At 45.4% G+C, this 57,671-nt stretch carries 34 protein-coding genes (2 of these 34 cut by a window edge); 19 read left to right on the top strand and 15 right to left on the bottom strand.

Translation table 11 applies throughout. From position 1 onward, the window contains the following. Both GWO68_RS01640 and GWO68_RS01635 read right to left on the bottom strand, forming a co-directional pair. Window positions 1-156 carry the beginning of a S8/S53 family peptidase gene (locus GWO68_RS01640; protein WP_162344664.1) on the bottom strand. It extends 2,568 nt beyond the left edge of the window, so only the first 156 of its 2,724 coding nucleotides appear in the window; its start codon is at window positions 154-156; the stop codon falls past the left edge of the window. 449 nt (window positions 157-605) lie between these two features. Beyond that, window positions 606-1,406: an NYN domain-containing protein gene (locus GWO68_RS01635; protein ID WP_162344663.1), complete on the bottom strand. Its 801-nt coding sequence runs from the start codon at window positions 1,404-1,406 to the stop codon at window positions 606-608. 205 nt (window positions 1,407-1,611) lie between these two features. Here GWO68_RS01635 and GWO68_RS01630 point away from each other — a divergent pair, with 205 nt between their 5' ends. The 3 genes from GWO68_RS01630 to GWO68_RS01620 all read left to right on the top strand — a co-directional run bounded on the left by GWO68_RS01630 (window position 1,612) and on the right by GWO68_RS01620 (window position 4,961). Beyond that, entirely contained in the window at window positions 1,612-2,607 is a 996-nt protein-coding gene (locus GWO68_RS01630; RefSeq protein ID WP_162344808.1) for a DUF1028 domain-containing protein, read from the top strand. A 277-nt stretch (window positions 2,608-2,884) separates the two neighbouring features. Continuing rightward, entirely contained in the window at window positions 2,885-3,397 is a 513-nt protein-coding gene (locus GWO68_RS01625; RefSeq protein ID WP_162344662.1) for a hypothetical protein, read from the top strand. 229 nt (window positions 3,398-3,626) lie between these two features. Beyond that, the gene (locus tag GWO68_RS01620; protein WP_162344807.1) at window positions 3,627-4,961 is read left to right on the top strand and encodes a M20/M25/M40 family metallo-hydrolase; all 1,335 of its coding nucleotides are present in this window, start codon (window positions 3,627-3,629) and stop codon (window positions 4,959-4,961) included. 195 nt (window positions 4,962-5,156) lie between these two features. On the opposite strand, the gene GWO68_RS01615 is transcribed toward GWO68_RS01620, so the two are convergent. The 6 genes from GWO68_RS01615 to GWO68_RS01590 all read right to left on the bottom strand — a co-directional run bounded on the left by GWO68_RS01615 (window position 5,157) and on the right by GWO68_RS01590 (window position 22,463). Further along, the gene (locus tag GWO68_RS01615) at window positions 5,157-6,374 is read right to left on the bottom strand and encodes an S-adenosylmethionine:tRNA ribosyltransferase-isomerase (protein WP_162344661.1); all 1,218 of its coding nucleotides are present in this window, start codon (window positions 6,372-6,374) and stop codon (window positions 5,157-5,159) included. Between the two features lie 99 nt (window positions 6,375-6,473). Beyond that, window positions 6,474-6,875: a DUF2721 domain-containing protein gene (locus tag GWO68_RS01610; protein WP_162344660.1), complete on the bottom strand. Its 402-nt coding sequence runs from the start codon at window positions 6,873-6,875 to the stop codon at window positions 6,474-6,476. 19 nt (window positions 6,876-6,894) lie between these two features. Next, window positions 6,895-7,431 (bottom strand): hypothetical protein, encoded by a 537-nt coding sequence (locus tag GWO68_RS01605; protein ID WP_162344659.1) that lies wholly within the window; start codon window positions 7,429-7,431, stop codon window positions 6,895-6,897. A 123-nt stretch (window positions 7,432-7,554) separates the two neighbouring features. After that, complete coding sequence (locus GWO68_RS01600) at window positions 7,555-8,559, bottom strand: PorP/SprF family type IX secretion system membrane protein (protein WP_162344658.1); 1,005 nt, start codon at window positions 8,557-8,559, stop codon at window positions 7,555-7,557. 8 nt (window positions 8,560-8,567) lie between these two features. Beyond that, window positions 8,568-19,424, bottom strand: coding sequence for an Ig-like domain-containing protein (locus GWO68_RS01595; protein WP_162344657.1), 10,857 nt, complete (start codon window positions 19,422-19,424; stop codon window positions 8,568-8,570). A 465-nt stretch (window positions 19,425-19,889) separates the two neighbouring features. Beyond that, window positions 19,890-22,463 (bottom strand): M14 metallopeptidase family protein, encoded by a 2,574-nt coding sequence (locus GWO68_RS01590; RefSeq protein WP_162344656.1) that lies wholly within the window; start codon window positions 22,461-22,463, stop codon window positions 19,890-19,892. An 822-nt stretch (window positions 22,464-23,285) separates the two neighbouring features. Between GWO68_RS01590 and GWO68_RS01585 the strand changes: the two genes are divergently transcribed. Then, window positions 23,286-30,566: an Ig-like domain-containing protein gene (locus GWO68_RS01585; protein ID WP_162344655.1), complete on the top strand. Its 7,281-nt coding sequence runs from the start codon at window positions 23,286-23,288 to the stop codon at window positions 30,564-30,566. A 99-nt stretch (window positions 30,567-30,665) separates the two neighbouring features. On the opposite strand, the gene GWO68_RS01580 is transcribed toward GWO68_RS01585, so the two are convergent. After that, window positions 30,666-31,298 (bottom strand): TIGR02117 family protein, encoded by a 633-nt coding sequence (locus GWO68_RS01580; protein ID WP_162344654.1) that lies wholly within the window; start codon window positions 31,296-31,298, stop codon window positions 30,666-30,668. A gap of 194 nt (window positions 31,299-31,492) precedes the next feature. Between GWO68_RS01580 and GWO68_RS01575 the strand changes: the two genes are divergently transcribed. The 4 genes from GWO68_RS01575 (at window position 31,493) to GWO68_RS01560 (ending at window position 36,839) form a co-directional block, all read left to right on the top strand. Next, complete coding sequence (locus GWO68_RS01575) at window positions 31,493-34,045, top strand: M14 family metallopeptidase (protein ID WP_162344653.1); 2,553 nt, start codon at window positions 31,493-31,495, stop codon at window positions 34,043-34,045. A gap of 136 nt (window positions 34,046-34,181) precedes the next feature. Next, window positions 34,182-34,355, top strand: coding sequence for a hypothetical protein (locus tag GWO68_RS01570; RefSeq protein ID WP_162344652.1), 174 nt, complete (start codon window positions 34,182-34,184; stop codon window positions 34,353-34,355). A 621-nt stretch (window positions 34,356-34,976) separates the two neighbouring features. After that, complete coding sequence (locus GWO68_RS01565) at window positions 34,977-35,861, top strand: ATP-grasp fold amidoligase family protein (RefSeq protein WP_162344651.1); 885 nt, start codon at window positions 34,977-34,979, stop codon at window positions 35,859-35,861. A gap of 99 nt (window positions 35,862-35,960) precedes the next feature. After that, window positions 35,961-36,839, top strand: coding sequence for an ATP-grasp fold amidoligase family protein (locus tag GWO68_RS01560; RefSeq protein ID WP_162344650.1), 879 nt, complete (start codon window positions 35,961-35,963; stop codon window positions 36,837-36,839). 65 nt (window positions 36,840-36,904) lie between these two features. On the opposite strand, the gene priA is transcribed toward GWO68_RS01560, so the two are convergent. The 6 genes from priA to rpsF all read right to left on the bottom strand — a co-directional run bounded on the left by priA (window position 36,905) and on the right by rpsF (window position 43,862). Continuing rightward, entirely contained in the window at window positions 36,905-39,436 is a 2,532-nt protein-coding gene (priA, locus tag GWO68_RS01555; protein WP_162344649.1) for a replication restart helicase PriA, read from the bottom strand. Window positions 39,437-39,552: 116 nt separating this feature from the next. Next, a complete protein-coding gene (locus GWO68_RS01550) occupies window positions 39,553-41,610 on the bottom strand; it encodes a thioredoxin domain-containing protein (RefSeq protein ID WP_162344648.1) in 2,058 nt (685 codons plus the stop codon). A gap of 70 nt (window positions 41,611-41,680) precedes the next feature. Beyond that, entirely contained in the window at window positions 41,681-42,661 is a 981-nt protein-coding gene (locus tag GWO68_RS01545) for a GSCFA domain-containing protein (protein WP_162344647.1), read from the bottom strand. A gap of 128 nt (window positions 42,662-42,789) precedes the next feature. Then, a complete protein-coding gene (gene rplI, locus GWO68_RS01540; RefSeq protein WP_162344646.1) occupies window positions 42,790-43,233 on the bottom strand; it encodes a 50S ribosomal protein L9 in 444 nt (147 codons plus the stop codon). Between the two features lie 12 nt (window positions 43,234-43,245). Next, a complete protein-coding gene (gene rpsR / locus GWO68_RS01535) occupies window positions 43,246-43,497 on the bottom strand; it encodes a 30S ribosomal protein S18 (RefSeq protein WP_068838643.1) in 252 nt (83 codons plus the stop codon). Then, window positions 43,497-43,862, bottom strand: a complete 366-nt coding sequence (rpsF, locus tag GWO68_RS01530; protein WP_162344645.1) for a 30S ribosomal protein S6 — start codon at window positions 43,860-43,862, stop codon at window positions 43,497-43,499. The genes rpsR and rpsF overlap by 1 nt, the downstream gene beginning before the upstream one ends. A 490-nt stretch (window positions 43,863-44,352) precedes the next feature. On the opposite strand from rpsF, the gene GWO68_RS01525 reads away from it, so the two are divergent. The 11 genes in view from GWO68_RS01525 to GWO68_RS01475 are tightly spaced (at most 43 nt apart) and all read left to right on the top strand, a layout consistent with a single transcriptional unit that may run on beyond the window. Beyond that, window positions 44,353-45,678 (top strand): c-type cytochrome, encoded by a 1,326-nt coding sequence (locus GWO68_RS01525; RefSeq protein ID WP_235941900.1) that lies wholly within the window; start codon window positions 44,353-44,355, stop codon window positions 45,676-45,678. Between the two features lie 43 nt (window positions 45,679-45,721). Continuing rightward, window positions 45,722-48,712 (top strand): TAT-variant-translocated molybdopterin oxidoreductase, encoded by a 2,991-nt coding sequence (locus tag GWO68_RS01520; RefSeq protein ID WP_162344644.1) that lies wholly within the window; start codon window positions 45,722-45,724, stop codon window positions 48,710-48,712. Between the two features lie 20 nt (window positions 48,713-48,732). Next, complete coding sequence (gene nrfD, locus GWO68_RS01515; protein WP_162344643.1) at window positions 48,733-50,166, top strand: NrfD/PsrC family molybdoenzyme membrane anchor subunit; 1,434 nt, start codon at window positions 48,733-48,735, stop codon at window positions 50,164-50,166. Continuing rightward, a complete protein-coding gene (locus tag GWO68_RS01510) occupies window positions 50,159-50,683 on the top strand; it encodes a DUF3341 domain-containing protein (protein WP_162344642.1) in 525 nt (174 codons plus the stop codon). Before nrfD ends, GWO68_RS01510 begins: the two co-directional genes overlap by 8 nt. Then, complete coding sequence (locus GWO68_RS01505; protein WP_162344641.1) at window positions 50,683-51,336, top strand: c-type cytochrome; 654 nt, start codon at window positions 50,683-50,685, stop codon at window positions 51,334-51,336. Before GWO68_RS01510 ends, GWO68_RS01505 begins: the two co-directional genes overlap by 1 nt. 26 nt (window positions 51,337-51,362) lie before the next feature. Beyond that, window positions 51,363-52,622, top strand: a complete 1,260-nt coding sequence (locus GWO68_RS01500) for a quinol:cytochrome C oxidoreductase (protein ID WP_162344640.1) — start codon at window positions 51,363-51,365, stop codon at window positions 52,620-52,622. A gap of 24 nt (window positions 52,623-52,646) precedes the next feature. After that, complete coding sequence (locus GWO68_RS01495; RefSeq protein WP_162344639.1) at window positions 52,647-53,702, top strand: cytochrome c oxidase subunit II; 1,056 nt, start codon at window positions 52,647-52,649, stop codon at window positions 53,700-53,702. Between the two features lie 30 nt (window positions 53,703-53,732). Further along, entirely contained in the window at window positions 53,733-55,562 is a 1,830-nt protein-coding gene (locus GWO68_RS01490) for a cytochrome c oxidase subunit I (protein WP_162344638.1), read from the top strand. Between the two features lie 8 nt (window positions 55,563-55,570). Next, window positions 55,571-56,644, top strand: coding sequence for a COX15/CtaA family protein (locus GWO68_RS01485; RefSeq protein WP_162344637.1), 1,074 nt, complete (start codon window positions 55,571-55,573; stop codon window positions 56,642-56,644). A 2-nt stretch (window positions 56,645-56,646) separates the two neighbouring features. Then, the gene (gene cyoE, locus GWO68_RS01480) at window positions 56,647-57,549 is read left to right on the top strand and encodes a heme o synthase (protein WP_162344636.1); all 903 of its coding nucleotides are present in this window, start codon (window positions 56,647-56,649) and stop codon (window positions 57,547-57,549) included. Between the two features lie 2 nt (window positions 57,550-57,551). Further along, a protein-coding gene (locus GWO68_RS01475; RefSeq protein WP_162344635.1) for a cytochrome c oxidase subunit 3 crosses the window boundary here: on the top strand, window positions 57,552-57,671 show its beginning. 459 nt of this gene lie beyond the right edge of the window; only the first 120 of its 579 coding nucleotides appear in the window; the start codon lies at window positions 57,552-57,554; its stop codon lies off the right edge, out of view.

Genomic DNA, 57,671 nt, shown 5'->3' with positions numbered 1-57,671 from the left:
AGTGGGAGCAGCATTGCCGTGGAAGGTTACAACAACTCCTACCGCGCCGGTAGTAGTTTGCAGCAGGCTTTGCAATTCTTTGTCAAGTTTGTTCTGGGCGGTTATGTTGCCAACCGTGAAGAGGCAGATCATAACAAAACTTAAAAATTTAGTCATAGGTGAGGTGAGTTAAAAGTGTTACATATTTATTGGAAATGTTATAATAAAAGGGTGTTAAATTATGTATTTGTTTAAGGTTAAGTATAATATGGCTTTGTACTATACTTGTTTAAACATCGTTGAGTAGTTTGCTGTAAATTTTTTAAAAAGGCTTTATTTAGCTGCTAGACAGTGTTTTGAGTGGTATTTTAGAATAGCACAATTAGAGGAATGTTGAAAGATAAATTGTATGCTGCGTTAAGAAATGCTTAAGTTTGGCTGATCGATTAAACAAAAATAGTTATAAATTATAATGCTATAGTTTTATGGTTTTCTGATTCTTTCAAGTGTTTTTAATGCAATCTATGGCAAGTAGGCCAGAGTGCTACTGAAACTATAGGCACAAAAAAACGGCGACTGTTTATAGTCGCCGTTTCTGTTTGATAAATGTTCTGCGTAACTATAGTTTATAGTTGCTCTGCTGATGAGGAGTTTGGTTTTTTGCTGTTACGCCTTTTGCTGGCGCGCTTTACATATACCGCTGATGGACCTTTGTCGTCTTCTTTCCGGATCGTGAACAGGTCTTTGTGCGCTTTTATAAGTTGCAACAACTGCCCGTAACCAAAAGTACGTGGGTCAAAGCTGGGGTCGAGTTGGCGCAGGTTTACGCCTATTGCACCAAGGTGCGCCCAGCCATCTTCGTCGGCAGCCATACTAAAGGCTTCTTTCAGCAAAGGTATTGGGTTAGGGCGCTGATGGTTTGTGCCGTTTTCTGCTACACGTTCCGCATCCTCAATCTGCTTTTCATCAATATGCTCGATCAAGTTTTCGGTGAAAATGAAGATGTTGCAGGCATTAACGAACGGCTTTGGCGTTTTGCGCTGCCCAATGCCCATTACAAAAATACCGGCTTCGCGTATGCGTGTGGCCAGCCGGGTATAGTCTGAGTCTGATGATACGATACAGAAACCATCAACCAGGCCGCTGTGCAGCAAATCCATAGCATCTATAATAAGGGCGCTGTCGGTGGCATTTTTACCTATCGTATACCTGAACTGTTGTATCGGTTGTATGGCGTGGTGGTTCAGGCATTCTTTCCAGCCGTTCATTTGCGGCGTAGTCCAGTCGCCGTAAATACGACGTATCGTTATCTGTCCATACTTGCCGGCTTCAGCCAGTAATTTAACTATAAGGCTAGGCTGGGCATTGTCGCCGTCAATCAGTATAGCTAAGCGGTGTTTCTTTTTTTCAGGATAAGGGTTTCTCATGTATAGGTTTCATGTTGACGGCAACGCGGCCGGCCTGTATTGTAGCTGTTTGATTTTTATGGTATACTTATACGTTGGTAGAGGGTTGTGGCTATAGTTGTCAGGGGTTCTTACACAGCAGTTTATAGTTACAACTGCCAACATACTTACACTTATCTCGGTATATCTACAACAATATTATACTTCTCTTATGAACCTGAACTTCATGAAAAAGACGCTTTACACGGTGGCATCGGTTTGCTGCCTGGCTATGCCTGCTGCCCGTGCGCAGGTGTTTAAAACCGACGAACCCTTGGCCCATACCTATTCTATAGTTGCCCGCGACCCCGAAACCGGCGAAATGGCAGTGGGGGTGCAAAGTCACTGGTTCTCGGTGGGTACGGCTGTGCCCTGGGCCGAAGCAGGGGTTGGGGTAGTTGCTACGCAATCGTTTACCAACAAATCGTTTGGTATGCGCGGGCTGGAGCTTTTAAAGCAAGGCAAAACTCCCGAAGAAGCGCTGGCTATACTTTTGAAAGATGATGAGGGCCGCGAGGTACGTCAGGTCTCGATATTGGATGCACAGGGCCGCGTGGCGACCCATACCGGTAAAAACTGCATTCGCTATGCTGGGCATATTACTGGCAAAAACTTTTCGGTACAGGCCAACATGATGCTGACAGACAAAGTGTGGCCGGCCATGGCAAAGGCTTTTGAGCAAAGCACCGGCAAGCCACTGGCCGAGCGTGTGCTGCTGGCCATGCAGGCAGCCGAGCGCGAAGGCGGCGACATACGTGGCAAACAATCGGCGGCGCTGGTAGTGGTAAAAGGCAAAAAAAACGACCAGCCCTGGGACGAACGAACGATAGACTTAAGAGTTGATGACCACGAAAAACCACTGGACGAACTAGCGCGCCTGCTGAAAGTATACCGCGCCTACGAACACATGAACAATGGCGACCTGGCCGTAGAAAAAGGGCAAATGGACAAAGCGATGCAGGAATATGGCAAAGCCGAAACCATGTTCCCGAATAACCTGGAAATGAAATACTGGCACGCGATAACCTTAGCCAACAACGGCGACATAAATGGTGCTACCAAACTGCTGCGCGAAGTATACAAGAAAGACGATAACTGGAAAGAGCTAACCACCCGCTTACCCGAAGTCGGCCTGCTCACACTTAAACCACAGGATCTGAAAAAGATAATGGAGGTGAAGTAGACTTACTTGATTAGGGCCGGTTGTTGGCTTTAATGGCGCAACCGTCCCCACTCTTGCCTAACTATAGTTGGGACCCAACCTTACTTATAGTTTAAACTGATGTGTTGCTCTCCCGGACATCCTTGTCAGGAAGCAAGTCTGCCGTGGACTTCTTTGTCCTTAGGTTGTTACCCAGACGTTGACCTTCTTTGCAGATGAGTTCAGGTCTTGGATTTTTGAAACAACAAGAGGTAATTGGTAAAGTCTGAAAGGGCCCACCTTTTGTAAACGCTGCAAAATGAATGATTTCATAACTGTTTATGAGTACTCTACCTCACAGTCAGACAGTTTTTGGTTAATAGGTTTAGTATTCGTTGTTTTCTCTGGAATTTGGATATTAGCCAACTATAGAATTCATGATACAATCTTTAATTCCAAATCTGTTTTTGGTTTGATGTTATTTGCTTTCTCACTCATTTGGACCGTGTCGGCCTATAGCAATCAATCAGATGCAGAACAAATTGCATTGCATGCACTTCGGAACGAAAAGTATAAACGTGTGGAAGGAATAATTGAAGATTTTGACCCTATGCCCAGTGGAGGACATAAATATGAAAGTTTTACTGTAGCCGGAGTTCCTTTTAGTTATTCTGATTACAGCGCTGTGGAGGGGTTTAACAAAACAAGATCGCATGGCGGACCAATACGGGGAGATAGAGATAGTGTGAGAATAAAATATTACACTCATCACCAACAAAACTTTATCCTTAAGTTAGAGATCAAGTATGCTCCCGATAGTTTACTTAAATAGATCTGTTCCGCGAAACTGGCATCTCAAAACTATACCTATCTTTTAAAAATTATAAAATCAGCAGGAAAATAGAAGTATAGCGTTGTGTATATGTTATAACTCCGAAAACATTTCTAACTTATAGGCACAAACAAACAACCAAACTAAAACAACTCACCTGACAATGTTTATTAAAAACAGACTCCACCATTTGCTGTTGGCTGCAGCCACGGTGATAGCGGCGCCGGCTATGGCACAGCTCAATGCAGTACCATCTGACTCTGCTGTTATCAAACAGTTTTACAACAATGCCCTTACCAGTTACAAAAGCTACGACGACCTGCGCTACCTAACCAAAAACATAGGAGCCCGCTTAAGTGGTTCGCCACAAGCCGCTGCCGCCGTTGAGTGGAGCAGGCAGGTAATGAATAAAATGGGCCTCGACCGTGTATATGTGCAGGAAGTGATGGTGCCGCATTGGGTGCGCGGCGATAAAGAAATTGGCCGGATCCTGAGCCCGCAGGTCGGGTCATCAAACGTAAATATTGCAGCGCTGGGCAGCTCGGTGGGCACCGGCGAAAGCGGACTAACTGCCGAAGTAGTAGAAGTGCATAATTTTGAGGAGCTGGAAAAACTGGGCAAACGCAAAGTAAAAGGCAAAATAGTTTTCTTTAACCGCCCGTTCGATAACACGCATGTAGAAACGATGGCTGCCTATAGTGGCGCCGTTGACCAGCGTGGTGGCGGCCCGGTAGCAGCTGCCAAACTTGGTGCCGTAGCAGTTATAGTTCGCTCCATGACCAACGACATACAGGATGTGCCGCACACAGGCAACACCCGCTACCAGGATGGTGTAGATAAAATTCCGGCGGCAGCAATCAGTACAAAAGGAGCTGAAATGCTGAGCAAACAACTTAAAAACGATCCAGGACTGAAGTTTTATATGCGCATGACCTGCGAGAACCTGCCGGAAGTACTGTCTTACAACGTGATAGGGGAGCTGAAAGGAACTGAGAAGCCAGACGAAATTATAGTTGTGGGCGGCCATCTGGATTCGTGGGATTTGGGCGAAGGCGCGCATGACGACGGAACAGGTGTAGTACAATCGATGGAAGTGTTGCGTTTGTTTAAAGACCTGGGTATAAAACCGAAACGTACAATACGTGCGGTGCTTTTCATGAACGAAGAGAACGGTTTGCGTGGCGGTCGTAAGTATGCAGAAGAAGCCAAATCAAAAGGCGAGAAACACGTGGCTGCCATCGAATCGGATGCTGGTGGATTTACGCCGCGCGGTTTTGGCATGGAAGCCAATGCCGCCCAGATACAAAAAGCATTAACCTGGAAACCGCTGCTGGCACCTTATGGCTTACACGAAATAGGGGCCGGCCACGGCGGCGCAGACATTGGTCCGCTTAAAGGCCAGGGAACGGTAGCGCTTATCGGTTTTAAACCGGATTCTCAGCGGTACTTCGATTATCACCACACAAACATCGACACATTTGAAGCTGTAAACCGCCGCGAAATGCAGTTAGGTGCCGCCTCTATGGCATCGCTGGTTTACCTGATCTCGCAGTACGGGTTATAGTTTTAAAATCCGGGTATTTGACGATCAGTCTCCCAACTATAAAATAGAAACGCCTGCTCTGGTTTTCCGGGGCAGGCGTTTTTGTTTGAAATGATTGTAAGAAGACCTCACAGCGTCTTCCAGACCTGTGAGTGTCTGTATTGCTTCGTAGTTAGACGCTCACAGGAGCTGCGCACGCTGTGAGGTCATTGTAGTTTACGGCAGTAATAACGAACTATCGCCGTAGCTCAGGAATCTATAGTTGTTATCCATAGCATGTTGGTACACCTTACGCCAGTTCTCACCTATCAATGCTGACACTAACAGCAACAGCGTACTTTCTGGCTGGTGGAAATTTGTAACCAGACCTTTGCAGATACGGAAACTATAGCCAGGCGCAATAATGATCTGGGTGCTGGCGTGCAGGTGGTTGGTGTTATAGTTTGCCATAAACTGTAGCAGTGCCTTTAAAGCTATAGTTGCGGAAGGTAACTCAGCTCTCTCGTAGGCAAACCATTGGTTTATATGTAACTGGTCTTGTTGTAACGCAGGTTGTTGCAGCACTTTTACGCCCAGCCAATACAAACTCTCCAGAGAGCGCATACTGGTTGTGCCCACCGGAATAACAGGTTTGTGCTGTTCTACCTGTGCCAGTAACTGAAGTATAAAATCTTTGGTGATGTAGAGCTGTTCGGCGTGCATTTCGTGTTCTTCCATCACATCGGCCTTTACCGGTTTAAAGGTGCCGGCACCAACATGCAATGTTAAATAGGCTGTAGTGATTCCGTTAGCTTTTATAGTTGCCATTACCTTATCGGTAAAATGCAGGCCGGCAGTTGGAGCGGCCACGGCACCTTCCTGGTTGGCATAAATGGTCTGGTAACGAGTACGGTCGTCGGGGGTAAGGTCGCGGTTAAGGTAGGGCGGCAAGGGCAGTTTACCACAGCGTTCCAGCACCTCGGCAAAAGTCAGGTTGGCAGGCTCCCAGGCAAAGTTTATCAGGAAATGTCCGTCTTTCTGGGCTTCGCGCTCGGCGGTTACGGTGCCGCCTTCAAAGTGCAGGTATAGTTTGCCGTTTTTCCAGCGTTTGTTGTTACCTACCAGGCATTTCCAGGTGCAGCTATGGGTTTGTTGCATGGCCAACTGCACTTCGGTGTGAGGTTTTACAGGCTCCAGGCAAAATATCTCTATAATTCCGCCTGTTTCTTTCTGGAACAATAAACGCGCCTGCACTACTTTGGTGTCGTTAAAAACCAGTAAGGTATCGGCAGGCAAAAGCGAAGGCAGGTCTGTAAAGGTATGATCAGCTATAGTTCCGTGGCTATAGTACAGCAACTTCGACTGGTCGCGCTCAGGCAGTGGAAATTTAGCAATGCGTTCATCTGGCAGCTCGTACACAAAATCTTTTATCGCCAGCTTTTTAGGATCAGACATGTATTTAGTTAAGAGTTTAGAGTTATGAGTTAAGAGTTATGCGTAGTGATGTTAAGTTAACTTTTAACTCTTCACTTTTAACTCTTAACTAGTTACTAACTATTGTTCAGTGGTTTCTTCGAGGTCGTTCAGTTCCAGGGTCAGGGCGTTTACGGATATCTGAATTTCGCGCAGCGCCAAAGCCAGCGAAGCCAGCAGCAATAATAAGCTCAGGCCAAACAGGTATTTACCAGCCGTTTCGTAGCCTGCAAAAAGAATGAACATGCAGAACACACATCCAAACATACTGCAAATACCAAGCGCCTGCATGTTACGGATAAGAATGAGCCTGGCACGCAGGTTTTCGATCTGCCCGTAAACCAAACGGCTTTGCGTAGTGGCGTAGCGGGTTTTAAGGCTCCGGATAAGGTTGGCCAAGGCCATAAAACGGTTGGTGTAAGCCAGCAGTAACAACGAGAGCGCCGGAAACAAAAGGGCAGGCGTGGTCAGCGTAATTTCCATGTACCAACTATAGTTTTGGCTACTGTATACTTTTAAGGAAATCTTCGTCCAGAGGTTCGTCGTCATCGTCCTGCTGGGCATGGTGCTCAAAATCGATAGCAGTTAGCAACTCCAGTCCTTCCAGCATCAGTTCGTCCAGTTCTTCTTTCGAGCTGGCATCCAGGGTAGCTTCAAAAAGGCCAAGTATGTGCTCGCGCTCTTCGTTCACAAAAATCTCGTGGTACAGGTTATCAAACACCGCAATCTTTTTCTGCACGATCTTGTCAATCTCCTTCGAGCTTTTAGCTTTCAGGGCTTCCTGTAAAATCTGTAGTGCTTCTATACTTGTTTCGTTATCGGCCAGGCGGGTATAGGCTTTTAGAAAGGCAATAGCTACTCCTAAACGCACACGCTCAAACCTGAAGTTCAGCTCGTCTGTAGCCTTATTCGTTTTAACAAAAGTCTTATAGGCATCTTCAAAATTTTTATAGACACTGACAGCGCCTTCCTCAAAAACCTGTGGGTTCTCAGTGTCATAGGCTGTCTCAAGTAATAGCTGTAGGTTTTTGGCGCTCATGGTTTGTTGCTTTGTACTTTGCAAAGGTAATAGTTTGGCTGCTTTTATACTATGTAAAAACAAGGGCCCGGTAATACTGAAGTATACCGGGCCCTGTCTGTATTTGTTGATCTTAACCTATAGTTACCAAACCCACTGCGGGCAGAGCACTCGGCTGGCATTGTTCAGTTTAAAACCTACTACTACTTCGTGGCTGCCTGCACTAACCCGGCTCATGCTGGAGGTGGCAACTTCGTAAGAATAACCTACATCAAACAAATGGTTCAGGTTAACGCCCGCCATTAATGCCCAGGCATCGTTGTGCCGATACGATACACCACCCCACACATACTGTGCATAAAGGGCACGTAGGTTAAGGTCAACGGCCGGTGCGGCAGATGAAGTAGCTTTAACCATAACTGAAGGCACCACAGCCACATCGCCAGCCGTCTGGAAGCGTAAGCCTGCCGTGCCGTAAAAGTGGGGCAACAGGTTCATGGCCGGGTCATTGGAGGTTACAATTTCCTGCTTGCTTTTCAGTAACTGCATCCCAGATAAGCCAACATAAAAATCAGGACTGTACAGCCAGATACCTACCCCTACATCAACTTTAGTGGCTGTCATATTGCCGCCTGTCAGGTAAGGGTCGCTGGGGTCCAGTACCTGCGCACGGTTTACATCTACACTATATTGGGTTACGCCACCTGCCAGTCCGCTTGATAGCGTCAGATACCTTGTGATGGGTTGGTGGTAAGCGTATGTTCCGTTTACAGTAGATGTCCGCAATAAACCGGCTTTATCTACCTGCACTACTGCGCCAACCCCGTGGTGCGGAATAGCTTTTTTGTAGCTGTTACGCCCCGAGAAACCATACTTGTTCGACTTCCTGGATTTAGGGGAAGTTTTCGCGTTGTCCGGGTTACCGATAGAGCCATGGAAGGTGGCATAAAAGGTTTCGGGTGCGCCTTCTACACCTGCCCACTGCCCGCGGTAACTGGTGCGCAGGTCGGCATAGCTTTCTATGCCACCTACTGCAGGGTTTGTGAGGTAATTGTTTAATGCGTACTGTGTGTACTGTGGGCGCTGCTGCGCCAGTGCGGTGCCTGCTGCGGCAACCAGTGCCACTACTATAGTTAAAATACGTCTCATAGCTGGCATTACTTAATAATTGTTATACTTCCTGAAATTGGTGCTTCGTCTCGCGACAGGTAAATGATGTAGTAGTAAGCACCCAGTGGCATTGGTTTGCCGTTGCGGGTACCGTTCCATGGTTCGGTGTAGCCTTTGCTTTCGAAAACCTTCTCGCCCCATCTAGTAAAGATCTCTACTCTGCAATCCGGGTACTTATCCAGGTTCTCCACATAAAACACATCATTTATACCATCTCCGTTAGGCGTCATGGCATTCATCGGTACAATAGCTGGCACCACATTTACAGTTATAGTTGCGGATGACGTACAGCCTTCAGCCGTCGTCATGGTTACTGTATAAGTGGTGGTTACTTCCGGCTTCGCGATCGGGGTTGCTATAGTTGCATCTGACAGGCCCGTAGCCGGAGACCAACTATAGGTTGCGCCGCCGCTGGCCACCAGCTTCGTAGCTTTGCCCTGCATAATGGTTACATCGCCACTCACACGTACCTGCGGATCTACCACAATGATCTTCACTTCTTTGCGGGTCGGGCTTTCACAGCTGGTGCTGTTAAGGGCCTGTACCCAGTAAGATGTGGTAGTGTATGGCGATGTCGTAAAGGTGGTTCCTTCGCCTAAGTAAGTTCCTCCCTGCGGTGAATCGTACCACTCTAGGCGGGTGCCTGGTGCCAGGTTGGTAGCCTGTAAGGTAGCGCTGCTGCCCGGGCACACAGAAACCGAAGCTATAGTTGGCGCTACCGGTAACGGCACTACTTCCATCTTCACGGCATTGCTGGTATGGTCGCCACATGGGCCTGCAGAGCGTACCACACGTCTGTACCAAGTATTTCTGGTAAGTGCCTGTGTAGGTATATAATGCTGACCGGTCGCCCCCGATATGTTGGTATAGTTGATACCGTCGGTACTTTGCTGCCACTGGTAACTATAAGGGTCCGCTCCCTGGAAGGCCACAGAACCTGTTATGGTAACTGGTGTGCCTCCACTGCAAATGGTTTGAGCCGAGCTTACAGTATTATCAGTAATCTGTTTTATTACCGTGATGGTGATAGCACGACGGGCGCTGCTTACACAACCTGTTGAATTTACTGCCTCTACATAATAAGTTGAATTGGCATAAAGTGGCTGCGTTGTAAAGCTTATACCTGTGCCGATAGCTGTGCCACCAGAAGCAGTATAGTACCAGCGGTAAGTTATATTAGAAGCTCCTGTCGATGGATTTTTGATACTCAGCGAAGCAGAACTTCCGGCACAAACCGTAACATCGTCGGCAAGTGGGGTAGCAGGAAGTGGCGTAACAGAAACCTTCACGGCGTTGCTTATACTTTCGCTGCATGGTCCTGCCGCTTTCACTACTCTTCTGAACCAGGTATCGGCAGTAAGGGCTTCCGGTGCATAATCCTGCGCATAGGCGCCAACTATACTCACGAAGTTTATACCATCCTGGCTGCGTTCCCACTGGTATGACAGCGTCGTATTGCCACCACCTGTAGGTAATGAACCCGACAGCGTAGATGGGTTGGCGCCACTGCAAATGGTCTGGTTACCGGTAACCGTGTTATTGGCAAGCGAGGTCATGATGTTAACAGTTACCGCTTCGCTTGGGCCTGCACACGCAGGGCCCGAAGAAGTATAGGCCGTAACATAGAACGTTGCTTTAGAAGACAGCGGTACGGTGGTGTACGTGGTGCCTATGCGTAGCAATGTTCCGTTCGCATCAAACCATTTGTACACAAGTGCTGCATCCGGCTGAACTATAGTTAAGGTCGCGGTACCGCCACTGCATATCGTAGCATCCTGCACCACAGGCGTACCTGGCTTGGTTGTAACCAGCACATCGGCCTGCGCTTTGGTAGCACTGCTGCAGCCAGCCGTATTTACTGCCTCTACAAAGTAAGACCTGCTGGTGTAAAGGGCATTGGCTGATGTATAAGAAACACCGGAGCCAAGCAGGATTGTGCCTGTAGCATCTTCGTACCATCTGTATTGCAGGGCCGGGTCAGGGTTCTTTACAAACAACGTGACTGTTTCGCCGGAACAGCTGGAGGCGTTGCTCACAACCGGGGTGGCCGGTAACTGCGCTACGCTTACTACAACTGCTTTGCGGGCAGGGCTCACACAACCGTTTCCGGATATAGCCTCTACATAGTACGTTGTGCTTGCTTTCAGACCACTTACAGCATGTGTATTGCCAGTTGCCAGTAACTTGCCTGCTCCGTCATACCATCTATAGTTTAAGGTCATGTCCGGGTTGATTACAGCAAGGGTTACAGTTTCGCCGGCACATATAAAGGCATTGTTGGCCAGTGGTGTAGCTGGTTGTGGTGTAACAGTCACCTTCACCGGTGTGCGGCTGCTGGTACATGCCGAGCTGTTTACTGCTTCCACAAAGTAGGTTCTGTCCGAGGTAAGGGCACCGGTCTCAAACGATTGACCTGTAGCTAGTGGCACGCCGCCTGTCGCAACACTATACCACTTGTAAGTATAGCCGGTGTTGGCCTGCTTCACAGTTAAGGTGGTACCGGTTCCTGCACAAACTATAGCATTGTCTACTTCAGGTGTACCTGGCAGCTGCTGTACGTTAACAGTTACTGCTTTGCGCTGGCTGGTGCAGGCTTGTGTGGTGGTTGTGTAAGCTTCTAAATAATAAATGGTATTCTGGGTCAGGTTACCGGTTGTGAATGAAGAGCCATTTGCTACCGGGTTGCCGTTGCTGTCCAGCCATCTGTAGTTCAGTTTCACATCCGGGTCTGTTACAAACAGAGTTGCTTTGCCTCCTGCGCAAATAAGCTGGTCGTTTGCCTGCGGTGTGGCCGGTAGTGGTGTTACAAATACCGTTACCTGCTTACGCGGACTAATACAGCCATTACCGTTTACAGCCTCTACATAGTACCTGGTTTCTGACTGCAGGCCTTCTACAGAGAACATCGTACCTGTTGCCAGGCTTGTGCCGCCGCTGGCTACACTAAACCAGCGGTACGTATAGCCATTCTCCGGAGAAACAGAAAGTATAGCTTTTGCGCCTGCACAGATCGTAATGTTGGAAGCAACCGGAGTAGAAGGTAATGGTATCGCTCTTACTTTGATGATGTTACTTACTTGGTCCGGGCATAGTCCGTCCGGGATGGTAGCTCTTCTTCTGAACCAGGTTGTTACATGCAGTGCCTCCGGCTGGTAATCTTTGCCGGTTGCATTCACAATCAGGTTAAAGTTGATGCCGTCTTCGCTGCTTTCCCACTGGTAAGTGATGTTGCCGCCGCCGCCCATGGCCTGTGTGCCTGTTAACTTAACCGGTACATCGCCACTGCAGATAGTCTGGTCAGTAGCAATGTTATTGTTCGTGATCGGCTGCGTTACATACACGGTTACTACGGTGCGGGCCTGGTTTACGCAGCCTGCCCCAGAGCTTGCCTCTACATAGTAAATGGCGTCAGCAGTAAGGGTAGGTGTTGTAAACGTAGTTCCGGTAAACAGCAGGGTTTCTGTATCATCGTACCACTTATAAACTACAGCCGGCGTCGCATTCTTTACATACAACGTTGCTGTGGCACCTGCACAAATCGTAGCATTATCCGCAACCGGAGTGGCAGGTAGTGGCGTTACGGTTACATTTACTGTTTCGCGGGCGCTGGTGCAACCCGGAGAAGTTGTAGTAACTGCCTCTACATAATATAGTGTGCTGGCTGTAAGTGCCCGTGAAGTATAGGTAGTGCCGGTAGCAAGTGCCGCACCACTCTGGTCATACCAGCGGTACATCAGGTTGGCATCGGGGTTGGTTACGCTAAGCACTACAGTACTGCCGGCGCATACGGTTCTGTCGGCTACAACAGGCATGGCCGGCTGCTGTATAACTTTTACAACTACAGCTTCGCGGTTTACACTGGTGCAGCCCGATGCTGTAGCGGCCTCTACATAATATGTTCTGTCAGACGTAAGGGCAGCCGTCGTGTAGTTTGAACCGATAAATACCGGGGTGCCGCCTGTTGCTACTGTATACCACTTATAAGTTATACCCGGTATCACGCTCTTAACCGAAAGCTGGGCAGCAGTACCGGCACACACACTTGCATCATCGGCAAGCGGAGTGGCAGGGCGTGTAGCTACATTAACAGCCACCGACGTGCGACCACTTACGCAACTTGGCGTGCCCGATGTTACAGCCTCTACATAGTAGGTGCTGTTGCTATTGAGTACGGCAGTAGTATAGGTGGTGCCAGTCGCCAGTAAGGTACCGTTGCCATCAAACCAGCGATAAGTAAGGCTTGCATTTACATTTTCTATGGCCAGGGTTGCCTGCTCACCGGCACAGATCGCTACATCCGATGCTGAGGGCGCTTCCGGCTGCGGCATTACCGTTACCGTTACCGTTCTTCTGGCGCTGCTGCAACCTGTGGCATTCACGGCTTCCACGTAAAAAGTAGTAGTGGTTTCGAGCGCGCCTGTTGTAAAAGAGGAGCCCGACACAATGGCGCCGCCGCCCACAGGGGTAGTATACCAGCGGTACGTATAACCTGGGGTTACATCCTTTACGGTCAGGGTAGCAGTGCTTCCTTCGCAGATAGTGGCATTATCAGCAACAGCCGTAGATGGGATCGGGGTGATCGTGATCCGGATCGTGTTACTGCTATGCTCGGCACAAGGGCCCGTTGTTTTTACTTCTCTGCGGAACCAGGTGGTAATGTTAAGCGCACCTGGCGTATAGTTCTGGGTAGTGGCATTGCTGATGGCTGTAAAGTTGATGCCGTCTTCACTGCGTTCCCATTGGTAACTATAGTTGCCGCTTCCATTTGGTAACGACCCTGTGAGCGTGGCTGGCATGCTGCCGCTGCATATAGTCTGGTCGGAGCCTATAATGTTATTGCTAACCGGCTGCACTACTGTAACGGATACTACTTGTTTGGTCAGGCTGGCGCATCCGTTGCTGGTTACCGCCTCTACATAGTAAATAGTGCTTTCAGTTAGTGCTTCAGTAGTATAAGATGTGCCAGAAGTAATCAGTGCCTCGTTCTCATCATACCATCTATAGTCTACCGAAGGTACCGGGTTGTTTACGAACAAGGTAGCGGTAGTGCCGGCACAAACCGTTGGCTGGTTTACTTCAGGTGCCGCTGGTAGTGGCGTAACAGTTACCGTTACGTTTTTGCGTGAGCTGGCACAACCTGAAGTAGCAAGAGCTGCGGCCTCTACCGCATAAGTAGTGGTTTTGTTCAGGATGCCTGTGTTAAAGAATGAACCGGAAGCCAGCAGGTTGCCACTGGTGTCGTACCAGCGGTAGGTCAGCGATGCATCCGGCGAAGCAACAGAAAGCGTTGTGCCTGTGCCTGCACAAATGGTAGCATTTGCTACTGCCGGTACGGCTGGTATAGGAACCACTGTTACAGCAACTGCCTTGCGTTCCTGGCTGCTACAACCTGCCGCATTTACTGCCTCTATGTAATAAGTTCTGTTAGAGGTAAGCGTAGTCGTTCTGTAAGTTGATCCGGTGTGCAGCGGTGTGCCGCCTGCAGCTGTTCCGTACCATTTGTAGGTCAGGTTAGGGTCTACATCTTTTATAGTTAGATCTGCAGCGCTACCAGAACATACAGTAGCATCGTTGGCCTGAGGTGTTGCCGGCAGCGGTGTTACATTAACTATAACGGTGCTGCGGTTGCTTACACAAGATGGCGTAGCAATGGTAGCAGACTCTACATAAAACACTTTGTTATCGGTAAGGGCATTTGTAGTGTACGATGGACCGGAGCCTACTAAAGTGCCGCTGTTATCGTACCAGCGGTAAGTAAGGTTTGCGCTTGGGTTAGTTACAGCAAGTATAGCCTGCTCATTCATACAGATGCTGCGATCTGCAACAGTTGGAGCTGTTGGTAATGGGGTAACTGTAACGGTAACGGCTTTGCGTGGACTCAGACAACCTGATGCATTGGAGGCCTCTACATAGTAAGTGGTAGTGGCATTAACAGCAGGAGTGGTAATGGTGTTGCCAACAGCAAGTATAGTTCCCCCAGAAGCTACCGTATACCAGCGGTAGGTATAACCAGAATCCGGATTTTTTACACTTAACGTAGTAGTACTGCCTTCGCAGGTGGTGGTGTTATCGGCTTGCGGTGTGGCAGGTAGTGCATTTATAGTTACCTTAATTACATTGCTTATGTGCTCCGGGCAATTGTTGTTGGCTTTTACCCTTCTTCTGAACCAGGTAGTGGTATTCAGGGTGCCTGCCGCATACGACTGTCCAATGGCGTTTGCAATAACGGAGAAGTTTACACCATCCTCGCTTCGTTCCCACTGATATGAAAAGTCGCTGCCATCGCCTGCAGGCAACGTGCCTGTGAAAGGCGCCGGTGTGCTGCCGCTGCAAATGGTTTGGTTATCAGAGATGATGTTGTTAGTGATGGCCGGTGTAACGGTAACGCTCACTGTTCTTCGGGAGGCGCTAACACAGGCAGTACTGTTGTTTGTTACGGCCTCGAGTTGGTATGTAGCGCTATAGTTAAGTACGGCAGTAGTGTAAGAGATACCGGTTGCAACCTGTGTACCTCCTTCGTACCAGCGATAAATCAGTCCGGGCTCCGGGTTCTTCACCCACAGCGTAGTGCTGTTGCCGGCACATACGGTAGCGTTATCTGCATTTGGTGTTGCCGGTAGTGGCGTAACCTGTACTGTAACAGTACCGCGCGACGTGCTGGCACAGCCACCAGTTGTTACAGCTTCAATATAAAAAGTTGTAGTTGCAGCTACCGAACCAATCGCATAGGTATTACCTGTAGCCAGTAACGTTCCGCCGGTTGCCGCTGTGTACCATCTGTAAGACAGGTTAGCTGACGGATCTTTTACAGTTAAGGTAGCCGGTGCACCAGCACAGATCGCAACGTTATCGGCAGTTGGCGTAGCGGGCAGCGGCGTAACCGTAACATTAACCTGCGAGCGGGAGCTTACGCAACCTGCAGCCGTAACAGCCTCCAGGTAATACGTGCTTGCCGATGTTAAAGAGCCAGTAGTGTAGGTTGTACCTGTACCTATTGCCGTTCCGCCTGTGGCAGAAGTATACCACTTGTAAGTCAGCGATACATCCGGAGAAATTACTGAAAGCTGGGCAGAACCACCGGTACAGATCGCAACATCCTCAGCAGCAGGCATTGTTGGCATCGGGCTGACCGATACCACAACTGCTTTGCGGGCACTTGTACAAACAGGGCTTGTAACAGTAGAAGCCTCTATATAATATGTTGCCGTTGCTGACAGATTAGCTGTAGTATAGGTAGTACCGGTTGCCAACAGGTCGCCGCTTGTATTAAACCAGCGGTACACCAGGGTAGGGTCCGGGTTAGAAACAGATAAGGTAGCATTACGTCCGGCACAGATAGTTTTATCTGCAGCCTGTGGCATTTCCGGTAATGCTCTTACGGTGGCTGTTATGGCTCTGCGGTTGCTTACGCAGCCGGTTGTGTTGGTTGCATCTACATAGTAAGTTGTGGTAGCGGTAAGCGATTCGGTAGTTAAAGTCGGGCCTACACCTACCGGGCTGCCCCCTGACGCTGTGGTATACCATTTATAGGTTAAAGAGGCATCCGGAGATGTTATACTTAACTGTGCTCTTTCGCCGTAGCAAACGGTGCTGTTTTGGGCGAGTGGTGTAGTTGGCAGCGGCGAAACAGTAACTTTTACAGCGTTGCTCACATGTTCCGGACACGAGCCGGATGCCGCTCTTACTTTCCTTCTGAACCACGTGCTGATCGTTAACGTGCCCGGGCTATAGGTTGAGTTGACAGCGCCGGCTATACTTGTAAAGTTGCTTCCGTCTTCGCTGCGTTCCCATTGGTATACATAAGCACCACTACCGCCTGTAGGTTGTGTGCCTGTAAGTGTATATGGCGTGCCGCCGCTGCAAATGGTCTGGGCGCTGCTGATGCTGTTGTTATCAATGTTTGGCGTAACGGTAACTATAGCTGCACGGCGCGCAGGGCTGGTACAAGCGGTAGCTGTGTTTGAAACTGCTTCCACATGGAACGTAGTGCTGTACGCCAGGATGTCGGTAGTAAACGTAACACCCGATGCCAGCAGTGAACCACCCAAATACCAGTTATAAGTTGCTGTAGGGTCTGGGTTCTTTACAAACAATACAGCAGCATCGCCGGAGCAGATAGTCGTATTATCTACATCAGGGATAGCTGGTAGTGGCGTTACGTTTACATAAACTGCTTTTCTGTCGTTGCTGGTACAGCCTTCCGCTGTTGATGCCTCTACATAAAAGATGGTGGTTTCGGTAAGGGGCTCTGTCGTATAGTTTGTGCCGGTTGCTAACAGGGTGCCTCCGGTATCACTGTCGTACCAGCGGTAAACCAGGTTCACGTCCGGAGCCAGTACTGATAAAGTAGCTATACTTCCGGCACAGATGGCAGCATCGTCGGCGGCTGGAGTGGCAGGCAGTGGTTTTACGCTTACTGTTACCATCCTGCGTGACGAGCTTATACATCCCGTTGCAGAAATTGCCTCTACATAATATACTTTGCCCGAAGTTAAAACACCTGTATTAAAGGTGGTACCTGTTGCTATAGCTGCGCCACCTGTTGCCGTTGCATACCATTTATAAGTATAGTTTGCATCAGGGCTGTTAACAGAAAGGGCGGCTGCTGTGCCGGTGCAAATAGCTACGTTATCAGCTAAAGGGGTGCCCGGTAATGGGTTTACAACTATTTTAACAAGATTACTGATGCTTGTAGGGCAACTGCCGGAAGCTGTTACTTTGCGGCGGTACCAGGTGGTGGCAGTTAAGGAGCCCGGAGCGTAATGCATGCCTGTAGCACCGGTTATTGTGTAAAACAAGCTTCCATCTACACTATACTCCCATTGGTAAGTATAGCCACCCCCACCGCCGGTTGGTACGGTGCCCTGCAAAGCTGCCGGTGTGCTACCACTGCAAAGCACCTGATCAGCAGAAATGGCGTTATTGGCAATTTTTGGGGTAACTATAACTTCAACGGCTACTTTAGGGCTGGCGCAACCCGGCGATGCCTTGGTAACAGCTTCTACATAATAAGTAGTGTTTATAGTTAGCGGAGCCGTAACGTAATTGTTACCAGTTGCCAGAAGGTTATTGTTGCTGTTGTACCAGCGGTAGAAGATAGAAGCATCTGTTGGATCTACGGCAAGAGTGGCACCACTGCCCTCGCAAATGGTAACGTTAGCGGCAGTAGGTTTGGGAGGTAACGGGGTTACGGTAACATCTACGGAGCGGCGTACACTATAGCAGCCAGCATCAGAAGTAGCCTCTACATAATACGTTTTGTTTGATGTGAGCGGGGTAGTTGTAAATGTGGTGCCGGTAGCGAGTAACGTTCCTCCTTCGGCTACATCGTACCAGCGGTAAGTAAAGTCAGGCTCCGGGTTGGTAACTATAATGGAGGCCGATGAACCGTAACAGATCATTGGCTCATCAATATCTATAGTTGCCGGCATTGGGGTAACAGTAACAACTATAGCATTGCTTATCGTTTCGGGGCAAGTGCTGGCTGCTTTTACCTTGCGCCTGAACCAGGTAGTAACTTTAAGGGAAGCTGGTGCAAAATCTTTGGCATTGGCGCCCTGTACATCAATAAAGGTATTGCCGCCATCGGTGCTTTGCTGCCACTGGTAAATGTAACCTCCGCCACCACCGGTTGGCATTGTACCGATCAGGGGTTCTGGTTTGCCACCCGTACACATGGCCTGGTTAGCCGTAATGCTGTTGTTTGTGATCTGAGGAGTAGAGTTGGCTTTAACTTCGACACGTATGGTGCTATAACACTGTGTTTGTGCAGTAGTTGTAGCCTCTACATAATAAGATACCGGACCAGTTACGGCTTGAGGAGTGATAAAAGTAGGGCCAGTGCCCAGCATTGTAGTGCTTGTTGCCGTGGCGTACCAGTTGTAGATGGTGTTGCCATCATTGTTAGCTACTGTAAACATGGCGCGCTCGCCGTAACATACCAGCCTGTCAGAAACTATAGGTGTTGCGGGGATAGGGGTTACTGTTACTTTTACCGGGTTGGTTTCTTCGCCGCAACCGCCGTTGTATGCAACTCTTTTGTACCAGGTAGTTTGGTAAAGTGGGGGAGGAGAATAGCTTTTATCGGTAGCTGAGGCAATAGGGCTGTAGCCAGAACCAGAACCAGTAGTACTTTGTAACCACTGGAAGGTCATGTTCTGTGGGGCGTTACCTGTTATAGTTGCAGGTCTGGTGCCGGCGCATATTTCCTGGTTGCCGTTTAGTACGGTTGCGTTGCCGTTGGTTAGCGAGGTGGTTATAGTGGCTGTGGTTCGGGCAGAAGTACAGCCGCTGGCTGTTAAGGCCTCCACTTCAACCTGCATATAGCTGGCATTGTTCATGGTGTAGGATGTGCCCCATACCAGCAAAGCGCCTGTGTTTTTGTTATACCATTTATAGAGTAGGTTAGGATCTGCGTTATTTACCCACAGCGTAGCATTGCTGCCCGTACAAACTGCCATACTTTCCACGTCGGGTGCATCAGGTATGGCTTCTATTGTAATAAGCTGGGTGTCTTCGGCTATCTCCACATCAAACTTGCCACACCTTTTGGTAACCGTTATAGTTACTTTATGTGTGCCCGGCGTCGGGAAGTTTATACTTGGGTAGGCTGATGTTGCCACCACGGTCCCGTTCAATTTCCAGGAATAAGTGAGGGTACCACCGTCGTTGGAATATACCGGTGTATGAGCCGCGTTAGTGGTAGTAAAAGCTATAGTCCTCGGACCACAGTAACCAATATCTGCAGGCAAGGTAACAGTAGGCGGCTGGCATTGCGAAAATGCAGCTGTTGGTGCAAACCCTAATAACAAGAAAGTAAGCAACAGGGGTAAAAGTATTCTCATAAGCAGTTAGTATTTCTGTGGTACTATAAACCAGATAATTTTGCTGAAAATTGCATAATACAAGTATAGATTATTGATGTTGTAAACATTTGTCATGTTTGATGTATCAATAACTTAATTAGTATAATTTTCAGAAAATCAGAGCTGGATTCTTAAGCAATAATAATAAAATATAGTTTCTGTAAAGCTTATTTTTTTATCTCTATTGCATTGATAATTAATAAATAACATAACTATAATATATTAATTTGCTAATAAAAAGGAAAAAATGGTAGCAATAGTAATTGTAACTTTTTAAATACTGTGTTATACCTATCGGTGAGTTGTGGGAATTGTGTTATAAGCTGAAGACTGGCTGGTGAATTGTAATATGAATATTTGGAATAAGGAAGGAGCTGAAAAGTACATCCATAAAAAAAGCCCGGACTATAGTTCGGGCTTTTTTTATGGATGCTATGTTACAGGTTATTCTTCGTCGGCCCTTGCCGAACCGGAACTAATGATTTGCCCGAAGAAGATACTGTTCAGGAACAGTTTGTTGGTGCCATACCAGAATGCCCTAAAATTTGGGTTATCTGGCATAGCGATTACTTTACCTGAACCAATGGCCGTAACGGCTACGGCTGCCGAATTTTTTACCTGCTGCAGGTTTTGTTTGGAGATATAACCAGCCATCAACGGGTTAGCAGTATACATAACCGGGTTGGCATAGGGGTTTTTAGATGGCTCCAAAAACAGGGTGTTGCTACGGAAGATCGGTAACTGTTTATCTGTATAGCCATAAGCCAGCGGGTGCGTCAGGTCTAAAGTCGTTTCGAAAATAGCGCCGCCAATAACTTGCGCCCCTGATTCGCTGTCTAGGCTGGCATAGGCTTTACGGGCTGTTGCTTTTTCATTTTCGGCTTGCTTAAAGCTGATAGTGCTGAGACCGTTTTCTGCCAGCCATTTAATGGCGTCGCCCATGCCTATAACCGTATTGCCCTGCTGCACCCATGCTCTGAGTTTATCTTTTGACAGGCTGTTGTAATTTCCATCGGCCATCACTAAAACATTGTAACGGCTTAGGTTTATGCGGTTAAAGTTGTCTGTTGTTATGAGGCTGGTCTTTATATCGAAGCGGTTATCGAGCAGGTGCCAGGCTTCGCCGGCGTCGTTGCTGTTTACGCCATCGCCGGTAAGCAGTGCTATAGTTGGCTTGCGCAGGTTCAGCATCATCGGGCTACCCAGTTTTATACCTGCTGAAGAAAGACCTGTTTGCATGGCATGTACCTCTATACCGTTAGCTTTAGCTGCTTCATCCAGTAATTTATATAGCTCAGCTCCAGAAACCGGCTGACCTGCCACAGGTATAACTATAGTTCCGTAGCCAAAGCTTTTGCCGTTTCCGCTAAACGTGTCGGTAGCTACTTTGGCCTGTATGCCGTGGTTAAACAGCGTATTAAGTACACGTGGTGCGTAATAATCTTTCCACTCAAAAGCATAGGCGTACGAACTTTGGCCGCCGGTTACTTTGCCAGTTGGTAGCTGTGGGTTGGTAACTTTTTCGCCGAGCTGGGTTAGCTTATAGTTTTTGCCACTCAGCGCGGTGTACTCCAGGTCAAAAGCCAACGGAAAGGTCCAGGCAGAGATGTCGTAGAAAAGGCTGTCTTTGAACGTGGTGCGCTTTTCAAACATGGCCTCTATCAGTTTATACTGCGGCTGCTCCAGGGGTACGATGTAGGCACTTTCAGGGCTATAGTTGGTGTTGCCTGCTTTTATAGTTTCTTTCGGTTTGTAGATCTCGATCTGGTGCTGCCGGATAATTTCAGCCAGATGATAGGCGCGGGCAGGATCTTTTTCAGAACCAAAAATATAGGCTTTGGTCGCTACTTTTTTAGACTCATTCAGCGACTGTTTGTAGAAATCGCGCTGATGGGCCAGTAACTCTTCGCGCATGGCGTTGGCTGCTTCCAGTGACGAGAGCGTGGTTACAAACTGGTTGCGGATGGTAAACGGAAACGTTAGTACACCATTTATACTTTCCTGGGCGTGGCCGCGCGAACTTGCCTGTTCAAACAAAATACCTACTGCGCCATTCACATCCGGGTACGTAGAGCCCTTGCCATAGTAAAAGTCGTCGTAGCTCTCTTCGGTATAGTATAGCGAGCCAATTTTATCCAGTGCCTTTGCGTGGTAATTGCCTATTTTCTGGGTTAGTTTAAAGGCGTTTTCAGGAGATAGCGGGTGATTGCGGCTCGGTATGCCCGGCTGAAAAAAGAACGTAGCGTTGGTGCCCATTTCGTGGTGGTCTGTGAGTAGGTTTGGTTTCCACTCATGGAACTTTGCCAGCCTGCCGCGCGACTCCGGGTGTTGTAACGGTAACCAGTCGCGGTTGAGGTCGAACCAGTAATGGTTGGTTCGGGCACGTGGCCATGTTTCGCTAAACTCAGAGCTGTTGGGGTCGGTAACCAGGTTTTTGCCACGGTTGGTATTTACCCAGCTGGCAAAGCGGTTCAGGCCATCCGGGTTAATGGATGGGTCAATCAGAACTATAGTTTCTTTTAGCAGTTTGTCAATTTCAGGGCCTTGTGCAGCGGCTAAATGGTAAACGGCAAGTAAGGCCGCATTGCTTCCGCTTGGTTCGTTGCCGTGCACGCTATAACCCATCCAAACTACAGCCGGCATGCTTTTAATATCCAGCTTACCAGAGTTTGCCGGGTCGGTCAGTTGCTTATGCTGAGCCTTTAGCTGTTCAATGTTTTTATGGTTATCGGGATGTGTTATTGTTAGCAGGTATAACGGGCGGTTTTCGTGGCTGCGGCCATACTCCGCTATGGTTATCCTGTCCGATACCTGGTCCATGTAACGCATATACGCTACCAGTTGGTCGTGGCTTACGTGCCATTCGCCTACTTCGTAGCCAAGTACCTGTTGCGGTGTTGGAATACTTTTGTTATAGGTAACATCTTTGGGTAGGTAATAAGAGAGCGTAGCCTGTGCCTGCGCCCACTGGCAACTCATTAAAAGTGCTGTAACAGCAAGTGCGTACAGTTTTTTCATTGGTAAAGTATAAAGGGTGAGGTAAAGTAGTTAGTTACTGCAAGTTGCCTTTTTATATAGCTTTTTGCAAATGTAACTGAGCACATTAGTATAAAGCAGGAAGGTAAGGTAATGCAGCATTGATAAAATATAAGCTGATTTAAAATTGTACACTATAGTTTACCTGCAAACCAAATACAAGCATAACCCATACATTCCCTTCCCGAAATTCTGAAGCTTATTTTATACTCAAACGTCCTGCCGTTTGATGCCATTGCCGGAATAGTATTTTAGCTTTAATTCTGCCTGGTTCCTTTTTACCCTTCTTAAACTATAGTTTTTGGCTGGTGCAAAGCTTTAAGAGGTGCTTGTGAATTATACTAATAACGGAATATTTAAATAATTAAATATAGTTCAATAATAATTGTACCGAATTATGGTATAGTTAAATAGTGGATAAAAAAAGTATAATAATAATGTAACTTTAAGTAATAATCCCTGTACTATGCTAATAACTTAATGCGTATATCTGTACTAAAGTAACAATATTTAGTATTTGTTTTAGCCGAAAATCGTGTTAACTCCACGTTTTATGTTGAAAGTACAAAACCATGGTGGCATTAAGGAAGAATATGAGAACTCTTCCTTTCAACCTCCCAATCCGCATCTTTTTATAGACTTTAAATAGCAGTTAAATATAATGATTGCTATATGTGAAGCTGCCTTTTTAAGGTGGCCTGTCCTTTTATTGCCTACTCCATCGTTCACGCGCCGCTTACACAAACTAACCACCAGGACCTGAAACGTCCTGCCCATAGCTTTAATCCCAAATGTTATTATCGTATGAAAAGAAGTTTTACTCAATTAATTTCTGAAGTCAGCAAAGCCAAGCAATTCACATTTGCGACTGCTACACTTCTACTGCTCATCATGTCGGCTGTTTATCTTAGGGCCGACGTACAAACCGTTACAGTTTCAGGAGGAAGTATATTTCCTGTTTCGGCAGATTTAGCAGCTAACGCTACACTTTCGACGCCTGGTTATACTGCATTTGGTGACATTGTTATCAATGAGGATATGGATGGCGATTTTGCAGCAGGTACCGGGAGTATAACCCTTACTGCTCCAACAGGTTGGAGATTTAAGACATCGGGAGTTACTACTATAGTTCAGAATGGTATAGGTGGTAATGGAAATACTAATACTAATGTAACAATTAATAATACTGAAATAAGTTATTCAGCTTCAATAATAACAATACCTTTTACTGCTGATAAGATAAATCAGAGAGATAGAGTAACTATAAAAGGAGTTGAGGTACAGGCTATCAACGGTGGGGTGTTACCCAGCACAGGAAGTATTATTATTAATGATGGTACAGGAGCACAGGTAGCGGGTTTTCCACAAACTCTTAGTAAATCCTTATCACAGGTTAATGGAGCGCCTCGTACAATTGCTTTTTTTCAACAACCAATAAGCACGTCAACAGGTACAGTAATCTCACCCTCACCATCTATAGTTGTTAAAGACCAGTTCGGCAATACCATTATAACTGGAACAGGAAGCAATGCTTTAGTTACTTTAGCGATAGCTAACAATCCTTCAGGTAGTAATGGGACCTTGTCTGGCACTAAAACTATTAGTGCTATTAATGGCGTAGCTACATTTGCTGGTTTAAGTATTGATAATGCTGGTCAAGGTTATACTTTAACTGCAACAAGCGGAACACTAACAACTACTAGCTCTCCTTTTAATATTACCAATAAAACGCCAACTATAGTATCCCTTTCACAAACATGTAGTTCGGTTGGTGATGCAGGATTTAGCCTTACTATTACAGGAACTGAGTTTGCCCAGGGAGCTAAGGTACGAATCACAAAACCCGGCGGTGCTGTTGCAGAGCTTGATCCCGCTAGTATAAATGCTGCCAAAACCCAAATGGTAGTCGCTATTGATAATACTATATTTGCCACAGCTGGTATTTATAGTATCCGTGTTGTTAATAAAGCTGCTGGTCAAATAGATGTTGTCTCTAGTCCGACTACTTTTACAGTGTATGAAAATCTGGCAGCTAATGCTATAAGTGGAACAGCACAACTCTGTGCAGGTTCGAGTGCTACTTATACAGCCCCATCAGGCTATACAAATTATAATTGGTCGGTTCCGGCTAGTGTAGGTACTATTACAGCAGGACAAGGCACCCGAACTGTAACAATCGGGTTTGCTGCTACTGCATCAGGAAACGTAACGCTTAACTTAAATGCAGCAAATGCTTGTAGTAAAATAAGCTCAGCAAGCTTTGTGGTAGATGTTAAACCCAAGCCGGTAGTTTCTATAGTTGCAATAGCACCAGAAATATGTGTAGGCGGAAGTGCAACTTTAACTGCAAGTGGTGCCGATAGTTATGTGTGGTCAGGTAATGGAGTAACAACTGGAACAACAGGTGCAAGTATTACAGTTTCACCTACCGCAACTACAACATATACCGCTATTGGTACTACAAATGGGTGCGAATCCGAAGCCAAAACAATAACTATAGTTGTTAATCCGCTTCCTATAGTTAGTATTGGAGCTTTAAATGCAGAATACTGTTCGTCTGATACAGCTGTGCCTCTGACAGGTTCCCCTTCAGGAGGTTCCTTTAGAGTTTTGCAAAGCGGTAATGAAGTAGCATCTGGTGCCAGCTTCGATCCTTCGGCTTTAGGCGCAGGTAATTATATTATAGAATACACTTACACCGATGGAAAGTCCTGTACCAATACAACTACAAAAGCTGTAACAGTTAAGCAACAGCCAACCATTAGCTTAACTAATGATCTGGAAATCTGTTTTGGTAGCAGCGCTACATTAAATGCAACCGGAGCAGATAGCTATAGTTGGTCCCCGGCTACAGGACTAAGTGCAACTACAGGTGCGAGCGTAATCGCCAATCCTACTCAAACCACTACTTATACTGTTATCGGAACTACAGATGGTTGCCAGTCAGTAGCAAAAACTGTTACTGTAACTGTTAATCAGCTACCTGATGCTGACATTACTTTAAGAGGACCTTCGGTGTTTTGCCCGGAAAACTACGTAGATCTTGTGGCCGTTAGCAAACCAAATTTTTCATATCAATGGTTTCGTCTTAACAGCAATGGAAGTAGTACCGCAGTTGCTGCCTCAACAGAAGGCCCACACGTTTATAGTGCCACAACAACAGGTAACTATTATGTTAGAATTACATCTGACAAAGGCTGTATTCAAACATCTGAAACAGTTGCTGTTCAGGTTGCAAATGTCCCTACCAAAGCTATTGTAAGTATAACAGGTGCTACTACTTTTTGCGAAGGTGGTTCGGTTAAGTTTAGCGCAAATCAATCTCCTACATCAGAACCTTACAAGTACCAGTGGCAGGTAAGTACAACTGGCAATGAAAACGATTTCACTGATATTGGAGGGGAGGAAGCAAGCAGCTATATTGCAACTACGCCCGGTTTTTATAGAGTGCTAGTTAGTAACACTGAAGAGTCAACTCCAGATGTACAAAAATGCACTAAAATTTCTGATCCAGTTGCAGTAACCGTATTGCCACAACCGACTGCTGAAATAAAAGGAGGGAATCAAAATGTTTGTTACGATCAAGATGGTGTGACATCTATTTTCTTGGAAGGTACCTATTCAGGAGGTACACATAAGTGGTATTCAGATAAAGGCGATTTCAAGTTATATGAGTTAGAATCAACGACAGATCCCGGAACAGGAATAACTACATCAAAGGTAAGGATAGATCATACAATGGGCGGAGCACTTAGCGCTCAGATTATATTAACTTCAACAAATACTACCACATCTTGTACACAAGCAAAGAGTGTTGTCGTGCTCAATATAATACCTAGTCCAAACGCTACTATTACTGCAAACAGACCTATAGCAGCAGAAGGAACAATTTCTATATGTAAAGGAGAATCTGTTTTATTGACAGCAAATCCAGGAACAGGTAATTATTTGTGGAGTAATAATGTTACAAGCAGAACTATAATTGTATCGGAGCCAGGTACTTATACAGTAAAAGTTATAAGCGATAACGGTTGCGAAGTAACTTCAAAACCCGTTTCAGTAATAGTTAATGAGCTTCCTGTTGTGACTATAGATACGCAACTTCAGAATGCTTACTGTAAATCTGCAGATGCTATTCCTTTAGCTGGTTCGCCTGCTAACGGTACTTTCAGGATTTTGAAAGGCGCTACCGTTATAGATGCGAATGCAACGCAGCTTAACCCTGGAGCACTGGCGGCAGGTACTTATACTATAGAGTATAGCTATACAGATGGTAATACATGTATCAATACTGCAACCAAAACTGTTACTATAAATGCATTGCCGGTTGTAAACATAATTGAACCATCAAAGGCTGCTTACTGTAAATCTGAACCAAATATAGTTTTACAAGGCAACAATACTGGTGGTACTTTCCGGATTCTGAATAGTACAGGTGGAGTAGTTACTAACAATGCATCTACTTTTAACCCTTCGACCTTAGTTGCAGGTACTTATACAATTGAATATACCTATTCGGATGGTAACAATTGCGCTAACGTAACCACAAAGCAAGTAACAGTTAACCCGCTTCCAACTGCATCAATAACTGCTGGAGGACCGACAACGGTTTGTCAAGGAGAAGCTGTTTTACTAACAGGTAATTCTGATACAGGAACAAGCTTTACCTGGTTTAGAAATAATACTCAGGTAAGTACGGGAGCAACTTACTCTGCTACTACATCAGGTAGTTACTCAGTACAGGCTACAAATAGCAACTCTTGTACAAGTGTAATGTCTACCGCAGTTCAGGTTACAGTTAATCCGATTATAGCTGGAAACTCAATATCTGGTACCCAAACAGTTTGTTCAGGTGCAACTATAGCCCCACTTGGCCAATCGTCAGGTACTTCACTTTCAGGGGGAGCCACTCCATATTCTTATCAATGGCAGAGTAGCAGTAATAATACCAGTTGGACCAATATTGCAACTAATGGCAACAGCGCTACCTATACTCCTGCAGTACAAAATGTGACTTCACAAAGTATAACCTACTACAGAAGGATAGTTAGTGGCGGTAGCTGTTCCAGTACAAGCTCTTCAGTGTCAGTAACAGTTAATCCAAATCCGGTTATTAGTGGTTTCTCTCTTGGTACTGACAGTGATAGTGATGGAAACGGAGCTTTTTTAGATGTTTATTCCGGACAAGGGAATATAACACTACAAGGTAATCCAACTGGAGGTACTTTTTCCGGCCCTGGTGTAAGTGGTACCACTTTTAATCCTTGTACTGCACTCGGCTCTGACACTGAGAAAACTGTAACAATAACATATACCCGCACATCAGGTTCTGGGGCAAACCAGTGCTCTACTGTAATTAGTAAGACCGTAAGAGTTAAGAAATCTACATACAGAGCTGTAGTTATAGCAAATCCGCATCCTTTCTGTAGAGGTGTAAAGGTTACTTATACTACTACTATCTATAGAGATCTGGAGCCTGGAGATGTTATTTATCCGTACTTAGTGGATGAAAATGGCCAGCCGGTTTACGCTAATGGATCTCCTGTTCCAACAGGTGCATCAAGTTTACCAGCACCAAACCTGGCATACCCATTCCCTCCTAATACGCCATTAGCTGTTCAAAACATGGCATACAGGTTCTTCCAGCCTATAGTAAAAGAAGGCTTGGAATCAAAAATAGTTGTAAGAGGCAATGGTGAAACGTACCAGTGGGGCAAGAACCATGAAGTAGAACGTAAAAACGACTTATATTATACTACTGACGCCGGACTTTCATCACAGGATTATTACCACGTGTATGTAAATATGTCACAATGTGGTACAGTGTTGCCTACACTGCAATCAAACAGGATGTATAGTGCAGAATTGCCTGGCTACTCAGCAACTTTAACTGCTGTACCAAATCCAATATGTAAAAACGGTTCCGTAACATTAACAGCAGAACTTAACACTGCATTTGATTGGGCTACGGCTAACACAACTGTTGACTTTGTGCGCTCCAGGGGAGATGTGGTGTTAGGCAGCCAGCCTTTTACACCAGGTGTATACACTTATTCACTGACTACAACTGGCGGTGAAGGCGGCTTTGAAAACGGCGATCAGGTTTACCTGCGATTTATAACAGATATTGAGAAAAACCAGACGATCAAGAAATGTGCTGATAATAACAGGTCTAACAACGTTACTATAAATGTGGTTATACCACAAGCTATGACAGGTGGCGGTGCTTATTGCGCAGGAGGTGCAGGTGTTCCAGTAGGTCTGGCAGGCTCTCAGCAAGGAGTTTCATACCAACTGCTCCATAATGGAAGCCCGGTAGGGTCTCCTGTTGCAGGCACTGGCAGAGCTATAAGCTTCGGAAACCAGACTGTTGCAGGGGCATATACTGTGCAGCCAACAACAACGAGTGGCAGTGCCTGCGAAACGTTCGGAACCGTAAATGTTTACATCACACCATTACCTACTGCTTTTACAGTAACTGGTGGCGGCCCTTATTGCAATGTGGCAGGTGCTGTGGGTGTGCCAGTAGGTTTAAGCGGATCACAGATCGGAGTTAGATACCAGCTACTGATAAATAATGTAGCAAGCGGTACTCCAGTATCAGGTACAGGTGCTGCACTAAACTTCGGTAACAAAACAGCTGCCGGAACTTATACAGTAATTGCAACCACTATAAGCAGCACAACAAGTACACCGCCAGTTGCTGCCTGCCCACAACCTATGACAGGAAGCGTTGCAGTTGTTATTAATCCACTACCAACCGTAACTGTAAACAGCCCAACGGTTTGTGCCGGTCAAAACGCAACTATAACAGCTGTGCCAGCAGGCGGAACAGGACCTTACAGCTATACCTGGACCGTACCGAGTGGCGCAACTAACCCTGGAAACGTTGCAAGTTTCTCAACAACTGTTGGCGGTACCTATACTGTTAGAGTTACAGACAGCAAATCATGCGCAAGCAGTGCGGTAGCCACAAGTACAGTTACTGTAAACCCACTGCCAACAGTTACGGTTAATAGCCCTACAACGTGCCAGGGCACGGCAGTTATGGTTGCTGCTACAGCAACGGGTGCAGGTCCTTTCAACTACGCCTGGACAGTGCCAAATGGAGTAACTAATCCGGGGAACGTTGCAAGCTTCCAGACTTCTGTAGCTGGTAATTACGCTGTAGTTGTAACAGATAGTAAAAATTGCGCTAGTGCATCTGGAACCGGAACAGTAACTGTAACACCAATAAAAGTAGCTACTGGTGAAGTAACAGCAGATAAAGATCCTATTAAAATAAACGAGCCGGTAACTTTCACACTTGTAACTGATATTATTAGCTCTGATGTAAGACTGATCACATGGTATGTTAGAAGTGCAGGGTCAACTTCGTGGGGAACGTCGGTAGCATCCGGAATGCAAAATACCTATACCATGACACCTGCAACCGATGAGCCATTTGAGGTAAGAGCTGTAGTTACAACACCTGCCGAGGCTTGCTACTCCTTTACCGAGTTCTTTACAGAAAGACCTATAATTCCACTCCCAGTAGAGCTGCTGTACTTTAAGGCAGAGAAGAATAATAAGGAAGTGGTATTGAAGTGGGCAACTGCATCGGAGCGCGACAACGAGGGATTTGAAGTGCATGTATCGCAGGATGGTAAAACGTACAAGCAGTTACAGTTTGTGCCAAGCAAAAACGGAAGTTCTTCTATCAAACAGACTTACGAGTTTGTGGATAAGGAAAACGGTAAGTACGGCACACGCTACTATAGATTGAAACAGCTAGATACAAATGGTGAGTTCGCCTACTATGGTCCGCAGATGGTAACCTTCGGGGAGGTAAGCAACAAGGTGCTGGTGTACCCTAATCCTTTCGAGAGGGAAGTGAAGCTGGATGTAGATGCTGAGAAAGATGGTGTGATGGAAGTAACCCTGACCAACATGATGGGCAAGCAGCTGCTGGTAAAAGCAATAGCGGTAGCGAAAGGACAAAGCACTGCCACACTTGACCTGGGTGAGAACCTGGCACCGGGCGTTTACATCATCACTACACGCCTGAACGGCCAGACATTTAACACGAAATTATTGAAAAGATAATAAGATAAACTATTAGGGTTTAAAGCAGAAAGAGACGGGTATTTTGCCCGTCTTTTTTTTATTCTATAGTTTGGTTTTAGCTTAAGTAGGGCTATGGTCTTATCGGTAATGCCGCATAACTGCATAAGGAAAAGGAGCAAAGAATGCAGCCTTGAGTCCGGCAGCTTTCAGTCCGCCATTTACCCAGTTGTTGCAGTTTTTGGGGAAGTAAAACTTTTCGCGGGCCTCATAAAAATTATCAGTCGAACTATAGCCTTTGCCAGGTATAAGTATAAAATTGCCGCCCCTCGTTTGAAACGAACTATAGATATAAGCTACCAGCTTCTGGTACTGCTCCGGCGTAACCCGGATCGGGCGTTGGTGTTTGTTTGGGGTTAATGGTTTACGTATATATTCTACGTGCATGGCTGAAGGCGAGGGCCAAAACGCGGCATCAAGGGCAACTTCCAAGGTCAGGTCGCTCCACTCTGGGGTTTCCATGTAAAAGCGGCGGTCGCCCCAACCAAAAGCAATGTATGTAAAACTGCTGTCGGCACCAGCAAAATGCTGTAAGGCTATCTTTCTTCGCCAGTCAATAGAAGGTGTTGTAACGGGAAGTATAAGATCTGTATGGATGCCGTTGGAGGTGATATAGATTTTTACAGAGTCGGGCTGGGTGGCCTGGGCAAAACCTTTGTTTACGGGTACAATACTTAGTAAAAGCGCTGTAACTATGGGCAGTAAGATTATCATGCAAACAACAAAAAGAACACGGTAAAGAGGCTGTTTTAAAGTTTTTATTGTGGGCATACTTCTATTTTACGAAATCTGCAGGTAAGTATACAAACCAGTTGCAGCATATAAAGTATAAGGGTTAATTGCATTGCAAAAAGAGTACCTTTACAGCTATAGTTATCCTTCTCGCACCTTATCAGATATCTTTTAAAATGAGAAACACTTTAACGTGTATTTCTGCCGCTTTGCTGTTCTTGCTAAGTATGCAAATGGCCTGGGCGCAGCAAAGCCTGCAGTCGCCGGAGCAGTTCCTGGGTTATAAACTCGGGGAGCAATTTACAACGCACAACCGCGTGCTGGACTATGTAAACTATGTAGCTGCCCAGGTGCCGAAGCGCATTAAAGTGCAGGAATATGGCAAAACCTACGAAGGCAGACCTTTGATGCTGGCTTATGTAGCCTCAGAAGAAAACCTGCCCCGTTTAGACCAGATCCGTGAAAATAACCTGAAAACAGCAGGCGTTACGCAAGGTCAGCCGCAAGGCAGCCAGCCGGCTATAGTTTGGCTCAGCTATAATATACACGGCAACGAATCGGTGAGTACAGAAGCCATGATGCAGGTATTGTACGAACTGGCCAATACGGCAAATACCCAAACACAAAGCTGGCTTAAAAATACGGTGGTCATACTAGACCCCTGCGTAAATCCGGATGGCCGCGAACGTTATGTACAATGGTACAAACAAGCGGCCGGTCTGGGCGGAAATCCATCGCCTTATGCCTGGGAGCACAACGAGCCGTGGCCGGGCGGCAGGCCAAATCACTATTATTTCGACCTGAACCGCGACTGGGCCTGGCAAACACAAATAGAGTCGAAGCAGCGTATGGCGGTTTACAACAACTGGCTGCCACAAGTGCACGCCGATTTCCATGAGATGGGGGTAGATGCACCTTACTATTTTTCGCCGGCAGCAAAGCCTTTTCATGAAAGTATAACACCCTGGCAGCGACAATTTCAGAACACCATCGGAGACTATAACCGGCAGTATTTTGATAAGAACAACTGGCTATACTTTACCCGCGAAAGCTTCGACCTGTTTTACCCAAGCTACGGCGATACCTGGCCAACTTTTAACGGTGCCATCGGCATGACCTACGAGCAGGGCGGTTCGGGCAGGGCAGGCCTGGCCATCGAAACCCAGAACGGAGACACCCTTACGCTAACCGACCGCATTGCGCACCATGTTGCAGCAAGTATGGCTACCATGCAGGCCACTTCCGAGAAAGCCGACCAGATAAAGCAGGAGTTCAGAAAATACTACGAAAACAACCTGAAAAAGCCCGACGGAGATTATAAAGCCTTTGTGCTGAAAGCAGATGGATCAGGCAACTTAAAAGCACTTACTGATTACCTCGATCGACAACAGATACAATACGGCTATGCCGGCAAAAACACATCGGGCAGAGGTTTTAACTATGCCACAGGTAAGGAAGAAAATGTAAAAGTAGGAGAAAAGGATGTGGTGATAAGCATGTACCAGCCGAAGTCTACGTTGGTAAAAGTTTTGTTTGAGCCCAATGCTACCCTCGAAGATTCGCTGACATACGATATTACCTCGTGGGCAATGCCGTATGCGTTTGGGGTGCAGGCCTATGCTTTAAAAAAGAAACTGGAACCACAGAACAAACAGCAACCTGCTGCAACTATAGCTACGCCAACTATAGCCAAACCGTATGCCTACCTGGTGCGCTGGAACAACCTGCAGGATCTGAAATTTCTGACGGAACTACAGAAGCAAGGTATAAAAGTACGCATGGCCGAAAAAGCGTTTGAAACAGATAAGCAACAATATGCAGCCGGAACGCTCATCATAACCCGTACCGGCAACGAAAGTCTGGGCGATAAATTTGACACGATTGTGCGGGAGCTGGCTAAAAAGCAAATGATAGATTTGGGCGCTACTGCTACAGGTTTTGTAAGCAGCGGTGCCGACTTTGGTTCTGGTTCGGTGCGCTATCTTAAAATGCCAAAAGTAGCCCTGATGACCGGCGAAGGTGTATCGCCTAATGCGTTTGGGGAAGTTTGGCATTACTTTGAGCAACAGATCGGTTACCCGGTTACCGTCATCAGCACGGCATACTTTAAAAATGTACCGCTGCACGAGTTTGATGTGCTTATACTTCCTGCAGGCTCGTATGGCAAAGTGCTGGACGAGCAAACCTTAGAAGAGGTAAAAGACTGGGTAAAAGCCGGCGGCAAGCTGATTGCCATGGAAAGTGCAGCAGCTTTTTTAGCTGGCAAAAAGGAGTTTGACCTGAAACAGAAAGGCAGTGACAAAGCTGAAACCGACAAGGCTAAAGAAAAAAAGCCCGAAGACCCTTATCAAAACCTGAAAGTTTACGGCGATCGTGAGCGCGAATCGTTAGTGAGCGAAGTACAGGGCAGTGTGTTCCGGGTTAATCTTGATAAAACGCATCCGCTGGCGTTTGGCTACGGCGATACGTATTTTGCACTGGTGCGCTCATCTAACACGTTTGAGTACCTGAAAGATGGCTGGAATGTGGGCGTACTTAAAAAGAACAACTATACAACTGGCTTTGTAGGTTCAGCTATAAAAGAGAAATTACAGGATGCCCTGATACTTGGCACACAACCTATGGGGCGCGGACAAATTATTTATATGGCCGATAATCCGTTGTTCCGTGGGTTCTGGCATAGTGGCAAGCTTATGTTCGGGAATGCCGTGTTTCTGGTAGGCCAGTAATCAAAACTATAGTTCAGCAAAAAGGTCTTCCGGCAAAACCCGGAAGACCTTTTTTGTTTGGTTGCGTTGCGCTGAATTATGATTGTTAGCTTTTAAACTATATATTAGTACCTATACTTTTGCAATACAACAGATAATGGGAAATAACAGGATCTTTAAAATAATACTGGCAGTTGCCTGTTTTGCGGCAGCTATACTTAATGCTTACCGGGTTTGGAAGGGAGAACACGATACGATGGATATTGTACTGGGCGTGTTATTTCTGTTGGCCGGCATTATGTACGTTTACCGACTTAGAAAAGAGGTATAAAAAGGAAAAACCTGAAAATCCGTAAGTGTCTTGGTAGATGCTTAGAATTTTCAGGTTTTCAACTTTTAGCCAAAGGTATCTATATATACGGGCCGGTATTGCCATAGTTACAGTCTGCTCCAAAAAAGTTAAAATATTTTTCAGTTTTTTCAGAAACCTGCATTTTAAGCCCATTATGGGCTTTTTTTGTTCAGTTAAGTTTTGATTAGCTTAAACAGCCTGCCATTCTTTTCTTACTCCCCGCCTTTCGGATCCCGAAACCTCCATCGGTAACTATAGCTGTACATTCCTGAATAAACACTATTACATAAACTATACTTCACAGCGCTGTCTGCTTAGCCTTTAGTTTCTGCTTATGAAAAAAGTAGTGAATGCTTTTAATATTTTAATAAATATTTAAACTATATAAATAAGCTAAGGTATAACTAAGGATACAAAACAGGTTAAAATGGATGTAAAGAGTAGTTATGTAGAAGCTGTTCAGAACAATATGAATGGTAAGCAGTGCTTGTAAGTGATTGGTGTCTAGTACATACGTTTTAAGTCAACTATACTTCCGTCTTCATCCATTTCAGCAAAAGCAAAACATGTTGATTTAATTCCCAACCTTTTAAGTAAACCATGCTTAGCACACAACTTAAGACTTATACCAGTTCTTTTATAAATAAGGTGTTAAACCGTGAGGGGGGAGGCTTCGCGAAACGAATAAGGCATCGGAACAGCGAGTTCTGGGGGACACCTGAAGGTAAAACTATAAAAGCCATTCCTATGGATGCGCAAGACCCACTAACTAAATGGCAGGATATAAAATACTGGCAGCGAAAGCTCAGTAATAAGCACAATTCCATAGAGTTTGCTAAAAAGTATGGCTGCCTGGTACCCGAAATTTACTGGCAAGGTAGCGATGTGAGTACAATCTATACCCAGAATTTACCGGACAAATTTTTTATAAAACCAACTATCGGAGCTGGATCTAAACTGGTATTTCTGATGGATGGCACTTTTAACCTGATGGACCAGCAGCACTATACCTTAGATGCAATAGTGGCAAAACTGGGTGAGGCCGTCCGGAATGATTCCAGGTTGGAGTTTATAGTGCAGGAATTTCTCAGGACAGAAGAAGGCAATTATAAAATTCCGGACGACTACAAAATATACCTGTTTAATGGAGAAATAGCTTGTATACAACTTATTAACAGGCTTAGCCCTCACAAAGGATTTACAACTTGTTATGACGAAAATTGGAAGCAGATAAAAGAGATAAACACCTACTATGCGAAAGGGGCCTATCAGCCACCTCCGGCCTGCCTCCCCGAAATGCTGGAACAAGCCAAAAGGCTAAGCAAAGTATATGAGATTTTTGTGAGGATTGACTTTTATGCTACAGATAAAGGTGCCGTTTTTGGGGAGTTTACACCTACACCATTCATGGGCAAAAGCTTTACACCCGCTGGTGAGCAAATGTTGCTTGCATATTGGGATAAGTATTGCCCCGGAATGATATAAACTATAGTTGTAATACCTGATTTTGTGCTGCACCTAACTAGTAGGCATTTATCATATAGTTCCTGTTAAATTTTACTAACTCAACTTTCAAAAACAGCTATGGTCAAACTTAAAACTACAACCCGCACAATACTAAATAAAGTTCTTCAGCGCGATGGCGGTGAGTTCTCGAAACGGATAAAGTATAGGCACCAGATTTTTTGGAATGAACCCGGTGCGGAACTGATCCGCAACAAAACAATGAGTGCTGAAGCAACTATACAGGAATGGAAAGCGGATAAAAACTGGCAACGCAAGCTAAGCAATAAGTATAACGCCCGCCTGTTTGCCCAGATGCATGGGTGTAAAGTAGCAGATCTGTTTTGGAGAGGAAGAAACCTTGACGAAGTAAACTTTGAAGACCTACCAGCACAATATGTGATAAGGCCAACCATAGGTTACGGGTGTAACCTGGTTTACCTGATGGATAACCATGTGAACCACATGGATAAACGCAGGTATGCAAACGAGGAAATCAAGGCTAACATGCATGCAGCTTTACAGCAAAATCCGAATCAGGAGTTTTTGATAGAAGAGTTTTTACGTACCGAGCAGGGCGAGTATAAGATTCCGGTAGACTATAAGATCCATACGTTTAACGGCGAAATAGCTTTTATACACTTAATAAACAGATTAAGCCCGCATAAAGGCTATAGTACGTTTTATGACGAGCATTGGAACCAGCTGGGCCATATACAGGACTGTTACCCTAAAGGTACATACCAGCAAGCGCCGGCCTGCCTCCCCGAAATGCTGGAACAAGCCAGGAAGCTAAGCAAATCGTATGAAATATTTGTAAGGACCGACTTTTACGCTACCGATAAAGGTGCAGTTTTCGGGGAGTTTACTCCAACCCCCGCAATGGGGCAAACCTATAAGCCGCAGGGTGTAAAAATTCTGCTTAATTACTGGGATACTTACTGTAAAGAAATGATCTAGCGCTTTACGAAAACTATAGTTGCTTTCCTGTATACTATAGCTGGTGTATGGCCGGAAACTATAGTTTACATCGGGTCAACATCAGCTACTACTTTTATTCCTTTAAAGTCGGGTAACAAGTATAGCTGCTGTATGGCCTGTGCAATTAAGCCTTTGGCACTACGCAGGTTCACGTTTTCACGTGGAAGCTTTATATGGATCTCGTTCAGGAACAGGTTGCGTATTCGGAAGATATATGGGATTTCAGGGCCCAGCACCTGTTGCTTACCTAATTTATCGGTCAGGTCTTTTGCCAGAACTATAGCCGCGTTCTCAGAGGTACGTTCATCAGCATGTTTTACTGTTACCTTAATCATGCGCACAAACGGCGGATACGAAAAACGCATCCGCTCTTCTATCTCATGTTCATATAGGCTTTCGTAATCGTTACTGATCACTTTTCTGAAAATTGCCTGCATCGGGTCGCGGGTTTGTATAAACACGGTGCCCGGCTTGCCTTTACGGCCGGCGCGCCCACTAACCTGCACAAATAACTGATAAGCCCGCTCATGTGCTCTGTAGTCCGGGAAATGGATGATGCTATCGGCGTTAAGGATACCCACCAGGCTTACATTCTCAAAATCGAGGCCCTTGGTTACCATTTGTGTGCCTACAAGCACATTGGTTTTGCCGTTCTCAAAATCGGCGATGATCTGTTGGTAGCTGTTCTTCTTTTTGGTGGTATCCAGGTCCATGCGCTGCACTTCTGCGTCTGGTAATATCAGCTTCAGCTCGTCTTCTATCTTTTCGGTACCGAAGCCCATACTTTTAAGCGTGGTAGCACCGCAGGCAGGGCAATCAGATGGCATGTGTTCATGGTAGCCGCAATAATGGCAGCGCAGCTCGTTCCCAAATTTATGGTAAGATAAACTGACAGCACAGTTGCGGCATTTCGGAATCCAGGAACATTCGTCGCAGGCTATGAAAGGGGCATAACCGCGGCGGTTCTGGAACAGGATGACCTGCTCGTGGCGTTTCAGGCGCTGCTCTATACCATCTAGAAGCTTGCTCGAAAAGTGGCTGTGCATGGTTTTGCGCTGCTGCTCTTCGCGGGTATTTACCAGTTCTACATCCGGTAGCTGAGCTTCGCCAAAGCGTTTAAGCATCGTTACCAGTCCCCAGCGGCCGGTTTTACAATTATAGTAGGTTTCTATAGAAGGCGTAGCTGAGCCCAGCAATGTTTTTGCACCCTGCAAATGCGCCATCATCAAAGCAGTTTCGCGGGCATTGTAGCGCGGAGCCGGGTCGTATTGCTTGTAACTCGATTCATGCTCCTCATCCACAATTATCAGCGACAAATTATGGAAAGGCAGGAAAACAGCTGACCGCACACCCACTACCACCTGGAACCTGCCTGACAATACGCCCTGCCATACTTCGGCACGCTCATTATCTGAGAACTTGGAATGATACACACCCAGTTTTTCGCCAAACACTTTCATCAGGCGGGTTACGATCTGGGCCGTCAGGGCAATTTCGGGGAGTAAGTATAGCACCTGGCCGCCGCCTTCCAGGGCATGCTTTATCAGGTCGATGTATACTTCGGTTTTACCACTACCCGTAACACCATGCAGCAGCACCGTATCTTTCTCCTTAAACAAGCCAAGTATCTCGTCCTTTGCCTGTAACTGGTGTTCTGAAAGATTCATTGGCAGCTGGCGCGGCGAATCATCAACCGGGAAACGGGAAATGATCTGGTCGAACTGCTCCAACACACCTTTCTTTATCAGCGAATCGATAGAGGATTTGGACAGGTGCGGGTTATTGGTAAGAACAGATTTCTCGATGCCTTTATAGTTCAGGTTTACATCTTGGTGCACCGGTACTTTCTGCAGGTAATTCAGTAGAATGTCAAGCTGTTTTGGTTTTGGGGTTAGCTGCTCAAACAACTCTTCCAGCATGCCTTCTCCCTGTACAAAATGCTCTGACAAACGTATTTTCTTCACCACCTTCGGCGAGAACTTATCGCTTACCTGCTCATATATAATGATCGCCTCTTTCTGGATCAGAGACTTAATGAACTTGTGGTAACTTTTGATCTGCAGCAGGTTGCCGATGTCGGTAAAGGTCATGGCCTGGTTTTGCTGCAGCGCATAAATGATCTTCACTTCCTGGGTTGCCAGCGGAATATCGTCTTCTTCAGGGTTAAAGTGCGGGTGCAATTGAATACGTGACTCACTACTCAGTTTTAAAGCCGATGGTAATGCCGCATTGATCACTTCACCCAAAGTGCACATATAGTAATCCGCGATCCACTTGAAAAGCTTTAGCTGCGGTACGGTAACTATAGGCGTATCATCCAACACATCCATAATATACTTGGCCTGGTAATCGGCGGGAGCCTGCTCATGGATGTCGGCAACTATACAGCTCAGTATCCTTTTAGAGCCAAACTGCACAATTACACGCGCACCCACCATCACATCGTCGTTCATTTCGAAGGGGATGCGGTAGGTATATAGCTTCGGCAGCGGCAGCGGTAGAATTACGTCAGCAAACAACGTAACACGGTCCACGGCCGGCTCGGGCGGGTAATTAAAATTGAGTAGCTCTGACAAGGGTGAAAACTATACTTGATCTATACAAAGGTCGGGAAAAAGCACGACATGTAGCAAGGTACGAAGTTAGATTGTAGCGATGAACTATAGGCAGGCTATAGTTGAGGCTGCAGATGCTACAAAGCTGGGAATTTAGACTGTTGCTGCCATCTCTGCAATTGCTTCAAGGCCTCGGCGGGCGTATGTACCGGTAACTGGCAGGTTTTGTTATAGCATACATAAATGGTGGTTTGGCCATCTACAGGTACTTTATCAGATAGCAATGGTAGTTTACTTTTATGATTACTGCCCATTAAAACCATATTCGGGAGATAAAAGGCACTTAGTTCTTCGCGCATAGCCGGTACCTGTTTGCCAACTATAGCTACCTCGGCGGTAGGGGTAAGTTTGTTATAGTATAAAATTGCCCAGTTGCTTAAATGAGAAGGCTCTTTTAGGAGCAAAGGTATAATGGTGTTCAGCATTTTATCTGAAGCCCGCAGGTATTGCTCGTTATCGAAATATAGCCCCAGTTTATGAAGTTTTTTAGCCATTACAGAGTTAGAAGCGGGGATCACATTATCGAAAAGCTCCTTTTTACGGGCAATGAGTTTCTCCGAGCTCCGGTCTGTAAAGTAGAACATGCCATCTTCCGGATCCAGGAAATTAGCTAGGGTATAGTCTGTAAAGCGTTTGGCCTGCTGCAGCCATTCTTCGTTAAAAGTAACTTCATACAAGCGCAACAGCGCCACTATCAGCAAAGCATAATCTTCCAGAAAGCCATCTATAGTTGCTTTGTTGTTTTTATAACTATGGCAGAGCTTGTTGCCTTCGCGCAGCTTCTCAAAAATGAAGTCGGCATTTTTCAGGGCAAGGTCCAGGAAGTGTTTTTCACCAAAAACATAATAGGCATCAGCCAGCGCTTTTAACATCAGGGCATTCCAGGAACATAATATCTTGTCATCCAGCGCTGGTCGCACCCGTTTTGCCCGCACTTTCATAAGCTGGCTTTTCCAGCAGGCGACCATTTTCTGCAGCACTTCCAGTTCCAGTTCGTTCTCTTTGGCAAACGCTTCGTCGCTCATGCGCCGGAAAAGTATGTTGCGCCCGTGCTCAAAATTGCCGGCTGCCGTAATGTTATAGTATTTCGAGAAGAGCGGTTCCTCATCTTTTAAGATTCTTTGCAGCTCATCTTTCGTGAACGTATAAAATTTCCCTTCTTCGCCTTCGCTATCCGCATCCAGCGAGGAATAAAAACCATACTCCTTGCTCATCAGCTCACGCTCTGCAAAAGCTATCGTTTCATAAACCACCTGTTTGTAAAGCGGATGCTTGGTAACCTGGTAGGCTTCGGCATAAAGGGTAATAAGCTGGGCATTGTCGTACAGCATTTTCTCAAAATGTGGTACCATCCAGTCAGCATCTACTGCGTAGCGTGCAAAACCGCCGCCCACCTGATCATATATGCCGCCAAAAGCCATTTCACGCAAGGTCAGGTTTAGATGGGCAAGTGCAGTGGCATCCTGGGTGTGGTTATAGTAGCGTAACAGAAACAAGTAATTTACAGGCATCGGAAATTTGGGGGCCGGCGCAAATCCGCCACGTTCCTTATCAAACCGTTTGCTCAGGTTGTCATAAATCAGTTGAAAATCTGCTTCGTTTACCTGCTTTTCGTTTTGTTTTAGGCCATACTTTTCCAGGTCACTTATATTCAAATGCTCTACAAACTGTTCGGCCGTCTCGTGTAGTTCCTGTTGGTTCTGTTTGTAAGCAGTGGCGATGTTCTGTAGCAGTTGTGTCCATTGTTGTGGCGTAAAGTAAGTACCTCCGTAAAAGGGCTTTGCTTCTGAGGTCAGGAACACATTTAGAGGCCAGCCGCCCTGCAAACCCATGGCATGAACGGCATCCATATACACAGCATCAACATCCGGGCGCTCTTCACGGTCTACTTTTATGCACACAAAATGCGCGTTCATTACATCAGCTATAGTTTGCTTTTCAAAAGACTGATGCTCCATAACATGGCACCAATGGCAGGCGGCATATCCTATACTTACTAATATCGGCTTGTTTTCTGCTTTGGCTCGTTGCAGTGCTTCCTGCCCCCATGGGTACCAGTCTACGGGGTTATAGGCGTGTTGCAGTAAGTAAGGGCTGCTTTCGTTTAGCAGCCGGTTGGGTTTAGCATTTGCCATAAAATAGGTGCTGTAGTGTTATACTTATTTTACGCACCTTATGCACTTAGTTGTTAAGGAAGGCTATAATTTATGGGTTCAGTTGCCGGCGCAGTTCCGTTTCTTCTGCTGCAATAGAGATGTTGTACCTGGTAGCAAGCTGTTGCAGTTGTAAGATCGTTTTGGTGATAAATGCCTGGTGCGCTTCGGTTTGCGGGTGAAAAGGGCGGTGACTGATTGCTCTTCTTATTTTCTCCCAAACGGATATAAATTCCTGATAGGCAGGGTGTAGGTAGGCTTTTGTGAATTTCTGCCAGATATAATCTTCTGCCGTAGGGGTGGGGTGCAGCATGTCCGGGCCATAAAAGCGATAGTCACGCAAATCATCCAGCATAATTTCGTAAGCCGGAAAATAATGTACATGGCTGTGCTGTTCTGTTATAGTATGCGCAGCCACCCGAAGTATAGATTTGCTTACACTATTAGTCACAAGAGTTTCTTTTACATGGCGCACCGGGCTTACGGTAAGTATAATGTTCAGAGCAGGGTTCAGCTTTTTTAATGCCTGGCAAGTGGCATCAATACTTTCAGTTATCTCATCTATAGTTAATAAAGCCCTGCTGAATTGCTTTGACGGCAACTTGTGACAGTTGGCAACTATACTTCCGGTATCGCTTAATTTATAGGACACAGCCGTACCCAGAGTAATGATGAGCAATTTAGCCTCTTTAAGCTGCGCGCGTGTTTGCCGGATGCGGGTTTCTATTAACCTTATCAGTTCGTCTTTGTCAGGGGAGGAGAGGGACGAGTGCAGGTCGTAACTATACCAGATGCCGTCGCGCTGCACCAGGTTTTGTGCTATGTTAAGTTGCTCACCTGCAACAGCCTGTAGCAAACGGCCAACCGACAATGGATTAAATATAGTACCGAAGGGATTTACCAGTACGCTGGCCTTATACTCCTGTAGTTTGGTTCCGATCACTTCTGCAAAACACGAGCCTATCGTTACAACCTTGTCAGGTAGGTTAAGCGCAAGTATAGCATCGGGTATAGTTACTTCGGTTCGGAACATAAGGTATTGGCTGGCTTTGCTGTTAAAAATACGAACTATAGCCGAAAGCTATAGTTTGCGTTGCATGATAGACATAAAAAAAGCGTCCCGAAGTAGTTCAGGACGCTTTTTTTTAAGTGTATTTCTGATTACTCAGCTACAACATTGAATTTAACGGTGTGCTTCACCTCTTTGTGCAGGTTGATAGATGCAGTGTATTCACCTGCAGTTTTCACATCCTGGTCAAAAGAGATACGCTTACGGTCTACATCAAATCCTTTAGCTTTTAAAGCTTCAGAAAGCTGGTTTGTAGTTACTGAACCAAAGATCTTACCAGTCTCACCAACTTTAGCCGGTATTTCCAGTGTAAGATCACCAATGCTGTCAGCAAGAGACTGTGCATCAGCTTTGATTTTCTCAGCTTTGTGAGCAGCCTGGCGGATGTTCTCAGCAACAATTTTCTTGTTAGACTTATCAGCGATAACTGCAAAACCCTGTGGGATAAGGTAGTTACGGCCAAAGCCTGGCTTTACTGTTACGATATCGTTCTTGTAGCCTACGCCTTTAACGTCATCTTTAAGTATTACTTCCATTTCTATCCCTCCTTATTTTAAAGAATCTGTTACATAAGGTAAAATGGCCAGGTGACGTGCTCTTGCAACAGCCTGTGCTACTTTACGCTGAAACTTAAGGCTAGTACCTGTCAATCTTCTTGGAAGGATCTTGCCTTGCTCATTTACAAACTTAAGCAGGAAGTTACCATCTTTATAGTCGATGTACTTAATTCCGCTCTTCTTGAATCGGCAGTATTTCTGGCGATTCTCCTGCTTGTGTACTCTTTCGTTAACTAAGCTCATTATGCTTTAACCTCCTCTTTTTTAGCTTGTTTGAACTCGCCATTTCTTCTGCGCTCGTTATAAGCAACTGCGTGCTTATCCAGTACAGTAGTCAAGAAGCGAACAACTTTCTCGTCACGGCGGTAAGCCAGCTCAAGCTGATCTACTACTGTGCCAGGAGCTTTAAACTCGATGAGATGGTAGAAACCAGTTGATTTCTTTTGGATTGGGTAAGCTAGCTTACGTAGTCCCCAGTTCTCTTCGTGGATAATGTCGGCGCTATTTTCCTTAAGCACCTGTCTGAACTTCTCGACCGTTTCTTGCATCTGCGTCTCGTTCAATAGAGGCGTCAGAATAAAGACCGTTTCGTAATTTTTTAATTCCATTCTTGTTAGAATTTTTTGATTTTAGCTCGCAAAATTACTGTTAAGTATTTTCAAAAGCAATACTTTAGGCTATTAAATCAAATAACTATAGCTGTAATAGTGTAAGACCAGTAAGTGCAACTGATACAGAAAGATAAGAACCAGCTGAGTATAGTTTAAGCACTATAATAAATAGAGGGGTGCAAAAAGGAGGATTTAGAACTATAAAAGCTATTATAAGGTATACCCGCAGAGGATTGTACTAAAAATGCAAAAATATGGGATAAATCTAATTCAGAAGAACCGCTCCAAACAGAGTTTCTTTATTTAGAATAGTTTTAAATAACCGGCTTAAAAATCAATTTAAGCCGGATTTTAATAGTTCGGAGGGTATAAACCAATGGGTGTAAGGTATGGTTCCAAAAATAAAAAGTATATGTTTGAATAATGGAATTCAGATAGTAGATTTGTGCCCGAAAAGTAATTCCACCATTATACTAAAACGCAAGTGATGATGGCTATGATTAGCTGTATACTTAAAACAAAACACAAGATTTTCCTTGCCTTCTTATTCTCTTTGGCTGTAACCTTCGGGGCACAGGCACAGGGCGAGAGCGAGCAAGCGAAAGTAGCTACTAAAGGCGTAGAGCCAGGTTCTACCGAAGGTGCTCAAGTTGGTTCTGCAGATCCTGCTGTGATAGATGCGGGTGCAGCATTATTTAAAAATAACTGCGCGGTTTGTCACTCTGCCGGTAGCGATGTAATAGTAGGACCTGGTCTGAAAGATGTTCAGAAGAGAAGAAAAGAAAGCTGGTTGATCAGCTGGGTAAAGAACTCTCAGGCGCTTATTCAGTCTGGCGACGCGGATGCTGTTGCTATATATAATGAGTACAACAAGCAGGCAATGCCATCTTTTGCCTTCTCTGATGATGAGATCAAGTCAATCCTGGCTTATGTAGGTTCTCAGGCAGATGTGGCAGCTGCAACCCCAACAACTGTTGCCGGCCCGGAAGGTGCTGCGCCAGGTGAAAATGTTGGAACCGATGCGATCGGTGCAGTTGGTGGCTATTTAGATATCGTACTGGTTGTTCTTATAGTTGTGTTGATTGTATTGGTGGTAACGCTTTTACTTATTTCTTCTTTGCTTAAGAATTACCTTAACAAGAACCGCGACCTTAACGAAGACGATAAAGAAGTTGTAAACCAGCGCTTTGACTTCTCTAAAGTATATAAGTCTAAAGCTGTTCGCACACTGGTGATGCTGATCTTTGTAGTTGTATTGCTTGACCTTGCACTTGATAAAGTGATGGGTATCGGTATACAGGAAGGTTATGCGCCGAAGCAGCCGATCGCTTTCTCGCACAAACTACACGCCGGTGATCATCAGATCAACTGTAACTACTGCCACAGCACTGTTTATGAAAGTAAGAGTGCCAGCATTCCTTCAGCTAATATCTGTATGAACTGCCATAGCCAGATCAAAAAAGAGTCTCCAGAGATTCAGAAGATCTACAGAGCTATTGAGCGTAATAAGCCAATCGAGTGGGTTCGTATCCACAACCTACCTGATCTTGCATACTTTAACCACTCGCAGCACACGCAGGTTGGTGGTGTAGAATGCCAGACCTGCCACGGCCCAATCCAGGAGATGGATGTTGTTTACCAATATTCTCCACTTACCATGGGCTGGTGTATCGACTGCCACCGCGAAACGCCTCTGAACACAGAAGGAAACGAATACTACGACAACCTGGTGAAACTACACGAGCAGTCTTCTAAAGGTGCTTTCACAGTAGCATCAAACGGTGGTACAGAGTGTTCTAAATGCCATTACTAAGCAGTCAATTTTTATCTGAATATTCGAGTTTTCTAAATATATTATGCAAGACAGAATAAAATACTGGAAAGGAATTGAGGAGTTAGATAATACTCCGGAGTTCGCTAAGCATGCTCATAATGAGTTTCCAGAATTCCTGCCTATTGGTGAAGGCAGCGGCCAGGAATCTTCTGCTACTGGTAAAACACACCGCAGAGACTTCCTTAAATTACTTGGTTTTAGTGTGGCTGCTGTATCGCTTGCTTCGTGCGAGGCGCCAGTAAGAAAAGCTATCCCTTATCTTAACAAACCGGTTGATGTGGAGCCAGGTACAGCTAACTGGTATGCCACTACATATTACCTTAACGGTGATTACAACAGTGTTCTTGTTAAGACACGTGAGGCCCGCCCTATCAAAATCGAGCCAAACCCTACCTCAGCATTAACGCCGCTTGGTACAAGCCCAAGAGCGCAAGCTGCTGTACTGAGCGTGTACGATAATAACAGACTACGTACTCCGCTTATTAAAGGTAAAGAAGCAAAATGGGAGCAACTTGACAAAGAACTGGCTTCTAAGCTAGGTTCAGTAAGTGGTAAAGTAGCTTTCGTTTCTTCAACAGTTATTTCGCCATCAACAAAACAGCTGATCAACGAATTTGGCTCACGTTTCGGTAACTTCGAGCACGTAGTTTATGATGCCAATTCTTCTTCAGCGCTACTTGCTGCCAACAATGGTGTTGTACCTGGCTACGATTTCAGCAAGGCAAACATTATAGTTGGTATCAATGCTGACTTCTTAGGTACCTGGTTAGCACCGGTTATCTTCGCTAAGCAATACATTGCAAACAGAAAAGTTTCTGCTGATAAAAAGAACATGTCGCGTCACTACCAGTTCGAGACAATTATGTCACTTACTGGTGCTAACGCAGATATCCGTGTTCCAATCAAACCATCTGAAGAGCATGCAGTGGTTTCAGCACTTTACAACGCTATTATGGGCGGTGGTGCTGCAAATGTAGCAGGTATAGATGCGAAAGCACTTGCCAATGCTGTGAAAGATCTGAAAGCAAATGCTGGCAAAGCACTTGTAGTTTCAGGTTCAAACGATCCTTCAGTTCAGGCCATGGTTGCTGCTATTAACACTGCTTTAGGCGCTAACGGTACAACTATAGATGCTGCCACTCCTTACTTTGTTAAGCAGGGTAACGATGCGCAGATGCTTCGCCTAATCAATGATATGAACAATGGTTCTGTAGGAGCTGTGTTCTTCTATAACGCAAACCCGGCTTTTGATCATCCGCTTGCTGATAAAGTAATCAGTGGTCTTAAGAAAGTGGCGTTAAAAGTATCTTTTGCTGAGCGCAACGACGAAACAGCAATGCTTGCTGATTACGTAGCTCCAGACCATAACTTCCTGGAATCTTGGAATGACTACGAGCCTAAGAAAGGTTACCTGAGCTTAGCACAGCCTGTATTGTCTCCAATATTTACAACGCGCCAGATGCAGGATAGCCTTCTTGCCTGGAGTGGTAATGCTACCAGTTATTACGAGTATATCCGTAATAACTGGAGAAAAGTGCTGACAGGTGACTTTAACAAGGCCTGGGAGAAGGCGGTACACGATGGTGTGTTACAGAATGGCAGCAGCATGCTGACTGTAAGCAGCACATTTGCGCCGGCAACTATAGGTAGCGCAGCTGCTAAACCTGCTGCAGGAGCTATCGAAGCCGTACTTTACGAAAAAGTAGCAATCGGTAACGGTACCGAGGCAAACAACCCTTGGTTACAGGAAATGGCTGACCCTATTTCTAAAGCAACATGGGGTAACTATGTAACTATGTCCAGAAAGATGTCAGAAGACATGCAGCTGGTACAGGGCAACGTAGTAAAAGTAACGATGGCAAATGGTAAATCTATAGAGCTTCCTGTACTGGTTCAGCCAGGTCAGGCACAAGGCACAATAGGTATCGCCATGGGTTACGGACATACCATCGATTCAATGCCGGTAGCAAAAGGCGTTGGTGCCAATGCCTTCCCGATTGCTTCTGTAGTGAACAACGGTATAGTTTATACCAGCCCGGTTAAAATAGAAAAAACAAGCGCCACTTCTGAAATTGCCCAGATGCAGACGCACCACACGATCATGGATCGTCTGGTAGTTCAGGAGAATACGCTTGCACAGTATATCAAAAACCCGAAAGAAGTAACGGAGTATGTGCGTATCGCAACCCATGAAGGTCCTGCGAAACCATCTACAGTCTCGCTTTGGGATGACTACGAATATAAGAACCACCACTGGGGTATGGTTATCGACCTTAACTCATGTATAGGTTGTGGTGCTTGTACTATCAGTTGCCAGGCCGAGAACAACATTCCGGTTGTTGGTAAAGCGGAAGTTCTGATGCGTCGTGAAATGCACTGGATGCGTATCGACAGATACTATAGCGCCGTGGAGCACGAAGAGAAGGACTATGCAACAATGGAAGATCCTGCAGAAAACCCTTCTGTTATTTTCCAGCCAATGCTTTGCCAGCACTGTAACCACGCTCCATGTGAGACTGTTTGCCCGGTAGCAGCAACTATGCACAGCTCTGAAGGATTGAACCAGATGGCTTACAACCGTTGCGTTGGTACACGTTACTGCGCAAACAACTGCCCTTACAAAGTTCGTCGCTTCAACTGGTTCGCCTACTCTAACAACGATAAGTTCGACTATACCATGAATAACGACCTTGCTAAGTTCGTACTTAACCCGGATGTTACAGTTCGTGGCCGCGGTGTAATGGAGAAATGTTCTTTCTGCGTGCAGCGTGTACAGCTTGGTAAGTTAGAAGCGAAGCGTGAGAACAGAAGACCAAAAGACGGAGAAATTGTAACTGCCTGTGCACAGTCTTGCCCAACAGATGCAATAGTATTCGGTGATATGAAAGATGCAGAAAGCCGTATCTCTAAACTTCTGGCCCGCGAGCATGGCGAACGCGCTTTCCACGTACTGGAAGAGCTTAACGTACAGCCAAACGTGACTTACCTGACTAAAATTAGAAACTTAGCTTAAAAATAAAATTCGAGAGAGTTATGCAGCATGTATCTCCGATAAGAGAGCCTCTAGTAACAGGGGGGAAAACATACCACGACATCACTCAAGATGTCTGCAGACAAGTAGAAGCAAAGCCTAACGTACGTTGGGCGGCTGCTCTTGCTGTAGCCCTGGTAGGCCTCGCCATATTTTTATACTCTGTTTACCGTACCCTATGGTATGGTATCGGTGAATGGGGCTTGAACAAAACAGTGGGTTGGGCATGGGATATCACCAACTTCGTGTGGTGGGTAGGTATTGGTCACGCCGGTACGCTTATCTCAGCTATCCTTTTACTGTTCCGCCAGAAGTGGAGAACTTCTATTAACCGTGCAGCAGAGGCGATGACAATTTTCGCCGTAATCTGTGCCGCGATGTTCCCGGTATTGCACATGGGCCGTCCGTGGTTAGCTTACTGGGTATTACCTTTACCGAATACATTCGGTTCGCTTTGGGTAAACTTCAACTCTCCGCTACTTTGGGACGTATTCGCGATCTCAACGTACTTCTCGGTATCATTAGTATTCTGGTACATAGGTCTTATTCCTGACTTTGCTACCATCCGTGACAGAGCAACTGGTCCGATTGCAAGAAGAGCTTATTCAGCACTTTCAATGGGTTGGACTGGTTCGGCTAAAGCGTGGTCACGTTACGAAACAGTATCCCTGATCCTTGCTGGTCTTGCTACGCCACTTGTACTTTCTGTACACACCATCGTATCCATGGACTTTGCAACGTCAGTTATACCAGGCTGGCACACTACTATCTTCCCTCCATATTTCGTGGCAGGTGCGATCTTCTCAGGTTTCGCGATGGTGTTAACTCTGATGATCATCACCAGAAAAGTGTTCTTCTTAGAGCATTACATCACACTGGAACACGTGGAGTCGATGAATAAGGTAATCATCCTGACAGGTTCTATAGTTGGTATCGCTTATACAACTGAGTTTTTTATCGCCTGGTATTCAGGTGTGGAATATGAGCAGTATGCTTTTATCAACCGTGCCTTTGGTCCTTACTGGTGGGCTTACTGGTCAATGATGACTTGTAACGTAATCACGCCTCAGTTATTCTGGTTCAGAAAGATCAGAAGAAGCTTAACAGCTACATTCATTATCTCTATTTTCGTAAACATCGGTATGTGGTTCGAGCGTTTCGTAATTATCGTTACGTCGCTACACAGAGATTATCTGCCATCATCATGGGCAATGTTCTCTCCAACTATCATCGATATCGGAATATATGTAGGAACTATAGGTTTATTCTTCACACTGTTCCTGTTGTTCTGTAAATTCTTCCCTGTAGTGAACATGGCAGAGGTAAAGGCGATCCTGAAGTCTTCTTCAGGTGTGAAACACCATACTTCACATGCAAAATCAATGCATGGTACTGCACCTGAGTCTAACACTAATACACATCATAGCAATGAATAAGAAATTTGTTTTAGGTATCTACGATGATGAAGATGTGCTTTTAGATGCCATCGAAAACGTACGGGCTGCCGGTACAAAAATATATGACGTATTTTCGCCATACCCTGTACACGGAATCGATGATGTATTAGGTATCAAGCGTTCAAGACTTCCGATCGTGGCTTTCTTTTGTGGTCTGTTCGGTACATCGTTCGCATTATGGATGCAAATCTGGATGCTGGGTTTTGACTGGCCAATGATTATTGGTGGTAAGCCACACATTGCTATACCTGCATTTATACCAGTAACATTTGAGTTAACTGTACTTTGTGCAGCTTTCGGTATGGTGATCACTTTCTTTATTGTGTCACGCCTGAAGCCATCATTTAAAGTTAATGTATTCGATAAGCGCTCTACAGATGATAAATTTGTAATGGCCATTGAAGTGAAAGAAGGTGTAACTGATATGTCAGCTCTAAATAACCTGCTTCGCTCAAACGGCGCAATCGAAGTTAACGAGAAGGAGGTAATCAAGTAATGAAAAATTTCATGAATATCGGCTTAAAAGCCTCTGCGGTACTTTTCTCTTCTGCAATACTAGTAGCTTGCAGCAATGAGCAGGATCCAGGTTTGGAATACGCACCAGATATGTATCATTCTGTTGCATTGGATCCTTATTCACAGGTTAAAGAAAATAAATTCAACCCGGGCGGTATGAACATGCGTCAGCCGGCTCCAGGTACTGTTGCCCGCGGCAAAGAGGGCTATAACCTGTATCTTTCTGAGAATACAGCAGAAGCAGCAGGTGTTGAATTACTTAACCCGTTAGAAAGAACGGAGAAAAACCTGGCCGAAGGTAAAATTCTTTACACCCGTTTTTGCTCTCCGTGCCACGGCGAACAAGGAGACGGACAAGGCCTGGTTGGTCAGAAATTTAAAGGTGTACCGTCATATACGGCTGGTAGAGTGGCTGAACTTCCGGGTGGCCATATTTTCCACGTAATCACAAATGGTCGTGGTAGAATGATGCCGCATGCCTCACAGGTTGATCCGACTGAGCGCTGGAAAATTGTAATGTATGTACAGCAGCTACAGAAAGGTGAAACAGGTACAACTGTTGAGGCAGCTGGTACTGAAACAGCCGGTGATTCAACTGCAGCACCTACTGAAACGCCAACACCTAATAACTAAGACTGAAGCATTAATTTTTGAAAATAATGACAGAAGAAAGACTCATTATACCACGAAAAACAACTAACAAGTTTTTCTTAACGATAGCGATCGGTGTTATACTGCTTATTGCAGGTATCATTATGATGGCTGCAGGTGGTGGAGCGGAACATGGTGGCGGACATGGTGAAGCTGCAGCAGCAGGTCACGAAGCCGCATCCTGGACAAAGCGTTTGTTTCTGAACCTATGGTTAAATAACGTTTACTTTTCAGGTATTGCCCTGATCGGGGTATTCTTTGTAGCGATACAATATGTTGCTTACGCTGGCTGGTCAGTATTGATCAAGCGTATACCTGAAGCATTAGGTTATTTCCTTCCGATCGGTGCTATAGTTATGATCGTTGTATTCCTGTTTGGTGGACATGATATTTTCCATTGGACGCACGAGTACCTGTACGATGTAAATGACCCGCGCTATGACCCAATCATTGCCGGTAAATCAGGTTACCTGAACTTCTGGTTCTTCCTAATTAGAATGGTTGTGTTCTTTGCACTATGGATCTTATTCTTTAACTGGTTAAGAAGAAACTCAATCAACGAAGATCTGCATGGAGGTTTGACATACTATAACAAGAGCATTACTATTTCGGCTATGTTCCTGGTAGTATTTGGTGTGTCATCTTCAATGTCGGCCTGGGACTGGGTATTGTCAATTGATACACACTGGTTCTCAACTATGTTTGGCTGGTACGTATTCGCCAGCTGGTTTGTAGCAGGTTTGTCAGCTATCACGTTAACAGTAGTTATACTGAAGCAGAACGGTTACCTGAAATTAGTTAATGCAAACCACCTGCACGACCTTGGTAAGTTTGTATTTGCATTCTCTATCTTCTGGACATACATCTGGTTCTCTCAGTTCATGCTGATCTGGTATGCCAACATTCCGGAAGAATCAATCTACTTCCTGGATCGTTTAGACCCTCATTACAAGTGGATCTTCTTCTTTAACCTAATCATAAACTTTGCATTCCCTTTCCTTGTTTTGATGACAAGAGATGCGAAGCGTCAAATGATCATGTTGAAAATTGTAACTATAGCAATTCTGATTGGTCACTGGTTCGATTTTTACCTGATGATGATGCCTGGAACAATGCGTGGTGATGCCGGAATAGGATTCATTGAAATTGGTACAACACTGATCTTCTTGGGCGTATTCCTGGTAACATTTACAAAAGGCTTAACAAAAGCATCTTTGGTACCTGTTAACCACCCTTTCATAGAAGAAAGTATACACCATCACGTTTAGAGAAATTACTAAAAACACAATATAATGATTACGATCGCTATTGGTTTATCCATAATTCTGCTTTTAGTAGTTCTTTTCCTTCTTTTCAGGATTGGAACGCTGGCATCTATCTTCAGAGGGTCTTCTCAGAGAGCAGCAGGAACAACTAAAACAAGTAATAAAGTAAACAGTATATTATTATTACTGTTCCTTATAATAGGCGGTATTGCCTTTGCCTGGTCTTTTTCTGCCTCATGGGACGAAATGAACCAGCCGGTAGCTTCTGTGCACGGTGTTTGGACCGATGACCTGTTCTGGACAACAATGGTCATCATTGGTATCGTGTTCGTGATCACCCAGGTTCTTCTTTTCTGGTATTCATATAAATACCAGCATAAAGATGACAAGCGTGCTTACTACTATCCGCACAACAACAAAGTAGAAGTTATCTGGACTATGATCCCAGCTATAGTTATGGCTATACTTGTATTTGCCGGCTGGAAGACCTGGACAAATATTACAAGTGCAGCGCCGGCTGATGCGGTAGTAGTGGAAGTTATGGGTAAGCAATTTAACTGGATGGTGAGATACCCTGGTCCGGATGGTAAACTTGGTGTTACAAAAACTACCCTGATTGACGCTACCAATGAATTTGGTATTGACTTCTCTGATCCGAATGCACAGGACGATATTGTTAACCCGCTGGAGATACACATACCAAAAGGTAAACCGGTATTATTCAAGATCCGTTCCAGAGATGTGATCCACAGTGTATTCCTTCCTCACTTCCGTCAGAAGATGGATGCTGTACCAGGAATGCCGACAAAATTCTGGTTTGTACCAACCAAAACTACTGCAGATATGCAGAGCGAGACCGGTAACGCAGAATTTAAATATGAAATGGCTTGTACGGAAATTTGCGGACGTGGTCACTTTGCGATGCGTTACGTGGTTGTAGTTGACGAACCGGAAGATTTCGAAGCTTGGTTGGGTGAGCAGAAAGCATTTGCTTCACAGAATCCGGATGTAGTAGCAAAATTCCAGAAAACTGCAGAAGAAAAAACTGCAGCTAAAATGGAAGCTTCAGCTAAGGTACAGTAAACAGAATTATAGCATTTAAATACTTAGAAAATGTCTAGTACAGATATCGCTATTCACCAGACTGATATGCATCATGGCCACGACGAGCATGATCATGATCACGACCAAAATTTTATTGAAAAGTATATTTTCAGCCAGGACCATAAAGTAATTGCCAAGCAATATCTTTTCACTGGTATTGCATGGGCTTTTATCGGTGGTTTCCTGTCGGTATTGTTCCGTTTGCAGTTAGGCTGGCCTGAAGCTACCTTTTCTTTCCTGGAGCCGATCTTAGGTGGTTGGGTACAGAACGGTAAACTGGATCCTGAATTTTACCTGGCCCTTGTTACAATGCACGGTACCATCATGGTATTCTTTGTATTGACAGCGGGTTTGAGCGGTACATTCAGTAACTTCCTTATTCCATTGCAGATCGGTGCCCGCGATATGGCATCTGGTTTCATGAACATGCTATCTTACTGGATCTTCTTCCTGTCAAGTGTTATCATGTTCGCTTCCCTGTTCATCGAAACAGGCCCTGCAGGTGGTGGCTGGACAGTATATCCTCCGCTAAGTGCATTACCACAGGCTATTTCTGGTTCTGCTTTGGGTATGACACTTTGGTTGATCAGTATGGCTTTGTTCGTAGTATCAACACTATTGGGTGGTATTAACTATATCACTACCATCATCAACCTGAGAACAAAAGGCATGTCGATGACTAAACTTCCATTAACAATATGGGCGTTTTTCTTAACTGCTATAGTTGGTCTGTTATCATTCCCGGTACTTTTATCAGCTGCCTTATTGTTGATATTTGACCGTAGCTTCGGTACAAGTTTCTATTTATCTGATATCTACATTGCCGGAGAGGCTTTATCAAACACAGGTGGTAGCCCGATCCTGTTCCAGCACTTATTCTGGTTCCTGGGTCACCCGGAAGTATACATCGTGATCATGCCAGCTTTTGGTATTGCATCAGAAGTTATTGCTACCAATGCCCGTAAGCCGATTTTCGGTTATCGTGCAATGATCGGTTCTTTGATGGGTATTTCGGTACTATCAATCATCGTTTGGGCGCACCACATGTTCGTGACAGGTATGAATCCATTCCTGGGCTCTGTCTTCATGTTCCTTACTTTGATCATTGCGGTACCATCTGCGGTAAAGGTATTTAACTGGCTTGCTACCCTTTGGAGAGGTAACATACGCTTTACAACGCCAATGTTATTTGCCATCGGTTTCGTATCGATCTTTATCTCTGGTGGTTTAACAGGTATTATACTTGGTAACTCTGCTCTGGATATTCAGTTACACGATACATATTTCGTAGTTGCTCACTTCCACCTTGTAATGGGTGCTGCGGCCTTCTTTGGTATGTTCTGTGGTGTTTACCACTGGTATCCTAAGATGTTCGGCCGTATGATGGATGAGAAACTGGGTTATGTACACTTTTGGTTAACATTCTTAGCGGTTTATCTGGTATTCCTTCCGATGCACTATGTAGGTATTGCTGGTTTCCCAAGAAGATACTACAACTGGACAGGTTTTGAGACATTCAACATCTTCACTGACCTGAACACGTTTATCAGTATAGCTGCTATTTTAGGTTTCTTTGCTCAGTTTGTATTCCTGTTCAACTTCATTTACAGCATGTTCAAGGGCAGAAGATCACCTCTTAACCCATGGCATTCAAACACGCTTGAGTGGACTACGCCAATCAACCCGGGTCACGGTAACTGGCCAGGTGAGATCCCAACTGTTTACAGATGGCCTTACGACTATAGCAAGCCAGGTGCAGCTGAAGATTATATACCGCAGCACATTCCTTTCTCTGAGACGCAGTCTTCAAACCTGCCTCAGGAGAGAGTACTAGAGTAATATCATTCATGGTTAACAAATCTTCTAAGGAGTTTAAATTTAGAAGAATAGGAATACTTACAGTTATAGCTGTATACTTTCTAATCTTAGTTGGAGGAATCGTAAGAAGTACTGGTTCAGGAATGGGTTGCCCAGACTGGCCAAAGTGTTTCGGAAGTTGGGTTCCTCCAACTAACGTTAACCAATTACCAGAAGATTACCTGGAAGTTTACAAACAGAAAAGGATAGAGAAAAATCAGAAGCTGGCTGGTTACCTGGACAAAGCAGGTTTTGAAAAAGTAGCTGCTTACATTTTCAGCCATCCAAGTCAGTATATTGAAACAGAGTTTAACGTAACCAAAACCTGGATCGAATACCTGAACAGGCTGGTTGGTGTTGCCATCGGGATCCTGATATTTCTGACACTGCTTTATTCGGTTCCTTTCCTGAAATCAGACCCATCAGTATTTTACTTATCCCTGATCAGTTTTATACTAGTTGGCATCGAAGGCTGGTTAGGATCTATAGTTGTATCTACAAACCTGCTTCCGGTAACTATAACCATACACATGGCGCTAGCGCTGGTGTTGGTAGCGTTACTTCAGTATGCAGTAGTAAGGGTAGGAGAGCAGGATAATAAAAATACATTACCTTTCAGCAACAGGCTGAATCTGGTGGCCTGGGTAGTATTGCTGATTACATTCGGGCAGATACTACTTGGTACACAAATTAGAGAAGAGATAGATATTATAGCGTTTACGCTGGGTAATGCCAGACGCGCAGAATGGATAGACAACCTGGGAATTGACTTTTACATTCACCGGTCGTTTTCTATAGTTGTGCTGGCGTTGCACCTTTACCTGGCTTATCTTCTTTATAAATTAAAAGATAAGAGAATAAAATTCTGGACCAATGTAATGCTGGCAATTGTGCTGCTGGAAATTGTTTTCGGAATTATTCTGACCTACTTTGCAATGCCGCCGGTGTTGCAGCCACTACACCTGACATTTGCAGCATTGCTGTTTGGGGTGCAGTTCTTGATTTTAAGTATTTATTATTACGCCTCTAAAAAGGCAGTTAAAAAGTCAGTAGCTTTAGTTTAGTGATGTTGATAGAAGAGAAGAAAGCGCTACTGCCAACTATAGGTATGGGACTTAAAGCCTCAGCATATTTTAAACTACTAAAGTTTAGGCTAAGCTTTACGGTTGCCTTTTCCAGCGCTATCGGTTTTATACTTGGCAGGCCAGTAGCATCTTACTGGGAGATAGCACTTGTGTTGATAGGTGGATTGCTGGTAACAGGGTCAGCCAATATTATCAACCAGATTATTGAAAAAGAATACGACAAGCTGATGAAGCGAACTGCCAAACGCCCCCTGCCCACCGGCACGGTAAGTGTAGCAGAAGCTGTAGGCGTTTGTATTGTTACAGGATTGGCGGGTTTGTTTATACTTGGCTATACCTTTAATATGCTCACTGCGGCGCTTTCATTGCTTTCACTAATACTTTACGGGTTTGTTTATACGCCATTAAAACGTATCAGCCCTATTTGTGTATTTGTTGGAGCTATACCTGGTGCCATGCCTCCACTGATCGGGTGGGTTGCAGCAACAGGCGTACTGAGTGTAGAAGCCTGGATATTATTTGGAATACAGTTTATCTGGCAGTTTCCGCATTTCTGGGCCATAGCCTGGGTATTGGATGATGATTATAAGAAAGCGGGTTTTAAAATGCTGCCAATGGCTGGCGGTAAAAACCTTAAGACTGCCTTCCAGATCATGATCTATACACTGGTGCTGATACCATTGAGTTTATTGCCATTGCAGTTTGGAATGACAGGTACAACTTCAGCACTAATAGCTGTAGTGTGTGGCGTATTGTTCCTGGCACAAACATTTTACCTCATGCGTACCTGCTCTAAAAAAGCAGCCATGAATATCATGTTTGGGTCGTTTTTATATTTACCGATCGTACAGATCGCATTTGTTTTAGATAAAGTAAACCTATAGTTATGGTTACCAATATAGATGGTGGAACGACAAGCAACGTTCATCCTTTAAAATTTTCATTATGGCTTATCATTATCAGTATCCTGATGATGTTTGGAGCTTTTACCAGTGCGTACATAGTT

The sequence above is a fragment of the Pontibacter fetidus genome, assembly GCF_010119545.1.
Lineage (GTDB): Bacteria > Bacteroidota > Bacteroidia > Cytophagales > Hymenobacteraceae > Pontibacter > Pontibacter fetidus.
Note: the sequence above shows the minus strand (reverse complement) of the source record. Positions and strands in the feature narration are given on the sequence as shown.

Coding starts and splice junctions, on each gene's coding strand:
- GWO68_RS01635 (WP_162344663.1), bottom strand. CDS start 1,406: ATGAGAAACCCTTATCCTGAAAAAAAGAAACACCGCTTAGCTATACTG.
- GWO68_RS01630 (WP_162344808.1), top strand. CDS start 1,612: ATGAAAAAGACGCTTTACACGGTGGCATCGGTTTGCTGCCTGGCTATG.
- GWO68_RS01625 (WP_162344662.1), top strand. CDS start 2,885: ATGAATGATTTCATAACTGTTTATGAGTACTCTACCTCACAGTCAGAC.
- GWO68_RS01620 (WP_162344807.1), top strand. CDS start 3,627: ATGGCACAGCTCAATGCAGTACCATCTGACTCTGCTGTTATCAAACAG.
- GWO68_RS01615 (WP_162344661.1), bottom strand. CDS start 6,374: ATGTCTGATCCTAAAAAGCTGGCGATAAAAGATTTTGTGTACGAGCTG.
- GWO68_RS01610 (WP_162344660.1), bottom strand. CDS start 6,875: ATGGAAATTACGCTGACCACGCCTGCCCTTTTGTTTCCGGCGCTCTCG.
- GWO68_RS01605 (WP_162344659.1), bottom strand. CDS start 7,431: ATGAGCGCCAAAAACCTACAGCTATTACTTGAGACAGCCTATGACACT.
- GWO68_RS01600 (WP_162344658.1), bottom strand. CDS start 8,559: ATGAGACGTATTTTAACTATAGTAGTGGCACTGGTTGCCGCAGCAGGC.
- GWO68_RS01595 (WP_162344657.1), bottom strand. CDS start 19,424: ATGAGAATACTTTTACCCCTGTTGCTTACTTTCTTGTTATTAGGGTTT.
- GWO68_RS01590 (WP_162344656.1), bottom strand. CDS start 22,463: ATGAAAAAACTGTACGCACTTGCTGTTACAGCACTTTTAATGAGTTGC.
- GWO68_RS01585 (WP_162344655.1), top strand. CDS start 23,286: ATGAAAAGAAGTTTTACTCAATTAATTTCTGAAGTCAGCAAAGCCAAG.
- GWO68_RS01580 (WP_162344654.1), bottom strand. CDS start 31,298: ATGATAATCTTACTGCCCATAGTTACAGCGCTTTTACTAAGTATTGTA.
- GWO68_RS01575 (WP_162344653.1), top strand. CDS start 31,493: ATGAGAAACACTTTAACGTGTATTTCTGCCGCTTTGCTGTTCTTGCTA.
- GWO68_RS01570 (WP_162344652.1), top strand. CDS start 34,182: ATGGGAAATAACAGGATCTTTAAAATAATACTGGCAGTTGCCTGTTTT.
- GWO68_RS01565 (WP_162344651.1), top strand. CDS start 34,977: ATGCTTAGCACACAACTTAAGACTTATACCAGTTCTTTTATAAATAAG.
- GWO68_RS01560 (WP_162344650.1), top strand. CDS start 35,961: ATGGTCAAACTTAAAACTACAACCCGCACAATACTAAATAAAGTTCTT.
- GWO68_RS01550 (WP_162344648.1), bottom strand. CDS start 41,610: ATGGCAAATGCTAAACCCAACCGGCTGCTAAACGAAAGCAGCCCTTAC.
- GWO68_RS01545 (WP_162344647.1), bottom strand. CDS start 42,661: ATGTTCCGAACCGAAGTAACTATACCCGATGCTATACTTGCGCTTAAC.
- rplI (WP_162344646.1), bottom strand. CDS start 43,233: ATGGAAGTAATACTTAAAGATGACGTTAAAGGCGTAGGCTACAAGAAC.
- rpsR (WP_068838643.1), bottom strand. CDS start 43,497: ATGAGCTTAGTTAACGAAAGAGTACACAAGCAGGAGAATCGCCAGAAA.
- rpsF (WP_162344645.1), bottom strand. CDS start 43,862: ATGGAATTAAAAAATTACGAAACGGTCTTTATTCTGACGCCTCTATTG.
- GWO68_RS01525 (WP_235941900.1), top strand. CDS start 44,353: ATGATGGCTATGATTAGCTGTATACTTAAAACAAAACACAAGATTTTC.
- GWO68_RS01520 (WP_162344644.1), top strand. CDS start 45,722: ATGCAAGACAGAATAAAATACTGGAAAGGAATTGAGGAGTTAGATAAT.
- nrfD (WP_162344643.1), top strand. CDS start 48,733: ATGCAGCATGTATCTCCGATAAGAGAGCCTCTAGTAACAGGGGGGAAA.
- GWO68_RS01510 (WP_162344642.1), top strand. CDS start 50,159: ATGAATAAGAAATTTGTTTTAGGTATCTACGATGATGAAGATGTGCTT.
- GWO68_RS01505 (WP_162344641.1), top strand. CDS start 50,683: ATGAAAAATTTCATGAATATCGGCTTAAAAGCCTCTGCGGTACTTTTC.
- GWO68_RS01500 (WP_162344640.1), top strand. CDS start 51,363: ATGACAGAAGAAAGACTCATTATACCACGAAAAACAACTAACAAGTTT.
- GWO68_RS01495 (WP_162344639.1), top strand. CDS start 52,647: ATGATTACGATCGCTATTGGTTTATCCATAATTCTGCTTTTAGTAGTT.
- GWO68_RS01490 (WP_162344638.1), top strand. CDS start 53,733: ATGTCTAGTACAGATATCGCTATTCACCAGACTGATATGCATCATGGC.
- GWO68_RS01485 (WP_162344637.1), top strand. CDS start 55,571: ATGGTTAACAAATCTTCTAAGGAGTTTAAATTTAGAAGAATAGGAATA.
- cyoE (WP_162344636.1), top strand. CDS start 56,647: ATGTTGATAGAAGAGAAGAAAGCGCTACTGCCAACTATAGGTATGGGA.